The sequence below is a fragment of the Candidatus Electronema sp. JM genome (assembly GCF_048287415.1).
Classification (GTDB): Bacteria; Desulfobacterota; Desulfobulbia; order Desulfobulbales; family Desulfobulbaceae; genus Electronema.
The window spans coordinates 1-57,025 of the sequence record NZ_JBLWEN010000042.1 but is presented as its reverse complement, the minus strand read 5'-3'; the positions used below and the strand labels follow the sequence as shown (position 1 = coordinate 57,025).

Below are 57,025 nucleotides of genomic sequence, written 5' to 3'. Positions count from 1 at the left end.
CCTGTTTGACCATCCGGTCTTCCAGCGAATGAAAGGTGATGACACAAAATCTGCCGCCGGGCGCAAGCAGCGATGGCACATCTGCCAGCACTTTGGCGAGATTGTCCAGCTCCCGGTTGACGGCGATGCGCAGGGCCTGAAACACCTTGGTGGCCGGATGAATTTTTTTTGGCTGATACTGGCCGGGAACAGCATGGCGGACGATTTCAGCGAGCTGGCGCGTGGTTGCCAAGGGCTGAACAATGCGGGCTTCGGCAATGAAACGAGCGATGCGGCGGGCCTGCCGCTCCTCGCCGTAGTGATAAAAAATATCTGCCAGCTCGTCTGGACTCAGGCTGTTGAGCAGCTCCGCCGCAGTTGCGGGCAGATCGCGGCTCATGCGCATGTCGAGCGGGCCGTCAGCCATGAAGCTGAAGCCCCGCGCCGCGCTGTCAAATTGGAGCGACGATGCGCCCAAATCCAAGAGGATGCCGTCCAGCAAGCCGGTGCCGCGTGCCAAGCATTCGGCCCGCAGCGCGGCATACGAAGTGGGAACCAGACTGAAGCGGCTGCCGAAGCCCGCCAGCCGTTCCTGCGCCAGCGCGGCAGCCTGGCTGTCCCATTCAAAACCGAACACGCGCCCGTCCGGGCTGGACTGACGCAGTATCAGCTCCGTATGGCCGCCAAGGCCAAGGGTGCCGTCCGCATACACGCCGCCGGAACGTGGCCGCAGCCAGTCCAGCGTCTCTTGCGGCAGAACAGAGATATGCAGCGTTGCATTTGCCATCCGCCCTTTTTATACCACCGGGCGGCTTCCGTCAAGGACAAGCGGGCGGCGGCTCGTCCAAGAGCGCGCTGAAATCCTCGGTGCTGGCGAAACTGTGCTCCGGGCCGGGAAACGCGCCTGCGGCCACCTCGCTGATGTAGGCTTGTGCCGCTTTTTTCATTTCCGGGGCAAGATTGACGTATTGCTTGACAAAACTGGGAACGAACTTGTCGAACAGGCCGAGCATGTCGTTGGTGACGATCACCTGTCCGTCGCAGTGCGGCCCTGCGCCGATGCCGATGGTCGGCACCGCGACCGCACGGGTGATGATTGCCGCCAGACTCGCTGGCACCGCTTCCAGCACGATGCCGAACACGCCCGCCGCCGCCAAGGCTTTGGCATCAGCTAGCAGCTTGCGCGCCGCCGCCATGTCTTTGCCCTGCACCTTGAAGCCGCCAAGCTGGCTGGCAGTCTGCGGCGTGAGGCCGATATGGCCCATCACCGGCACTCCAGCCCGCACCAAAGCGCGAACCGCTGCGCAAACTTCTTCGCCGCCTTCCAATTTGACCGCTGCGCAGCCCGCCTCCTTGAGAAACCGGATGCCGTTGGCCACAGCCTGTTCTGGGCTGACCTGATACGAGCCAAAGGGCATGTCGCCGATCACCAGAGCGCGAGCCGTGCCCCGGCTGACCGCGCCAGCATGATGCAGCATCTGCTCCATCGTCACCGGCACAGTGGAATCATAGCCCAGCACCACCATGCCCAGTGAGTCGCCGACCAGCAGCGAATCCGCGCCGACGCTGTCTAACAGCCGGGCTGTTGAGGCATCATAGGCGGTGAGCATGGCAATTTTTCGCCTGCCCTTCATCTCGCGGAAGTCTTTGACGGTTATTCTGCTCATCTGTAGAATTTTGTCAATTACTTTTTTTCTTGAATGATAAATCCTGAAGCAAGATCGCCAGCCCGTCTTAAGCTCAGATTTTCATTAAAGTATGGTGTGCAAGGAAGCGGAGCATCAAAGCATTGATCTTTCCCCTGCAATGGCGTATAAACACGAAGTCCGTGCTTTGTAATCTTTTCTACGAGCTGCGGTTGCTCATCTTTTTGCCAGCCATCTAATGAAACATTAGAAATAACCCGCTGATTTTTATGGACATAAAATAACAAACAAAAACATTCAAGGGTAAAGAACATGCCTGCAGCATATATAGCTGTTTGTCTGTTTGCTATTTGTTTAATCTTAAAGAGCAGAACTAAGGTCGCTGAAACTGGCAGCAACATGAAAACTGCATTGGCAAATCTTGGATCAGGCGCGGTAAAAAACCAGAAAAGCAATCCGGCAAATAACGGAAAAATAATTATCCACTCTATAAAAAATATTTTTCTTTTTTTAAACCACAAAATGGGGGTTAACAACAATACATCTATTAAAACAATGGTTACAAACATATACAAAGGAATAACTACATCAAAATAATAGTTCTGAATAATATTGTTCATCCAAGGATACAACCAGTTCCAGTTTCCTAAAACATTTTTCCAATGTGTTCCTGGTTGCCGCGCCCAGCTATAAACCCAGTTCTCTAAATCAACAACAGATTCAACAGGAAGAGACCAGCTAAGTTTCACATGACAGAGTGTTGAAGGATAAAAAGGATATCCAGATATTATTACACCATTCAAAAACCAAGCAATAACAATTACTATAGGATAGTAAATATATTTTATATGATATCGAGCATGAATCTGATTCAAAAAAATCATTATAATTATAATTAGTGCTGTGCAAGAAAATATTAAATTGCTTAATTTTATAGTTACTAACGTTGTTGCTAAAATAATAAAAGTTAAATTCTTAACTGGATAATTCGTGTTTCTGACAAGCGAATCATGTAATATACTGATAAATAACAGAAAAATAACAAGCTGAATAACGCTTGAGGCGAGGTCTGGCGACGGCGAATCAACTCCACTCGAAAATAAGGTAAAAAAAATTAAAATTGGAAGTAGAAACAACGATGTAGTCTTGTCTTGATAAGACAGATAATGATTATCTGTATTTTTAATTGTTGAAATAAATATTTCAAAAAATGTTAAAAATGCAAAAACAAGAATAGAGCTGTTGGCAATCGCTCTTCCTTGTCCAAATATAGGATATAGATTAAGAACAGCTACATATGTGAAAAAAGATTGATTAAACGCAAGCCTTCCATGTAAATTCCCTAATCCAGGAACTATCGGAAATGTATTTATCCATCTTATATAATTATAGTGATATAAATTTGAATCATAAATAGAAGTTTTTAGCATCGAGCGCGATGCAATCCAGACAGAAATTATAAGGAGAATAATAGCAAAAAATACGAAATATATTTTGTTGATATAAGTAAATATATTGTCTTTCTGATGTTTAATAGAAAAGAAAAATGATGCTATGCCGATAATTAAAATCGGGAGAACTGAAAAAATATTTACAGGAGCAAAAAAATGTATTAAATTAAATAAAAATAGAGAAATTGCAAATCCAAGCCAAATATAAAAAGTTGACAAAGACTGAATTTGATCTTTTTTGGTTATTCCAATCGCTTTAACAGAAGCTATTCCTATGCCGTAGAATGCAACCGCGAGCACAAAATAAAAAAACAAAGTGAATGACACAGATAAAACATGATTTATAGTCATATTTTCCTCATGTTGAATGCTAAAAAATTGAGCAGCCTAAGAAGGATTTTCGCATCAAGTGTTCACGGGATGCGGGTTGCGCGTTCAGGGGCGACAGCTTTGGCTTATCTTGCCATGTATTCCGAGAAAAAGGCAAGAAAATTCTTCATTGAAGCAATTTGGCAGACTGAATACTATGCGCAGAAACCCTAATGAACCGTATATACAGACTGTTATGAACTTTCCAGTATGTTAGTGATAAATTACACGTCATGAAAAATAGCAATGATGCTAACAAAGACAAATGAATCTTGTCTTTAACAAGACAAGATTTTTATCTCATGAGGATGTTAGATACATTCATGACTATGCTATCATATTAGCATATATAATAAGTATATTCTACATACTATAGAATATATCCTTCTCAATCAAAGATTGAGAAGGATTGGTGGTAAAAATACCACACTTTTCTCCATTTTTTATCTGCATTCCTCGCAAAAATAAATATAATGCCCCACCGAAATGCTGCTCATAACTATAGTTTTGGATTTTTCCAGCAAGAAAACGGTGCAATGCAACGGTGTAGATCAGATATTGCAGGTCATAGCGGTGCTCGTTCATGGCATCTTGCAACCTGTCTAATCTGTAGTCTGCTGCTTGGTTGCCGAGATGATTTGACTTGTAATCAGCAAGATAATATTTACCTTGCCACTGAAAGACGAGGTCTATAAAACCGGTCATCAGTCCCTGCAAGATGCCGTTGTTCTCCGGCAGCGGCGCATGACCGAAGTCCCGCAGCACGCGATTAAAGCGGTCTATGCGCAGAGATTCAAGCGGAAAATAAAAGGCCAGCTCGTTAAGCCGCTCGCCCTCTTGCAGGCAGGAGAGCGAAAAGCCCGGCAGCAGCTCGGCGCGAAGCACATTCTGCATCCACGCGCCGACCACTGGCAACCACGAAGCAGCAAATCCGGCCCGCGCCAGCTCGGTGGCAATCACCGCTTCGTGGCCGCTGGCATCGTTGAAGCTGATCTGCTCCAAAATGGCGTGCAGGCAGACACCAGCCGCCGCCCCTTTGGGAAAGCTGAACACATCCAGCCGTTCTGCCTCGTTTTTTTTCGCAAAATCCGCCAACTCATCATGATCCGGCTGCTCAGTTCTGTCCTCCTTGCGGAAGGCCAAGCTGGAGTAGCTGACAATGCGCCAGTCTGTGTCTATTCTGCCCCGAAACTGAGCCGCCTTCAGCGCAACCGCCTGCTCCGCTGCCCGCAGCGCAGGCGGAGCAGGAAATTTCGGCGGGCAGGGCTTCGCTGTCAGCACCTCAGCCAACTTGGCCAAATCAACAGCAATCTGTGTAGCTGAAAGCGGTTCAGACTGATGCAGCAGTCGGCAGAGCGCGCTTTCCTCCATTTTTTTGATCCAGCCCCAGCAAAAAAAGCAGCCATGCACCGCCCGCGTCAGGGCCACATAGAGCAGACGCAGGTCTTCGGCCAGCCGTTCCGCATCGGCCAGCCGCAAATGCTCCTCGTTGCCGGAGCCAAGATCAAGGCAGAGACGGCCTTGCCGATGAAAGGTCAGCGGCCCGTCCGGCATGACAGATCGGCTGCTCCATAAGAACGGCAGAAAAATCAGCGGATATTCCATACCCTTGGCTTTATGGATGGTGACGATTTTGACTAAATTTTCGTCGCTTTCCAAACGAAGCTGCTGATTTTCTGACTGACCGTCCGCGCTGTGCATCTGGTCGTTGAACCAGCGCAAGAGCGCATCCGGGGCAGGTCGCTGCTTGGCTGCCTCTTGCAGCAGTTCCGCAAGATGGAGGAAATTGGTCAGCCTCCGCTCGCCAGACGGCATGGCGCAGAGACGGCTGACCGTCCGCTGCTCGCTGAGGAGCTGCTGAAACATGGCGAGCACGCCCTGCTGCTGCCAGAGATCGCGATAACGGCTCATCGCGGCCAGGCTTTGTTCCCGCGCCGCATCGTCGTCACGGAGCTGGTCGAGCTGCTCTGCTGTCCAGCCAAAGAGATCACCAGCCAGCACCGTGCGCAGCAGGCCGCTGTCCGACAGATCGCTGAGACTGCTGAGGAGAAGCAGGAATTGCCGGGCCTCTTTGGCTGCAAAGACCGAATCGTTGTCCCCGGAAACACTGGCGATACCGAGCGCGTTCAACTCGCGGCGCACCTGTTCTGCCTCCGCATGAGTGCGCACCAGCACGGCGATGTCACCGGAAACCAAGGGCTGTCCGCCGATGCTGGCCCGGCCAGTCTGCCCGGTTGCCAGCAGCAGAGCGATTTCATGCGCACAAAAACGGGCGGCCTGCTCTCCGGCCAATTCTTTGCTCAAAGGCTTGCCTGCTTCTTTTTCTGGCAAAAACAGGCAGGTCAGCGGCGGCGGCGTGCTGCCGTCACGGAGAAAAGCGGCTGTTTTTCCTGCGGCGGCAACATGGGGAAAACTGATTTCCGGGAAAAGAAACGGAGCCTCGCCGCTGAAAAGCCGCTCCACCGCCGTGACCATCGCCGCGCTGGAGCGATGATTTGTGGTCATAGTCAGGCGGCACCGCTCGTGCGTGTCCCGCCGCGCTTGCAGATAGGTGAAAATGTCCGCGCCCCGGAAGCTGTAGATAGCCTGCTTGGGATCGCCGATCAGAAAAAGACCAGCCTTCTCATCTTCTTGCCACCTTTTTTTCGCCACCGCATCAAGTGCCTTTGCTGCTTCATGGACTGCCTTGAAGATGCGGTACTGGAGCGGGTCTGTGTCCTGAAATTCATCCACCAAGATGACCGGGAAGCGTCTGGCGATGCGCCGGGCCAGCTCGCCGCCTTCCGGCCCATGCAGGCTTTTATCCAACCAGACCGGCAGGTCATAAAAATAAAACTGGTTCTGCTCCTGCTTGCGCCGGGACAGCTCGCTGCGCAGCCACGCCCGCGCCTCAAGGAGAATTGCCGCCTTCTTCGCAACCGCCGCCCGGCCATGCGCCTGCCAGAATTGCTCGAAGAGATTGAAGAAGGGATGCTCCGGCGGCTCGCCCTTGCCTTTTTTCAGCAGCGAGCTGTCAATCTTGCTGGCGGTGAACAGTGCCAACTTATCAGGCAGCAGCCAAGGCGGTTCCGCAGATTCGGCCAAGCTGTCCATCTGCGTCAAGGCAGGTTCAAGCCGCTCCAAACCGTAGCCCTCGCTGTTGCTCCGCGACAGCCGCTTGTTGTCCCGCAACAGCGCGGCAATGCTTTCCCGCTGCTGCCGCCACTGCTGCGTCACTTCAGCAAAAAGCGACTTCAGTTCTGCTGTCTGCCGGGCGATATCCGCTTGGCTCACCTGCGGCAGACAGTCCACATCGTCCCGCTCCAGATGCCCGCCCAGCGCGGCCAACAGCTTTTCCGGCGATTCCCACTGCGTCTGCACCCAAGCCGCTTCTGCCTCTGCCAGCGGATAAAACCGCTGCCGCCAGAAATCCTCCATCGCCCGCGCCCGTATCTGCTGCTCGCTGTCCAGCAGCTCCATTTCAAACGGCGCGCCGGACTCAAAGGCATGTTCTTTGAGCATCCGGCGGCAGAAACTGTCAATCGTGCAGATGGCCGACTCGTCCATCCGGGTCAGGGCATCGTTGAGAAGCACTTGAGCCAGAGTGTCATCCTGCACTTTATCTAACAGCGCACGCAGCCGCTGATCATCTGCCCGCTTGTCCAGCACGTCGAGCGCGTCACGGATGCGCTGGCGGATGCGGCCCCGCAGCTCCTCCACCGCCGCCTTGGTGAAGGTGACAACGAGGATTTCATCCACGGCCAGCTCCTGTTCCAACAGCAGGCGGAGGAAGAGCAGGGCAATGGTGTAAGTTTTGCCTGTGCCTGCGCTGGCTTCAATCAGGATTTGCCCGTGCAGGCGCAACGTGAGGGGATCGAGTGGAAGCATGGCCCGACTTGCTGCTTAACGGTTCAAAATGCAGGTGGTGGCGGCGGCATGGCCGGTTTTGCTTGCACTTTGCCCAGCTTGCCTTTGACTGCGAGCACCAAAGCAACCGCCGCGACGAGCAGGCCGATGCCCAGCAGCGGTCGGGCAACGATCCAGGCGGCAGCAATGGTGAGCAATGAAAGCAGGGCCGCAAGAAAAAAGGCGATGATGCCAGTTCCTGCTCCAATGATATTGCCCAAAAAAGGCAGCAGATCAGCAGCCACTGACAGCACCTTGAACATCATGCTCAGTCCGGCGAACATCAGGACAAAGCCGACAGCGCGCAATATCCAGGTCAGAATGGCGTTGTCCTGCTCCGCCTTTTTGAACATGGCCTCGGCAGGCACCCTGCCCTCTTGAAGCAGTTCAATCGCCCCGCCCGCCTTGGCTTGATATGGCACAAAACTGCTGCCATGCTGCTGGGCAACCACGCTGATTTCCTGCGCCGGGACACTCGCAAACCTGATCCGCACATCACCCACCTGCGGCGAGGCCGGATTTTGGCCGAGATACAAGCCGCCGTCCTGTCGCTTGGCCCGTCCTGCCAGCTCTTCCGGCAGCGGCAGGTCGCTGGGCAGCGCAAGTGACTGCGAACCGCTGATTTTGCTGACCAAAGAAGGCGGCAGCGTGAAGGCGCCCAAGGTGATCCGCTCCGCAACCAGCTCTTCGGAACGATACGGCATAGAGCCGGGATTCTCGTGCCCTGCCGATTTCTTGAAGCCGGACGAGCTGATGGCATGGTTTGACCAGCCAGTGCTGTACGAATACGTTGTCACGGTTTCCGTGCCGCCGCCGAGCTTCTTCTTGGTCTCGCTCTTTGAGCTTTCATGCCATTGATACATCTCCACCTCGCGCCGCAGCTTGAGGGCGTTGGCCGAAACGCCGAAGACCGGGTCGCTCAAGCTGGCTTCCGTGGCCGCTGTGCCGCTCACATGCACCAGCTTACCCTCGTTGGCTGGCTCGAAGCCGTTCACCGAAATCACCGCGCCGCCGCCTTCCTTCAGGGTTTTGTAGGTTTTCACCGCCCTGCTCTCATTCCAAAACAAAAGCGGAAAGGCAGCAAGCAAGAGGATCAGGCCGAAAATAATCCCCTTGAAGGCTCCGCCGAGACGGCTGAACCACGATTCATTGCTCACTTCGGTGTAGGTGTCTTCTGACATGGCATTTCCTATCGGTGATATGAGGATGGATTGGGAAGGAAGGGGAAACGGAATACGGCAAAAAGTTCTTTCATGCGGCAACGTGTGCCGCATGAAAGCAAGCTGCTTATTTCTTTATCCGGCACACACCTTGATGCCGCACAGAAACGCCTGCGCTGGCAGCCATGCAATCATTAGGATAGGTTCTGCCGTCGCAACCGCAGACTGGCCGATAGATTTTATAACAAACTTTTGGCTTTGGCTTGCAGATTCCTGCCATGTCAGCCATGCCGCATCTGTTTCCTTTATAAAAGCAATACTCGCCTGTTGGGCAGCCCAAACCTTTGATCGTGCCGCAGATGCGGCCCGGCTTGCTGATAGTGCCAGCGGAACTTGCAGCAGGATTTGCCACAGCAAAAAGCATTGCGCAGCCAAGCAGGAACAGCCCAGTCATCACCTTGTTCATGAACAACCCTCCATTGTGTTGGAACTGCAAGAAGCACTATGCTTCTTCCCTATGCAGGCTCATTGTCAAAAATCAGTCCCCCTTTGGAGACAGTTTTTTCTTGAAAATTGATTCATGCAAACTTTCATCATCTATTATTTTTGCAACCTCATCGATAGCTTCCGAAGAAAAGAAAATTTTAGTTATTTTTGACAACTGATTTGTTGTCTCAATCCAAATAAATTTATCATATCCGCCTTTAACGGTACCTTCTGGTGGGTTATCAACAATAAAATTAGCTTTATCAACCCATCCAGGATAATGAATAACTGCTTTTAATTGCAGATTTGTAAATTTATATCTAACAATCTTTTCAGTATGTTTATGTAATGTGGTGATCGGAATATGCTGCTTATCACTATATAATTCTCCAATTATTTTATAGATTGGCTTTCCTTCATTATCTGTAATCTTTCCAATTTCACCTGCGCTTATAGCGTTTAAAATAATATTAAAAATACCATTTTCTGATTTTTCTATTTCCACGCTACTTTCAGACAGCTTCTTATCTTTACTGTTAAATCCATAAATTTTATTTTTCAATGGATTTAAAATAAGAATTTCCCGTGGATTTATATCAACCATTTCTGGAAGGAGATTAGACCATATCTCCATGAACTCCTTGCTTTTTTCATTCGCTTTTATTTGTATAAACCGATTAAATTCAGATGTGTCACTATTTGCTTGTTCAGTTTTTCCCGAATCCCTGTAATAAATAGCCCCTTTTGTTATCTTGTAATCAACAAAATCATTTATTGGCACAAGAATTTGATTATTTTTCTGTATCAAAAGATAGTAAAATTTTCTAGTGCCAATTTGAAACAATTGCAAGTCTATAGAAATCCCTGTCTTTACAATTTTTACAAATCTCTGACTAACGTCATTCAAGTCTATTTTCTGTAAAAAATTAAGATCCTTATCTTGCAATCCAATATCTTCGTGAATTCCAGTGTTTTTATTTTCTTTAATTCCAATTAAAATTACTCCGCCATCAGCGTTAGAGAATGCCAGTATATCTTTTGCGAAATTTTTTAAAAATACTTCTACGCAATCTTCGGTTACATTTTCAGGATTACAATTAAGCTCTTTTTTATAATCAATACAATTATTCTCCTTAGGGTAAATGCCGTTATTTTTGATGTTTTCAATAATGCCAGCAACGTACACTTTCAATTCTTTTATATCCATAATATATCTCGTTATTATTTTGTATTAATACAGGCAATAAATTTTTCTGTAATCTATTGCCCGTACCTTATTTCAATTTATCTGATTATCTCTTGATAATCCGCCCGCAGAAAATTGTGCAATAACTTCAGCCCCGCCTTGGTCATGATGGATTCGGGGTGAAACTGCACGCCCTCCACGGCCAAGGTTTTGTGGCGCAGGCCCATCAGCTCGCCCTGATCGGTGTGGCAGGTGGCTTCAAGGCAGTCAGGCAGCGTGCTTTCCTGCACCACCAGCGAATGATAGCGCATCCCCTCGAAAGGATTCTCCAAGCCGGTGAACACACCCTTGCCGTCGTGGAACATCGGGCTGGTTTTGCCGTGCATGACCCGCCCTGCCCGGAGCACTTTGCCGCCGAATGCCTCGCCGATGGACTGATGACCAAGACAGACCCCAAGAATAGGAATTTTGCCGCTGAAATGCTGTATCGCGGCGATGGAAATGCCCGCTTCTTTCGGCGTGCAGGGACCAGGCGAGATCAGCAGGCGGTCGGGCCGCATGGCCGCGATCTCCTCGACTGTGATTTTGTCGTTGCGGAAAACCCGGATTTCCGGCGGCTGCCAGCCCTGCGGCGCGTCTGGCGGCGCGGCGGCCAAGGTCTGAACGATGTTGAAGGTGAACGAATCGTAGTTGTCAATGATGACGATCACGGCAGCAGCCCCTGTTCGGCGAGTTCGACAGCCCGGCGCAGGGCGCGGGCCTTGTTGACGGTTTCCTCGAATTCCTTCTCCGGCACCGAGTCGGCGACGATGCCTGCCCCGGCCTGAATCCAAAGCTGATTGCCCTGCATGACAAAGGTGCGGATGGCGATGCAGAAATCCATGTTGCCGGAAAAACCGAAATAACCGACCGCGCCCGCGTAGGGGCCGCGCCGGGACGGCTCCAGCTCGTCAATGATCTTCATCGCCTGAATCTTCGGCGCGCCGCTGACCGTGCCTGCCGGAAAACAGGCGGCCAGCACGTCGAACTGATCTTTGCCTGCCGCCAGTTTGCCGTGCACACCGGAGACGATGTGCATGACGTGGCTGTACTGCTCGACCACCATCAGGTCGCGCACCTCGACCGTGCCGTGCTCGGCGACCCGGCCTGTGTCATTGCGGCCCAAATCCACCAGCATCAGATGCTCGGCCCGCTCTTTGGGATCAGCAAGCAGCTCCGCCGCCAATGCTTTGTCCTCATCGGCATTCGCGCCGCGCTTGCGGGTGCCAGCAATCGGGCGCAGCTCAATCTCGTCATTTTCAAGGCGCACTAATATTTCCGGCGAGGAGCCGATCAGGCACAGCTCATCCAAGCGGAAATAAAAGAGATACGGACTTGGATTGACGTGGCGCAGGGAGCGGTAGAGCAGAAAGGGATCAAGCGTGGTTGTCGTCTGAAACCGCTGCGAGAGCACCACTTGGATGATGTCGCCAGCGGCGATGTTCTCCTTGGCCCGCTCGACCATCTGGCAGAACTGCTGCTCGTCCATGTTGGAGCGGAACTCGTGCGGTCCGCAGCCCGCAGCCGCGCAGCTTTCCGGCAGCGGTTGCCGCAGCTTGGCGATCACCGCCGCAATCCGGGCGCAGCCTTCTTGGTATAACGCCGCAGCATTCTTGCCCTCCTCCGGCACGACATTGCAGACCACGGTCAGCTTCTGGCTGATTGAGTCGTGAATCAGCATCAGACGCGGCACCATGAAGGAGGAATCGGGGATTTCTGACGGCGCGTGGCGGTCAGGAATATCCTCAATAAAGCGGATCATGTCGTAGCCGAGAAAGCCGACCAAGCCGCCGTAGAAACGCGGCAGGCCCGACGCAGTGCTGGCTTTGAACGAGCGGAGAATGTCGCGCAGCTCGGTCAGCGGATTGACTCCCTCGCGCTGCTCAATAGCCGCGCCGCAGCGGGTCAGGCTGATCTGGCCGCCTTTGGACTGAAAAGTCAGCAGCGGATCAAGGCCGATGAAGGAATAGCGGCCCCATTTTTCACCGCCTTCCATGGATTCAAAAAGAAAGGCGTGCCGCTCCTTGCCCGCGATTTTGGCGAAGATAGTCAGCGGCGTGTCCAAATCAGCGATGACCGTGCGGTGCAGCGGCACCAAGCCCGCCGCTGCTGTCATTGCCGCGAATGCTTCCAGATCAGGCGTGTACATGACTGCTGTCCTGCGAAAAAGAAAAAGCCACAGAAGCGGGACGCTTCCGTGGCCGACAGCCCTTCCTCAACCAGCCGGTTCAGGCGGCGGCCAAAGTCCGGTTGACCCGCTTGGTCAGCCGGGAAATCTTGCGGGCGGCGGTGTTCTTGTGGAGGGTGCCCTTGCCAGCCGTCTTGTGAATGACGGACATAGCCTTTTTCAGCACCTCCTGCACGCCGTCCTGCGCACCTGCTGCGGCCAGCGCGTCGTCAACACGGCGGATGGCGGTGTGAACTTTAGATTTGTTCATGCGGTTGCGCAGACGGCGCACTTTGGACTGCCTGTCCCGCTTTGCTGCTGAAGCGTGATTTGCCATGAAAGCTCCTTGCTGTAATCCTGCAAAAAATGAATATTGTTCAAAAGAAACAAAAAATATAGCTGACCGAAGCAGGCTTGTCAACAGTCCTTGACGAAAAAACTGCACGATCAGTGCTGGGACGGCGCGGCAACAGGCGGCGCTTGCTGCTCGGCTTGGTCAGCGGCAGGATCAGGCCATATCTGCTGCAAGACAATTTCGTTCACCCGTTCATCAGCAGGCTTCGGCTGCGGAGGGGCTTGCTGCGCTTCAAGGAGAAGATTTCCATGCTGAATGACCGGTATTTTATCGACATCCCGGCGGTTCGCGGCAGGTTCAGCCGGTGTCACCATGAGCGAAATTTCCTCTGGCGGCGAGGCGGCCTTGGTCGATTGATCTGACTGCGGGCTGCGGCCCGCAAACAGCTCGTCTATCGCGCTGTTGACTGCGTTCTGGGCGGAGTCGGCAGCCTGCTGGCCAGGATTTTTTTCCTGCGCCGCCGGGAGGCCGGTGTCAGGAGTGAAATCAGCTCCTTCCAGATCAGCTCCCAGCAGATCAGCCTTGCTGATGTCCGTGCCGCCCAGCCGTGCGCCGCGCAGCACCGCATGGCGGAGGTTGGCTCCGGCAAGCGAGCTGCTGTTCAGCCATGCCCCGCTGAGATCGGCCCCTTCCAAATCCGCGTTGGCCAAGTTGAGGCGGTTGAGCACCGCGCCACGCAGGTTGCAGCCCTTGCAGGCGTTGCTGGCAATGAGTTTATTGAAATTATTCTTGATATCCTGATCAGCGGAGCCAAGCAGCTCGGCGGCTCCGGCCCTGCCGCACAGCAGGGCCGCACAGATGAGAAGGCATCCCTGTGCCTTGATGCTGATACGTTTTCGCATAAACTATCATGTCTCCGCTGGGTTTCAGGGCCAGACCAGCGCACGGTGAATCCAGCCGGACGACAGCTGCGGGTGCGAGACCTTGAGCCAGTCGCCTTGCTGGTCCTGTTTTTTCAGGATCACTTCGCGGGCCACCGTGCCAACCACCGGAGATTTTTCACTGGCCTCAGCCCGGATGTTGCCCTTGCCTTGCTTTTTGACGATCACGTGCACGGCAGGCGTTGCCACCAATTTGGCGGAAATCCAGCCCTGCTCATTTTCGAAATCACTCACTTTGAGCCAGTCGCCTTTGCGCTCCAGCACTTGAAGCGGATAATTGGCCGGCGCTTCAAATTTGATTTCCGCAGCAGTGTCCGGGCCTGAACGGACATTGACCCCATCCTTGATCACAGACACGAATTCAGCCGCTGAAACTGCTGCCGCTGCCATCAGCGTCGCCAGCAATATGCCTGCTTGCGCCGCCAAAGTCCGGTGCTTCATTGCTCTGTCTCCTTTTTTAAATATATCCTGCTGAGGTGAAATGCAAGAGAAATTCCTGATTGCCGCCTGAGCCGCAGATGTCGGCGGTCGCCCTGCCCACGCAGGCCAGCCCTATTTCCGCAGCAAACTGGCTGATTGCCGCCAGCGCCTCCTCGCGCAGCAGCGGCTCGCGGACTATGCCGCCTGCCCCGACCTTTTCTTTTGGCAGCTCGAACTGCGGTTTGACCAAGGCGACAATGCGGACTGGCCCGTTGAACAGCGGCAGCAGCGGCGGCAGGAGGAGCTGAAGCGAGATGAACGAGGCATCAATGACCGCCAGATGCAGCGGATCGGGAATTTGCGTTGCAGAGAGCAGCCGGGCGTTGGTGCGCTCCAAAACCACCACCCGAGGGTTTTGGCGCAATTTCCAAGCCAGCAGGCCGTAGCCGACATCCACACTATAGACCCGCGCCGCGCCCTGCTGCAAAAGACAGTCAGTAAACCCGCCGGTGGAACAGCCAATATCAGCGCAAATCCAGCCAGACGGGTCAATGCTGAAATCCCTCAACCCGCCCGCCAATTTCGCGCCGCTGCGGCTGACATAGGGAGATTTTTCTTTTCTCAGACGAAGCTCGCTGGCCAAGGCCACCAGCGTCCCGGCTTTGCAATCTGCACGGGTGCCGACCAGCACCTGCCCTGCCCCGATCAGAGCGCGGGCTTCGGCGATATCCGCAGCCAAGCCGCGCTCAGTCAGCAGCAAATCAAGCCGCCGCTTGTCGGACATCAGGGCTTGCGCAGATTCTCCATCCGCTCTTTGGCCACTTTGGCCTCGCGGCTGTCCGAGTGCTCAGAAACCAGCTTGCCATAGATAATCTTGGCGGTCTCTTTGTCGGTCAGCTTTTCAAAGGACATCGCTTGACGGAGCAGAGCTGCCGGAATATGCTGATCGCCGCTGTAATTGGAGATCACCTTTTGATAATCCAAGATGGCGAGATCATATTCGCCTTGATTGAACAGACATTCACCCATCAAGTACAACGTCTTGGCCGCCTGCTTGCTGCCTGGCTTGCTGGAGAGATACTGCTCAAAGGATTTATAGGCCTTTTTGTAGCTCTTCTCTTTGAAGCTGCTCATGCCTTTGCCGAAAACTCCATCCTCTTTCTCTTCCTCTGCGGCGGGAGGCGGTGTTTTCTTTGGTTCTTCAGCTACAGGAGCCGCCGGAGTCTTTTCCGGCTGTTTTTTGGGCGGAGGGGCAAAATCATCTTCTTCCTCATCCGCAGGCGAAGATTGTTCCGGCTCTTGCACAGGATTTTTCCGCACCTTTCTGCCTGCTGGTTCAATGTCGGTCAAACCGCCTTCTGGGCGACCGCTGGCGGCTGTCTTGTCCGCCTCGCCTGCCGAACGCATTGCCACGTCGGCATTTTTTCTTGCCTCTGCCGCTTTCTCCGCCGCCTCTCTGGCCCGCTGCTCCGCTTCCCGTGCTCGTTGCGCAGCCTCATGCACTTTCGCCTCGCTGGCCTGCTGAAGACCGTTGCTGAGTTGCTCAAGTCTGCTTTCGAGCGAGCGCACCAGCTCTTGGTTGGATGAAGTCAGATGCGTGTTCTCATTCTTCATCTGCTCCAGCGCGGTTTGCAACGCCGCGATTTTGTCTTCGGTGTCAGATTTGTACTGATTGAAGCGCTCAATGTTTTCCTGATTCACGGAACGAAGCTGCCGGGCCTCTTCAGCCATCTCCTCAAGCTTGCTGGCCGCATTGGCGGTCTCCTTGAGCCGCTGATCTGCCGCTTTTTCCTCGGCATTTTTGAGTTTCTCCTCCGTCTGCGACTCAACCGTCTGCACCTTCTGGTTCATAGAGCGGAGCTGATAATTCAGCCGCCGCACCTCATCTTGGCTGGCGCACTGGCAGAGCAGCAGCAGAGCGCAGGCTGCTGCTGCCATATTGCTGAATCTTTTCATGAGCGTTCTCTGATGGAAGAATAGAAAAATACGAAGCGTGAAATCAATTGCGGCGCGGCGACCAGCGCGGATAAGACTGACTGCCGGGCAGCCGGAACAGGGTGCGTTCACCCTTGCCGTTGGCATGAATGGCGCAAATTTCCATCTGTCCGTTCCGCTTCCGCGCAAAGGCGATTTGTTTGCCGTCCGGGGACCATGTCGGCGATTCGTAATCACCATAGCCTGTGGTCAGGCGGGTTGGCGAACCGCCGCCGACCGGAACAGTGAACAGATGATAATGCCCTGCGGTCAGGCTGGTGTACACAATTCTGTCGCCTTTGGGCGACCATGACGGCTCAACGTTCTCCTCGCCCTGCAAGGTGAGCAGGCGGGTTTTTCTGCTGCTCAAATCCATGACATAGACCTGCGGTTTGCCGCTGCGGTCAGAGACAAAGCAAATAGACTTGCCGTCCGGCGAAAAAGAAGGAGAGACGTTGATGCCGGACCGCTCGGTCAGCCGGGCAAGAATGCTGCCCTGCATGTCCATGCTGTAGAGGTCTGGGCTGCCGTCCCGGCTCAGGGTGACGATCATTGTCCTGCCATCCGGCGAAAAGGCCGGAGCCAGATTCATGCCCTCGCGCCGCGATATCGCCTTCGTCATCCGGTTCTGGCTGAGGTCTGTCAGATAAAGATTCTGGTTGCCGCGATGGTAGGAGGAATACGCCAGCATTTTGCCGTCAATAGTGAAACGCGGCGAAACGCAGAGGTGATTATGCCGAGTGACTTGGCGGACATTGCGGCCCAGCACATCGGCAAGATACACTTCCTTGCTGCCGGTGCCGTCGGAGATGAAGGCGATGGAGGTGCGGCTGATGCCCGGCTCGCCGGTGAAATCTTCGACCAGCGCGTCAACCAGCTTCAGGGCAAGATCATCCTGCTCCGCCACTGAGCCACGGAACTGCCGGGGCGGCAGAGTCTTGCCCGCAGCGTTGTCCAGCAGGCTGGCCTCAATGGTCATCTGCCCGCCCTCAGTAGAATATTTGCCCTGCACTGTATAATCTGCGCCGTCCGTATTGCCGCGCGCCGGATCTATGATCTGGATAAAGCCGTGAAATTCCAGTCCGCTGATCACCAGCCGGGAGATGTCTTTGCCTGACCCGCCGCCAGAAGCATCGGTGAAAGGCGGCACCGCCACTGCCACTTTGCGCACTCCTGAATTGGAGATGTCGAGCTGGATACGCTCGGCGCTGGCCTGCACAGCGGTCAGCAGCAGGAGCAGCAGGGCCAGCGGAAGAGCGGCGCGGAAACTGAAAAACCGGTTCATTGTCTGCATGATGAAGAGGAGAAAAGTTATAATGTCAGCCCTTGCGGGGTGAAATTCAAGGCAAATTCCAGTTTCGGCTTGTCGAGCAGTGCCGGGAAATTGGGCAGCGGAGCGGCACTGCGCAGTGCTTTCAGCACGGACTGATCAAACAGGGAGTCGCCGGACTGCTGTTCGATCTTCATATCCTCAATCGTGCCGTTTTTGCTGACAATCAAGGCCACAACCGTTTTCAGCTTCTTGTCGGCATTGACCATTTCCGGCACCTTCCAATGGCTGCTGATTTTTTCATTCAGCGAGCTGGCATAGCTCTTTAAGGCCAAGATGTCGCCTGAACCGACTCCGCGACCGGCACTGCGCGAGCCGCCGAGTCCGCCGCCGCTCGTGCCGCTGCCTGAGCCGCCAGCCACCGCCTCGCCGACCGCGACATTCTGCCGCAGCGCACGTTTCAGCTCTTCTCTGGCCGCAATCACTGCCTGCCGGGCGGTTTGCGCCTCATCCTCAATCCGTTTGGCTGTAGCTAACGCCTTGCGCTGCTCCATCGCTGCAATTTTCTGCCGGGCTTCGGCGGCGGCAGCCTTTTTCTCGGCCTCAATCCGGGCAGTTTTCCTTGCCTCAGCCGCAATCCGTTCCCGCTCTTTCCGCGCCTCGGCGATCTTCGCTTCCTTTTCTTTGCGTTCCTGCGCCTCAGCTATGCGTTTTTCCTCAGCGGCTTTTTTCTCCGCCTCCAGCTTGGCCGCTTTTGCAGCTTCAACTTTCTTTGCCTCCGCGATCCGGGCCAGCTCTTCCTGTTTTTTCGCTTCAGCAAGTTGCGCCTTTTCCGCCGCCTCTTTTTCCTGAGCAGCCTTCTGCTTCACCGGATTCAGAGAAACAACATCCTTTTTCACGGGATGGACGGCTGGCGCAGGCGCAGCTGGTTTGGGCGGCGCAGCTTCCACGATTTTTGGTTCAGGGACTTTCTCGACCGCTTTTTTGACCGGCTCAGGTTTGATTTCCGCAACCTCTTTCACTACAGGCTGGGCTTGCGGTTTAGGAGGCGGCGCAACTTCTGCGACCTTTGGCTCAGGAGCCTTTTCAACCGCCTTCTTGACCGGTTCAGGTTTAATTTCCACAACATCTTTCACCACAGGTTGTGGCGGCGGCGTGGTTTTGACAGCAGTTTTCTTCTCGCTCCGGGCTTTGATTTCCACGGGCGCAGGCAACGGTTTCTCTGCAATCTTCTGCGGCGGCGCAGGCTCTGTCGGTGCGGTCGCTGGAAGCAGCGGCCCCGGCCCAGACAAACTGACAAAATTCACCGTGACCTTGTTGTCCAAACGAAAGCCCGGCCCGCTGCCTGCCATGTGCTGCAAGGCTGCCGCGCCGCCAAAAATCGCCAGATGCAGGGCGACGGCAAGATTAAGGGGCCACTGCCATTCGCTCCGATTGCCCCGCCGCTCTAAAAAAGCCTGCCATTCATCGTAATTTATTCCGTTCATTGCTGCGCTCCGCCTCCTGCGCCTTGCTGCTCGTCCGGTCGTTCTGTCACCATGCCCAGTTTATCGAATCCGGCCTGCTTGATCTGGGCCATGATCTGCACCACTGTGCCATAATCAACATGTTCATCTGCCTGAAGATAAATCGGCTCATTCCGCTGCTCCTGCGGTAACTTTTCCAGCTCATGCCGCAACGCGGAAGCTGTCAACGGCGCAGTGTTTTTGCCAAGAAATATTTGTCCTGCGCTGTTGACCACCACTGCCAGCGGTTCTTCGTCCTGCTGAAGCGATTGCCCTGTGGTTTTTGGCAGATTGATGTCAATTCCCTGCGTCATCATCGGTGCCGTGACCATGAAAATGATCAGCAGCACCAGCATCACATCCACCAGCGGAGTCACGTTGATCTCCGCTGCCAGCGATTTGCGGCCTTTGCCGCCTATGGAACCCATGCCCATTGTCGTTCCCGAATGTCCGCTTTTATTTTCTTGTCAGCATATCGCGTTCAATCAGATTGAGAAAGTCAAAAGAGAAATTCTCCAGATCGGATTGAAAATCCGCAACTTTGTTGGCGTAAAAGTTATAGAAGACGACTGCTGGAATGGCCACCGCAAGACCGGCGGCAGTGGCAACTAATGCTTCGGAAATGCCTGGCGCAACAACGGCCAGCGAAGCACCGCCCCGTGCGCCAATTTCTTGAAATGAAACCAAAATGCCCCAAACTGTGCCGAACAGCCCGATGAAGGGCGTTGCGCTGCCGGTGGTGGCAAGAAAAGCAAGGGAGCGTTCCAGCCGTTCAGTCTCGATGAGCTGGGCCTTGCGCACCGCCCGTTTCAGGTTGTCCATCACCGCCAGTTTCATCTGGATGGTCTCCTGATTTTCAGCGACTTGGCTGCCGCGCACTGCGCTGATTTTGCGCAGCTCATTGAAACCAGAGACAAAAACTGCCGCTTCTGGGCTGAGTGTCGAGGCTTTGGCGGATTCGTAGGCATTGTTCAGGGTTTTGGATTCCCAGAAATCAGCAAGAAATTCTTCGGAGGCCTTGCGGGAGCGAGAAAAAAGCAGCTGTTTCGAGATGATGATCCACCATGAGACCACAGAGAAAAAAAGCAGGATAAGCATGACCAGCTTGACAAGCAGGCTGGCATGGGCCATCATGCTGAAAACCGAAAAATTCACAAATGCACTCCTGCAACGGCAATAGGTTGAATTGATTCTGCAATCCCTGCGACCGGACACGCAGCCCGCCGTCTCCGGCTGGCTGCGCGGCAGCCGGGGTCTTTGGGCGGGAGCTGGCAAAGAGGGAAGGCAGAGAGAAAAAACGTTCCCTTACAATTATAACGGGTTCTGCATAACCTGTCGACCCTCAACTGAAGTTCACGCAGCACTTCACCGGCAGATGGAGCAGCCTTGTTCCTGGCCATCTGCCGGACTCAGAATATAAGAAAGTCATCCAGAAAGGCAAGGGAGGTTTTGATGTCGGATTCACTTTATGATGTGATCATTGTCGGCGCAGGCCCGGCAGGCATTCAGGCGGCCATTCATGCTGCCCGGAAAAAAACGCGGGTGCTGCTGCTGGGCCGGATCGCAAGCAGTGCGCTGTATTCGGCACATGTGGAGAATTACGCCTGCATTGACGGCGTGACTGAAGGCAGGCTGCTGCTGGAGGCCGGACTGACTCAGGCGCAGCGGTTTGGTGCAGAAATCGCCTCGGAAGATTTGCTGAAAATCAGTCAGCAGGAGGACGGCCTTTTTGCGGCGGAAACCGAGGGCGGCGGAGTCAGGCTCTGCCGCGCCCTGATTCTGGCGATGGGCATGGCGAAAACCAAGCTGGGTGTGCCGGGCGAAAGCGAGTTCACCGGCCGGGGCGTGAGCTATTGCGTGGACTGCGATGCCAATTTTTTCCGTGGCGCGACGGTGCTGGTCGCTGGCAATCACAGCGCGGCGGCGGACGGCGCATTGACCTTGCTTGATTACGCCAGCAAAGTCTATCTCGCAGCGGCGGAGCTGAAGGTTTCTGATGAACTGCTTCGCAGGCTGCACGAGAGCAAGGTTGAGCTGCTGGCAGGCCGCCGGGTGCAGGAAATCGTGGGCGGCGAAAACGGGGTTGAGGCAGTGCGGCTGGACAATGGCGACGAGATCAAGACTGAGGGCGTGTTCATTGAACTTGGCTCAAAAGGTGCGCTCCAGCTTGCGGCCCAGCTTGGTGTGCAGATGGATGTGGAGCAATTCAAGCATATTGAAGTGAACCGGCGGCAGGAAACCAACATTCCCGGCGTGTATGCTGCCGGAGATATCACCGGCGCACCCTACCAGATGGCCAAGGCCGTGGGTGAAGGCTGCATTGCCGGTATGGAAGCAGCCATGTATGCCCGCAGATTGAAACGGCAAAGCTGATTGCGCCCTCAATCAGAGATAGGGATTGCTCCTTGCCTCTCTGCCGATGGTGGATTTGGAGCCGCCGTAGCCGTGGCCCGGCCAGACTGTGGTTTCCGGCGGCAGGGTCAGCAGCCGCTCGCTGATGGACTCTGACAGCTCGCGCATCGAGCCGCCGGGAAAGTCAGTGCGCCCCACCCCGCCGGCAAAGAGGGTGTCGCCGCTGAAGCAGTTCGGGGCGTTGTAAAGGCACATGCCGCCCGGCGTGTGGCCGGGGGTGTGAATCACCGTCAGCGTTTCCTCGCCGATGCGGATCAGGTCGCCGTCCTCGACCAGCAGGTCAGCGGGCGGGGACTCCGGCAGGCCGAGCATGGAGAAGTAGCTCCGCGCCTCCTCAGTGCTGAAGAAGTCCGCGTCGGCCCGGTGCATGACGATCTGCGCCCCGGTGGCCTGCTTGAGCGGCCCGTTGCCGCAGACATGGTCAGGATGGCCGTGGGTGGAGATGATGTAGATCACCTTAAGCCCTTCTTTTTTGCAGGCGGCGAGCACCTTGTCCACGTCGCCGCCGCAGTCAATCACGGCGGCCTTGCCGGTTTTCGCGCAGGAGACAATGTAGCAGCAGACATCCATCATCCCGACGATCAGTTGCTGGATTTTCATGGTGAGTGAAGAACGGAGAATTTTCAAAAGATGAGGTCAGGAGCAGGGCCGCTCCTGACCGGCGGGCGTTTCAGCAGGCGCAGGTGGAGCTTTTCTCCGGGGCGCAGCTCTCGCCGCAGCCGCAGCCGCACGCGGCGGAAGAGCCTGCCATGTTCAGCCGCAGATCGCCTTTGACCGGCAGCCGCTGCTCCACCGCGCTGATCACGGCGGCAAACGCCTTCACTGCCGGACTGTCGGCGTTCGATGAGAGATAGGGCGTGCCACTGTCGCCGCCCATGACCACGCGGGGATCCATCGGCACCCGGCCTAGGAAGGGCAGATCAAAGTCGCGGGCGGTCTTCTCGCCGCCGCCGGTTCCGAAGATGTCAACCGTCTCGCCGCAGTGCGGGCAGACAAAGCCGGACATGTTCTCGACCACGCCTGCCACCGGCATTTTCACCGTGCGGCAGAAGTTGAGCGACTTGCGCACGTCGGCCAAAGCCACCTCCTGCGGCGTGGTGACCACCACAGCCTGCACGTTGGGCATGGTCTGGGCCACGGAAAGCGGCTCGTCGCCGGTGCCCGGAGGCGCGTCAACGATCAGGTAGTCCAGCTCGCCCCAAGCCATGTCGGCGACAAACTGGCGGATGGCCTGAATCTTCAGCGGGCCGCGCCAGATGATGGCCTCGTCGCGGTCCTTCATCATGTACTCCAGCGAGACCACCTTCAGCTTGCCGTTGTAGAGCAGCGGCGGCACCAGGCCGTCCGCGCCGCTCTGCATCGTCTCTAAGCTGCCGGTGAGATTGAGCATCCGGCAGACATCCGGGCCGTGCAGGTCAACGTCCATCAGGCCGACCTTGTGGCCGCGCTCGGCCAGACCCAAAGCCAGATTGACAGCCACAGTGGACTTGCCCACGCCGCCCTTGCCGCTCATGACCAAAATTTTATGTTTGATCTTGCCGAGCGACTTGGTGATGGCGATGTCCTGCTGGGCCAGATGCGCGCTGGCGGCGTTGAGCTGGGCGGAGCTGGAACCGCAGCCGGAGCTGCTTTTGCTGCCGCAGGAGCTTTTGCATGAACTCATGACGTTTCCCCCTCAGTTGGGTTGAAAAAAAGACTTCTTGCATGACTGCCCCTCCGTTCAGCAGCAGGGGCGAAAAATCTTTCGCCCCTACCGGTTGCACAAGAGGCCGAAATGTCCTATCGGGCTGACGGCGACTGGAGATGTTTGAACAGCTCGGCATCCGGCGAGAGCACCAGCGTGGTCTTGCTGCCGAGGATGCTCTGGTAGCTCTCCAGGCTCTTCTGGAAGGAATAGAACTCGGCGTGGCCGCTGTAGGTCTCACCGTACAGCCGGGCCGCATCCGCGTCCGCTTTACCCCGGATTTCGGTGGCCGCCCGCTGGGCCTCAGAGGTGATTTCTTTTAGTTCGCGCTCAATTTTGCCGAGTATCTCCGCCTTGCGGCCTTCACCTAAGGAACGTTTTTCGGCGGCAATCCGTTTCCGCTCCGAAATCATCCGGGTGTACACTGTCGCCCGCACAGAGTCTATGTAGTTGACCCGCTTGAACATCACATCAATCAGCTCAATGCCATATTTGAGCGCGTCTTTAGAAGCCTGCGCCAGCACCAGTCTGCTGATGGCATCCCGGCCCTTTTTCGGCGGCTTGGTCAAATCGCTGGCTGAGGAGGTCTCCACCACATATTCAGGACTCCAATCCGAGGAGCGGATGATCTCAATCAGGTCATTCTGGTTGACCATGTCCCGCACCGCGCCGTTGATGATGTCGTTGAGCAGACTTTGGGCACGGGCTTCATCGCCTGCGGCCTGCAGAAAGAGCAGCGCGTCCTTAATCCGCCAGCGGGCGGTATTATCCATGTAGATGAAGGTCTTGTCGTTGGTCGGTATCTGATTAGGGTCTCCGTCCCAAATCAGAATCCGCTTTTCAAAAAGCTGCACCCGCTGCAAAAACGGCATTTTGATTTTCAGCCCCGCCGCAGTGACCGGGTTGCCGACCGGTGCGCCGAACTGGGTAATCACCGCCTGCTTGCCTTCAGGCAGCACATAGAATCCGTCCAGCAGCATAAGAATGCCGACGGCCAGCAGAAACAGGCGCAGCCCGTTGAGGAGCTGCGGTTTGTCAATTTTGCTCATTTGCTTTGGTTCTCCTGCGCCGGGCTGAGGAATGCTGGCGAGACGCTGCCGCCTGCGGCGTTCAGATTGAGGAAGGGCAGCACCGGCTTGTCCATGACATACAATTGCTTCACCTGCGGCAGGACGGTTTGCATAGTTTCAAGATACATACGCTGCCGGGTGACTTCCTTAGCCTTCTCGTATTCAGCAGCAATGGCCTTGAAGCGGGCTGTCTCGCCTTTGGCATCATTCAGCCGCTGCACCGCGTAGCCATGCGCCTCCTCAACAAGCTGCTTGGCCGAGCCGCGTGCTTTGGGAATAACCCGGTTATATTGCTCTTCGGCCTCATTAACCAGCCGTTTCATATCCTGATCAGCCTCGTTGACTTCATTGAAGGCCGGTTTGACCTCGTCGGTCGGGGTGATGTCCAAGAGCTGCAAGGTGACTATCTCAACACCATGTTTTTCTTCTGATTTATCAATACCATCTTCCAGCCTGTTGAGATCGCGCTGGAGTTCTTGGCGGGCTATTCGAGCCAGCATCGCCCGGTTTCCAAGCACGTAATCGAAGTCCATATTGCCGACTATGCGCCGGATCACGGTTTCCGAATTGTCGCGGACGGCTTGCTTGACATCACTGATTTTGAAGAGAAATTTAACTGGATCGCCAACCTTGTACTGAACAGTCCAGGCTACTTCTATCACATTTTTGTCGCCGGTGAGCATCAGCGATTCGCTCTCGTCGCTATTCGATTTGGCCGTTTTCCGCAGGCCGAACTCCTCTTTACGCACGTTCTCCACGTCAACCCGGATCATGTCTTCCATGTAGGGAATCTTGAAGTTCAGCCCTGGCCCGGCGGTGCGGGCATATTTGCCGAAGCGGAGGACTATGCCCTGCTCGCCGGGATTGATCGTGTAAAAGGAGGAAAAAATGCCGCGCAGCAGAATAAGCGCCGCCACGACCGCCGCGATTTTACCTGCGGCAGCAAAAAGATTCCGTTCTTTGTCGGGCTTGCTGCTGTCCTGCGGCGGCGGTTCTCCGCCCCCACGCTCCTTGTTCTTTTGCTCCTCGAAATGATCGCGGATTTTTTGAATCAGATCAGCTAAAAATTCTTCCGGCCCGACCGGCTTCTTCTTTTTGCCCCAAGGGGGCGGGGTGTTCATGGGCATGACAGGCTTGTTGGGTTGAGAGAGACAGGTTCGGTCTATTTAAATCGGTGTCGGCCTGCGTTACAAGCATTTTCAGAATGCTTGCAGCCAAGACCCGGCCAGCAGCGCCACGGCGGCAGCCAAAAGCAGCCGCTGTGTCAGGGCATGACGGCCCTGCTGATCGAGCTTGGCGAGGCGCAGAACAAAACCGCTGCCCAGTCCGCAGGCAAGGCCGAAAAGATGTGCGCCAAGATCGGTGCGCCCGCCTTCATTGCCTGCGCCGAGCATGGCCAGCAGGCCGATTCCTGCGCCCAGCGGCAGGAGCAGCTGGCGGACAAAAGCTCCGCCCATGATCTGCCGTCCGCAGAAAATGCCGATAGCGGAAAAAACCGCCGTGGAAAAGCCGACAGAATAATGTGGTTCTGTGCGCAGGGCGATGTTGAGAAAGTTGGCGAAAGCGGCGGTGAGCAGCATGGCCAGCCACGCGGTGCCCGAACCAAGGAGCTTGCACAGCAGCTGGGCCATCACCCCGCCGATCACGCAGTTGCCGACCAAATGACCCAGATCGGCATGAAGGGTGAGCGCGGTGAGCAGCCGCCACCACTGCCCCTGTTCCATGACGGCTTGACTGTTCAGTGCTCCGGCCTTATTAAACCAAGGGCTGTCATCGTGCCACGGGCCGCTGGCCGCATGAAGCACAATCAGGCCGCCAAGCAGGAGCAGGGTCGGCCAGCCGCTGCTGCGGACAAAAGGCGGCGCAGGCAGCTCCGGCGGCGGCCAGTCACGGTTTTCCTCGCGGAAGGCCCGCAATTCCGTCATCGCCTGCCTGCTCCTGCTCCGGCGCACCAGAAGTGCCCCTGTTCGCCGGTCAGCCTGATGGGCAATCCCCATTGCGCTCAACACCAGCGAGCAGTCACGCAGGCCGCCCGGATCCGCTTTCGCCGCCAGCACCCAAGGATCGGCAGTTTCTGCCTCTTCGTCTGTCCAGCCGCTTGGATCGGAGAAATCAAGGGAGTTCATCCGCCATACAGTAAGCGCGGACGGCTGCCCTGTCAACTCGCCGCCTCATCCGGCCCGCTGCCGCAAAAATATCTTGAGTTCGTCTGCGGTCAATGGTTTATTGAACCGGACAGAACTATTTTTTCCGCAATCAACACCAGAGGCGTATATGTCAGACGAAAATAAGGTGAACCAGCAGGAAGTTCCAGTTTTTCGGATGCAGAAGATGTATCTGAAAGACCTTTCTTTTGAAAATCCCAACGCCCCGCAGGTCTTTCTGCCGCAGGAGCAGGAGGCCAAAGTGGATTTCAATCTGCGCTTGGGCAACCGGCAGGTGGATGAAGACCATTACGAGGTTTCTATCTCTGTCACGGCCAAGGTGCTGAATCAGAAGGCGAACGACTCCGTGATGTTTGTGATTGAGCTGGAACATGCGGCGGTTTTCCTGCTCAAAAATATTCCGGCAGAGCATATCCAGCGTGTGCTGGCCGTTGACTGCCCGCTGATGCTCTTTCCGTTCACCCGGCAGGTTGCTTCGCAACTTGCGGTGGATGGCGGTTTCATGCCCTTCCTGATGGAGCCGATCAACTTTGTCGCCCTGTACGAGCAGCGGGCGCAGAAGAAGGATGCCTAAAAAAAATTCCCGGACAGAGGCTGTCTGTCCGGGAGCGATGTCTGCTGTTCCGGCCTGAACTACCGCTTCAGGCCGGTTTCCACAAAGTCGTTCATCAGCGAGCTGGTCGCTTTCCGCAGAGCTTGGTCAAAAAGGTCGTCGTATTGGTTGTCGGCCAAGACAGATTCCGGCGCAACCCGCACTTCAACCTGATTCGTCCAGATCACCTGGGCATCATAGGCATTCTGCACCCAAATGCGCAGCCGCACCACAGCTTGATCCACCCGGCCTCCATGTTCAGCCATGCCGCTGCCAATTGCTCCGCCCAGCATCGACCAAGCGATGGTGTTTGCGCCTTTGCCGCCGCTGATGCCAAAGAATCCTTTCGAGTCGTCAGCATCCCACGGCCAGCCCGCTTGGCTGCCAACGGCTGCGCCCCATGCGCCGCCAGCTATCATATTGCCCAAGTTGTCGTACTGCGCTGAGTCGGCGAAACCAAAGGCCATGCGGCTGGTCGAGCCGATGACAAACGGCAGCAGGCCGCGTTTGCGCGGATCCCAAGTGTGTTCCTGGCGGGTGCGGAATTCCAGTATTCTGCCCCGGACGACATAATCCGCGCCAAACCTCCGGCCAATTTTCACCACTTCCTGATCTGTCAGCCCGTGGGTGCCGGGACCGTCAGCAGCTATGTTCCTTTTTCCAGCCTGATAGGCCTGCTGCATGTGCATGTACTCAGTCAGCTTGCTCTTCATGATATCAGACCAATCCGGGTCATCCAGCTCGCTGGCCAAGGAGGAAGAACTCGTTTCAGCTCCGCCGCCATACGAGGCGGTATTGATGATTTTCTGCTCAACTAAGTACTGAAAGACATCTTCCGGCACTGGTGCGCCAAAACCACGGCTGACCAAGCTGTTGGTCAGCGATTCTGTAACCAGCAAATGACGGCGGAAGGCAGAGGCAATGCTGTCGCCCTCGCTGTAGTCAGCAAAAGGCAGGACGACTGCTGTTCTTCCTTTGCCGCTGTTGTCGGAATATTCGTCCGGGGCCATCACGGTCTCGACCGTAGTCTTGCCGCAGCCGGCCAGCAGTCCTGTCAGCAGTACCCCTGCGGATACAAATTTCAGCAGACTCATGGTTGCTCCCATATTAAAAGAGTGTGAAGGCTCCGTTTATTCAATTGATGATGCGCGGGCGCAGCAGAATGATCAGCTCGCGTTTCTTCCTGCTTTTTTCCTCGTAACCGAAGAGATATTTCAGATACGGAAGATTCCTGGCACCAGGAAGGAACTCGCCGCTCTTGCTGTCAACCTCACTGATCAAGCCGCCGACCACCAGCATTGAGCCGTCTTTGATCTTGACCATCGTGCTCATCTCGCGCTTGTTGACCACTGGCAGGCCGATTTTGTTGCCTTGGCCAACTTCAACATATTCAATTGGCTCAGAAAGCTCGGACGTGATCGGCACCAAGTTCATGACGATTTCATTATCCTTCTTTATAACAGCGGATAAAGCTAAACCAATGCCGGAAAGAATGTCGGCTGTGGTCACTGTCGTGGACATTGCACCGGATGCGCCTGAAGTGTCGCTCTTGATGTCCTTAATGTACGTCACATTTCTGCCGACAGAAATCAGAGCGGGTTGCCCATTCATGACACTAATCTTCGGATTTGAGAGGATTGAGGTCTGTCCCTGACCCTGCAATGCCTTGATGAACGAGGTGAAATTGAAACCTAACAGCGTCGCTCCTGTTGCAAAACCTTCCGCCATTGAGCTGCCAGTGGTGATGAATGTTGCTGCAGTTGCACCCTGCGTCAGCGTATTGCTTATACTACGAGTAACAGAATTTACACTGGAACTATTAGATCCATCAGCACTTCCATATGTACTTCCATCAGTGCTTCCAGTAGCACTTCCAGCTATGCTTTCAGCTATACCTACTCCCGTAGCATCATACTTGTTGTTACCGGTGACGGTAGCGGTATTAGTAGTACTAGGCTTGTCTCCAGTAACTCTAACATTATTAATGTTAGTCCCGTTAGCATTGTTTGTGGTTGCTGTCAAATTATTGCTATTAGTTGTTGAGCCTGTTGTTGAGTTAGTTGTTGAGCCTGTTGTTGAGTTAGTTGTTGAGCCTGTTGTTGAGTTAGTATTCGTTGTTGAATCCGTGGTTGTATCAGAGAAATTTGCCGATGAGTTTGTTCCGCTATCTTCACCGTTGCTCCGATTGTAGGACTTTGTTTTGCCGTAACGTACACCATCCAAGCTCAAGCCTTGCAGCAGCATATTCCAGTTGATGCCCAGCGAGGAACTGTCATTAAGGGCCACTTCAATAATCTTGGCCTCAATGATAATCTGCTTGTACAGCTCCTTCTCCAAGTTGGCAAGATAGCTATCAATTCTTTTCTGAAGCGACTTTGGCGCATTAACAGTAATCAGACCGACTGGTTTGTCAATGGTGTACGTTGAATCGGTGGCTGAAACCCGGCGGGCAACCGGTGCAGGCGCAGCTTCGTCTTTCTTTTCCGCAGCCGCTGTCCCTTTCTTATCTGCCTGCTTTTCAGGTTCTTTTTTTACTTCAGGAGTAGCGACGGTCGCCGTCCATGTTTTTATGATACTGTCAATATTCTTCTGGATATTCTCCCAAATATCAAATTTGTTGTCACTGCTGGAGATGGCTCCTGAAGTGGAACCGGTTGCAGTTTTATAATCCTGTTTGACAAAGGGCATAGCAATATGATACTGCTTGGTCTCACGATATTTGATGACCAAAGTTGAACCTTCTACTTCTTGGAAATAATCAAGCTGGCGCAGAATATTGTCGATTGCTTCGTAAAAATTGTCATTGGACCGGACATCAATATCAACCAACAGCTCTTGGTCAACATCAGGCGCCCAGCTCAAGCTCATATTCTTGGTTCTGACGATAGCCTTCATCGCCTCCCGCAGCGGGATGGGCTGCGTGGTGGTAATGTTGGAACCAACCTTGAGCTGGAGAGCTTCCAAATCAGCGGCACCTCCGTCTTTTTCCTTTTTGCCCGCGCTCCGCTCCTCGCTGATCATGTAGCCAGTCTGACGGAACCGATCGGGCAGCAAAGAAGGCTCAATGATCGTGCGATGCTGCTGCGGCATTTCTGAAGCCGCCTCAGCTTTAGGGGCATCAGGCTTTTTGCTGTTTTGCTCCAGACATGAACAAAGGAGAAGCGGCAGAACAGCAGCTACTGCAAGACGAATTGGCAGACGGCGGCCTGTATGAATATTCATAGCACGTTTCATGAATGAGTTTAGTGAGAACGAGTCCTGCTCATGATATATGCCCGCAGATCTTGGGGCACACTGAAGCCGGCATGAAGAATCGCCGTATATGCTTTGTCCGCTTCGTCCTGCCGTCCCTGCTGATCAAGAATACGGGCGCGGGCGATCATAGAATTTAAATCTTCTCCGTACAGATCGCTGTACTTGTTCAGCAGCTTCAGGGCAGCCTCATACTGCCGCTGCCGTTCGCTGAACACCGCATAACTGAACAAAGCTTCACGACTTGGCTGACCGACACTGATGCTTTGATCAAAATATTGCTGCGCTTGACTGGCCTCTTCCATATTAGCATGACCAATAGCCGCATTCAACGCCGCGCTGCTGTTCTTTTTATCAGAGGCAAGGGCTTTCTTGGCATAATACACCGCTTTGGCATTTTGATTGAGCTTGCCAAGATAAATCGAAGCGATTTTATTTGCCAGCTTGCTTTTTTCCTTGCTTTCAGTCTTGTCCGGCCAAATGTCTAGTCCTTTCTCATAAAGCTGCACAGCAGTCTCAATGCTGCCTTCTTTTTCCGCTCTGATGCCCAGTGTCACCAGTTTTTTAGCCTCCATGACTTCAGGCGGCTGAGTTTGCTCGCTCCCCCCGCCTTGCGCAATCACGATAGGGCTTTTTTTACCGCCGCCTTCCGGCTCAATAGTAAGTGCAGTGTCTGCCGCTGACCGCTGCGGCCAAGCGAAGTCCTTACCTTTTGGATAAATAACAATGGTGTTGAACCGCTGTTCTTTAGCCAAATCCTTCAGATTCAGGATGACATCAAGAACGAAATCCCATGGCACTTCGCGTAAAGCCAAGGTCAACGTGCCAGACACGCCTTCGGCAATGATGATATTATAGCCGCTGACCTCACCGAGCAGGCGGAATACATTGTGCAGGTCAACTTTATAAAAATCAACTGTAATCGGCGCGCCGCCTGTTCCACCGAACAGCGAGGCTCCGGCAACAGGGTTGCCGCCCGGAGCAGCAGCCCCCCCGGCAGCTTTGATTGTCGGCGTAACCGTCGGCAGGGGCACTTCAATAGATTTTCCACCTGATGTTTCCGCCGTATTTTTCTTTCCATCATCCTTGCCTCCGACAGAAGGCAGCGGGACAGCAGGAATAGAAACCGGGGCAGTGTCTGTTGCAGCTGGTGCCGAAGTATCTTTAAAAAAACCTTCAACTATAAGAACAATGCTGTTGTCTTTGATGCTGACATTGTACGACGCATACGATTCCGGCAGATAAAATTCAAAATGCAACGGACTTGCTCCGGCATCCGGTTTGTCTATGCCGCCCACTTTCACTTTGAATTTCGCCAGCGGCGCACTTAATTCCGCTGCTGGTTTGCTTAATTCCGCATTAGTAATGTCTATAACTATGCCTTTTCTGTCCGGCAGCTCATACGAAGTCTGCTCCGGCGGCTTGGCGCAGAAAATGCTTATTTTTAAATTTTTCCCATCCTGCTCCGCAGTCAGCTTGCTTATGCTATTTTTTTGCACAGCAGCAGGCGGCTGCTGTGTCGGCGCAGCCTGTTGCACGTTATTGCCAGAAGCCGCCACCGCGCCTCCAGCATTTTGTGCTGTCGCGGCAGACGGCATATGCAGCAGCAAAAAAGCTGCCGCAGCGGCTGAAAGACAGCATACTCGGCTAACTTCACGATATATTGAACCTGCTGACAGGACATTGTGCGGCATGTTATCATTCCCCCTCTGTTTTCAAACGCATGACCGTTTCTTTGCTGACCAACCTGCCTGATGTGGTGCGCCAGCTTTCTCCGATCACCACCTGTCCAGTTTCAATTTTTTGCACCGTGCCATATTTGCCAATTGGCAGGCCTTCAGATAAAAAATATCCTTTTCCGGTCATATCTTCAGCCACCGCCTTCCGGTCAGCAGGCGTGAAGATGACTGCCGTCAGCTTGAGCTGACCCGGTTCAAGAGACAAACCGCCTCGCTGCCCTGACGGTTCCACTGGCACGTCAACTGGTGTGTTGGCATTGTCGGCAAGAAAGGGCTGAAACGGATCATTTCTCTGTTTTTCTTGATAAATGTACGTTGCCTGACGATAAGCCGCAGTCGCTTCAGCGTGAACATAAAAGATAGCTGACAATATAACCGATGAAAATACAGCATATTTCTTCAACATGATTCACTCCTCTTTTTTTGCGTTGCAACACTCGCAACACCAACATGATTCATGTTTACTTTCCTTCTTCCTCTTTTTTCATACTCATCACGATATCGCTGGTAATTTCCCTGCCAGCTTTAGTTTTTCGAGTTTCTTTTATAATGACCTTACTGTCCGCAATTTGCACAATCTGCCCATGCCTGCCGATCAACATCTTTTCCTTCAACACATAGCCTTTCCCTGCCATATCCTCAGCCATGGCGATAATGCTGCCTTGCACACCCATCACTGCCACCAGCCGAAGCTGGCCCGGCTCAAAGAGCTGCATCTCCTTCAATGGCTCTTTTGTATCTTCATCAACAAGCTCGTCTTGTTGTGCTTTTTTTTCATCTTCTTTTTTAATGAAGGAAACAAAAGGATCAGGCCTTTTATCAAGTTCATAAGAAAACTTGGAACGTTTTCTTGCTTCTCCTGGATCAATATTTTTTTCTGCCCCAGCAGCATCTGTACTGCCTGTAGCTGCCGCAGCAGTTGAGGACGACTCTTGGGCGAATGCGCAAGATGCCCACAAGAACAAAGCGATCCCTACGAGTATATATTTAAAATACATGGTGCTTCTTGCACACCCCCTATTTTTTTGCTGGCGGATTATTGCCCGCAGGCGGAGCTGCCGCCTGACCAGTATAGCGATACGTCAATAAGTTACAGGATGAAGTGAGCATCATGTCACCAGCCACTTCCATAGGACTGCCCATATTGATATTATCAACTGTTACCAAACGATCCAATCCGCTCACTTCACCAAGAAAATAGCCAATGTTATGATACGGCCCTTTTATTGCGATGCTCACCGGTATCTCAGCATAAAAATCTTTCAGAGTTTCACCTCCTGGAACAAAGGATGTAAATTCCAATCCTGCTTTTCTGCCGAGATCAGATATATTGCGTAATAATGCAGGAATTTCTGGCCCCTTCGGAAGAATAACCGAGATTTGCTCAAATTTCTGTTCTGCTTGTTTCAGCTCCTCCTGATGCTTCGGATAATTGGCTTCAGCTACCCGCGCTTCATCCACTTTTTTTGTCAAATCTGCTTGCTGCGTCTCAAGTCCGGTAATTTCTTCTTGTTTCGGCTGATAAAAAAGAAAAAAGAAAGCAGCAATCGGTGCGGCGATTAAACCGGCAGCCAAAGCAATTTTGACGTTCTTCTTCCAAGGAATGTATTTTTCATTAACAAATTTTTCGACTTGTGCTGAAAATTTTTCTGACGAAGCCATAATATATTTCCCTTACTTTGGTGTTGCTGCCGCGCCTTGATTTTGCTCTGATGCCGCTTCTTCTGTTTTTTTCTGTTCAGCACTGACAGTACAGGCCAGAGCAAAACTTTTCAAATTTCGTCCCAACTGTGAAACAGAAGAAACATTTTGGAGTGTCACCTCAGTGATGTATGAAGGAAGTTTTTTTAAGGTATCAATATATTCTGCTACTGTCTGGCTGTCTAAAGCAATGCCGTTCAGGTTCAATTTGTCCCCAGTTTGGGTCAATGACGTGAGCCAAAGCCGCTCATTCGGTGTACGATTGGCGACCTCATCAAGAATCCGAGCAGTACGCGCCGAAGTTTTTTCTAAATCTAATACAATTTTTGTTTGCTTTTCAATAGCATCTTTTTTGCTTTTCAACTCAGTTATCTGTTTCTGTATTGCAGCCAGCCGCGCTTCTTCCGCCTTCAGCCGAGTAATTTCATCGTTCAGGCCGTTAACCTTGCTGATCAGGCCAAATGCAATAGCAATGAGCAGAGCTATTAGTGCGGCAAAGACCACCGCAAAGACTTTAAGCTGCTGCCATGCCTCAGCCTGCTGCTTTATTTTTTTGACGGGCAGAAGATTGATCCGCAGCATGGCTCAGAACTCCGCTGGACGAATGGCCAGTCCGGCTGCTATCGACATTTCCGGGGCAGCGACCTTCAAATATTCCATGTCGATTTTTTTATCTATTTTCATGCCCTCGAACGGATTGAAGTCAATCACCTCAAGCCCGGTTTCTTTCGCTAAATAATCGCGCAGCCCATGCACTTTCGAGCCGCCGCCGCTGAGAACAAGCGCAACCAGCGGCTTGCCGGGATTGTTATTGCCGTACATATCAATAGCTTTTTTTATTTCCAGAACCCAGCGGGTGCAGATGCGGGTGAATATGCCGTGCAGCTCCTCCAAATGTTCTTCTTGAGCGGCCTGCCGACCCAGCTTGATTTTTTCGGCATCTCCGTATTCAATCTCCAGCGTTTCCGCAATCTCTTGACTGATTTTATCGCTGCCGGCCGGCACATCGCGGGCAAGCACTGAGGTGCCGCCTACGATGATGTTGATGCTCATTTTTGAGGCTCCGATATCAACGAGGCAGACATTTTTTTCACTGCCTCCGACCGTGTTCCAGATATTCTCCAGCGCGAAGCCGTCCACATCAACCAGCACCGGCAGCAGCTTCATAGCTTGCAGCATGTCCAAGTATCTGTCCACCACCTCTTTTTTGGCGGCAACCAGCATGACCTCGCTGCGCTCGGTCTCGCTTTTGGACAGCTTGATTATTTGATGATCCAGATAAACTTCTTTAATATCAAAGGGTATATACTGTTCCGCCTCCTGCTGAAGGCGTTCTTCAAAAGCGGCCTGGCTCTCAATGTCTATATTGATTTTTTTAACAATCACCGAATAGCCAGAAATGGACAAGCCGACCCGTTTGTTGCTGATTTTTAAATTTTTAAGCAGCTCGGCGATAGCCGCAGCGACATCTTCCGCATCTTGCAGCACGCCGTCGTCCACCGCGCCGGGAGAAATGGCTGTGGCCCCAAGTGACTTCAGCTCGTAGCCGCCCTTGCGCACCCGCTCAATTTGGCAGATTTTCACCGCATGGGAGCCAATATCTATGCCGATGATGGGGATTTCCTTCTTTGCCATGTTCTGGTCATCAAAATAAAGTCTGCTTTATGCCGCTCCCGCTGCGAACCACGCATATGTACATATATAGCGCAGAAGATGAAAAAAAAGCAAGGGCAGTTTCAAAATTTTAATCAGACAACAAACAAAGGGAGAATTTTTCCCTCAATTAACCGTCACTAACTGCCGCACCCGGATGCTCGTCTTCGGCGGGACATAGGACGAATAATAATAGCCGCCCTGATAGCTGCGGTACTCTCGAATCACCTTGCCAACATAATCAACAGTTTCTGGAATCTGAGGAATGCCGCCGCTCCGCAGCACTTTGTTCGGCCCGGCATTGTAGGCGGCCAAACTGAGCTGGATGTTGCCGTTGAAATTATCCAGCATCTCGCGCAAATATCTGGTGCCGCCATAGATGTTCTGCCACGGATCAAACGGATCGTTGACATTGAGGTAGCGGGCTGTGCCCGGCATGAGCTGCATCAGCCCCTGCGCTCCCTTGGAGGAAACCGCATAACGGTTGAAGCCAGATTCCGTTTTAATCACCGCTTTGACCAAAAGCGGATCAACCTGATGCAGCCGCGCCGCCTGTTGAATGTGGTAGTCAAAACCGTTTGGCTCCACCGTTGTGCCAAAACGGAGCTGGCGGCGGTCAATTCGGTACACTTCAGGCGCGGTGGTGATCGTCAGGCGGGGCTGATTTGAAAAAACGCTGTAGTTCACCGGCTTGCAGCGTTTGTCGCCGGAAACGTTTGTGTAATGCACCACGCCGCGCTCATCGGTGTATTTGCAGATTTCCCCCTGCGCCTGCCCGGCGCAGGAGAGCAAGCTCGACATGACGGCAATGCGGAATAACACGCAGTTTTTCATAGCAGACACCTTGCCGGTCACTGATTTCAGGTTATTTCCGCCGCTTCTCCCAATCCGCAAGAAACTGCTCCATGCCGAGGTCAGTCAGCGGATGCCGGGCCAGCTGGGCGATGACTTTGTAGGGAATGGTGGCGATGTGTGCGCCAAGCAGCGCGGACTGAATCACGTGCATCGGGCTGCGCACTGAGGCGACGATCACTTCAGAGGTATAGCCATAGTTGCCGAATATGGTCATGATCTCATTGATCAGCGACATGCCTTCCTGAGCGATGTCATCTAAGCGGCCAACAAAGGGGCTGACATAGGCCGCGCCCGCCTTGGCCGCCAGCAGGGCTTGCGCAGGCGAGAAAATCAGGGTGACGTTGGTGCGGATGCCGTCCGCCGCCAGCCGCTTGACCGCCTTCAGCCCTTCCGCCGTCATCGGCACTTTGATGACGATATTTTTGTGCAATTTCGCCAGATCGCGGCCTTCGGCAACCATGCCGTCCGCCTCCAGGCTGATCACTTCAGCACTGATCGGGCCGTCCACCAAGGCGCAGATGTCAGCCAGTATCTCGTTGAAAGGCCGCTGCTCTTTGGAAATCAGAGAAGGATTGGTGGTCACGCCGTCCACCATGCCCAGCTCCAATCCTTTTTTTATTTCCTCGATATTGGCTGTGTCAATAAAAAACTTCATTCGTCCTGTCCTTTGGTTCCGCCCGTGAATGCGTCGCAGCAGGCTTCGCTGCAAAAATAATATGTTCTGCCGTCCTGCCGGAGCCGGACCGCCTGTTGTTTCGGAATGAGCACACCGCAGACCGGATCTTCCACCAAAACATCGGCGGCGGCTTCCTGTTTTTTCTGCTCGTCCTGCTGCTGCCGCAGCAGCTCGGCCTGAATTTTATCGCGCAGCTGACGGCGGAGCAGCCGCCAGAAGACGTAGAGCAGGCAGCCAAGAACAAGCAGGCGCAGCGGATTCATGCTGCCCCGCCTCCAGATGAACAAAGATAATTCATAAGATCATTATAGTCGGGGCAATGCAAAAGTCGAACCAATTTTTCTTTTCCGTCGCTCCGGCTCAATCGCTTTGATCGGAATATTCATAGGAGTTACGCGGTTGAAATACTACATTCAATATATCGCAACATTATTAAATTATTATAAAAATTCCAACACTGCATCGACCTGCCCGAACAAATTATCCTCGCTTTTCAATGCCACAACCAGCCGTCCGTCCGGCGTGAGGCGCACCGGGTCTGGGGCAGGCTTTTGGCCTTTCTTCAGCGGCTTGGCTGCCTGCTTGGGCCGGAAGCGTTCGACAAAGGCAATCAAGGTTTCCGGGGCAACTGCGGTGGATGCGCTGAAGCTGAAGACCAGCCCGGCAGGAGCCAGCTCCGCCTTGCTGATGCCGAGCTGGCGCAGCTGCTGCTTCAGGCCAAGCAATGCGAAGAGATTCTCCGCTTCCGGCGGCAGCGGGCCGAAGCGGTCGATGATCTCCTCCTTCAGGTCAGCGAGCTGCTCCGGCTGGGCGTTGCCTGCCGCTGCAAGCCGCCGGTAGAGCCGGTAGCGCAGGGCGGTTTCCTGCACATAGGCATCCGGGAGGAAGGCGGCCACGGGCAGCTTGACTTCCGGCTCCGGCAGCTGCTTGACCGGGCCGCCCTGCGCCGCCTGCTGCTTCAGCTCGGCCACGGTCTCTTGCAGCAGCTCAAGGTAGAGATCATAGCCGACTGCGGCGATGTGGCCGGACTGCGACACGCCGAGCAGGCTGCCGCCGCCGCGCAGCTGGAGGTCGTTCATGGCCAGCTTGAAGCCGCTGCCCAGCTCCGCGCAGTCCATCAGGGCGCGAAGACGCTGCTCGGCCTCGCTGGTCAATTGCTCCGGGTCCGGCACGAGCAGATAGGCGTAGGCCTGACGGCTGGCCCGGCCAACCCGCCCGCGCAGCTGGTAGATGTCTGCCAGGCCGATGCGGTCGGCGCGGTTGATGATGATGGTGTTGGCATTGGCGATGTCGAGGCCGGACTCGACGATGGTCGTGCAGACCAGCACATCAAGCTCATGGCTGATGAAGCTGACCATGATCTCTTCCAGCTCCGGGCCGGGCATCTGGCCGTGCGCCACAGCAATGCGGGCTGTCGGCACAAGCTGGCCCAGCCGCTCGGCAATGCCGTGGATGGACTGGATGCGGTTGTGAATAAAGAAGATCTGCCCGCCCCGCGCCAGCTCCTGCTGCACCGCCTCGCGGATGACCAAGTCATCCTTGCGGGCGAGAAAGGTCTTCACCGAGCGGCGGTGGCGCGGCGGACTGGAGATCACCGAAAGGTCGCGGATGCCGAGCAGGGACATCTGCAAGGTGCGCGGGATCGGCGTGGCGGTGAGCGTGAGCACGTCCACATCAGCCCGCAGCTTCTTCAGCCGCTCTTTGTGCGAGACCCCGAAGCGGTGCTCCTCGTCCACAATCAGCAGGCCGAGCTTGTGAAAAGAAAGCGTGTCCGAGAGCAGGCGGTGCGTGCCGACAATCAGGTTGATCTGGCCGGACTTGAGGCCCTCGCTGATCTGCCGCTGCTCTTTCGTTGAGCGGAAGCGGCTGGTGCAGGCCACTTCGATGTTGAAGCCCGCAAAGCGTTCGCGGAAGGTGGCGGCGTGCTGCTCGGCCAGAACGGTGGTTGGCACTAAGACCGCGACCTGATAGCCGTCCTCAATTACCTTGCAGGCCGCCCGCACCGCCACTTCCGTCTTGCCGTAGCCCACATCGCCGCAGACGAGCCGGTCCATCGGCTTGTTCGACATCAGGTCGCGGAGCACATCGTCAATCGCGGCAGCTTGGCCTTCCGTCTCATCATAGGGAAAGGACTCCGCCAGCTCTTTGTAGAGCGTGCCCGGCGGCTGGAAGCTGTGCCCCTGCCGCAGCTCGCGCTGGGCGTAGATGGCGAGCAGCTCCTGCGCCTTCTCCCAGACCGCCTCGGTGACTTTTTTCTTCGCCGTCTGCCAGCGTGCGGAGCCGAGCTTGTCCAGCTTGGGCTGCTCATCGCTGAGGCCCTGATAGCGGCTGACCAAGTGCAGCTGGTCAACCGGCACGTAGAGGCGGTCGCCGCCGAGGAATTCCAGCAAGAGGAAGTCGCCTCGCTGCCCGGCAAAGTCCATGTTGACCAAGCCTTGGAAGCTGGCCAGGCCGTGATCGCGGTGAACAGCGACCTCGCCGACCGTGATTTCATCCAGCGCAAGACCATCGCTCTGCGCGGCGCGGCCCTTCTTGCGGCGGCTTTGCGGGCCAAGCCGCTTCTCACCAAACAGCTCGGCGGCGGAAAGGATGTGCAGCCTTTCATCCGGCAGATCAAAGCCCTGCGAGAGCGGGTGCTCGACTAAGAGCAGCGCACCCTTCGGGCAGGCGCTCAGATCAAGCGGCGAAGCGGTCCGTCCCGGCTTGAGGCCGCAGCCCGCGAGCATTTCTTCGAGATGATCAGCTTGCAGGCTGGAACGGCAGGCAAGGATTGTAGTCTCACCCGCCCGCAGCCAAGCCGTCAGACGCTCGGCCAAAGGCGCGATCACGCCGCGCTGCTTGCGTTCAATCTCAATCTCCTGCCGCAGCGTGCCGTGGCCGCTGTCCTGCTGCGGTGCTGGGCAAAGATGGTGTTCGGAAATCTGCCGTTCCAGCTCAGTTTGGCTGAGGAAAAGGCGTTGCGGCGGCAGAGCGAAACCTTCGGCGGCAGCCTCAGTCCGGTTGTGCTCAATCCGCTCCCAGAGCAGACTGATTTTCTGGCGGACAGCTTCCGGCTCCTGCACCACGCAGACCGCGCCGGGCGGGAGATAATCAAACAAGGTCTGCGGCTCTGGGCAGACCAAGGGCAGGAGGAATTCAATGCCGGGAAAGCGGCTTTGCTCGCCAAGCTGGCGCAGCGCGTCGGCATTGCTGAAGCCGAAGCTCTCGGCGCGGGCGGCCAGCTCCTGCCGCCACGTCTCGCTGCGGGGAAAGAGGATGTCCGAAGCAGGCAGGATGACCGCCTCGTCCAGCTCTTCCTCGGAACGCTGCGTGAGCGGGTCAATCACCCGAATGGCTTCGATCAGGCCGTCGGAAAAGCTGAGGCGCAAGGCCTTGCCGTCCAGCTCAGGACGATACGGCGGAGGAAAAATGTCAATAATGCCGTCGCGCACAGCCACGTCGCCTGGCTGCTGGACGAGTTCGCAGCTCTGATAGCCGTTGCGGAGCAGCGCGGCCAGCAGGCTGTCGCGGTCGCAGCTTTCGCAGGCCATGACGAATTCGCAGCAACCAGCAAAAAGCTGACCCGGCAGCACCCGCCGCAAGACCGCCTCCGCTGAAGCGAGAAGGATGCAGGGCTGACTGCGTTCATGGAGGAAGTGCAGCGCGGCGATGCGGGCCGCAACCGTGGCCGGATCAGGGGCCAAGCGGGCGTAAGGCGGAATCTCAAAGGCTGGATAGACCAGCACCGGCGCGGTGGTGAAAAGGCTGATGTCCCGCGCCAATGGTTCAAGCTGCTCGTCCGCCGGAACGATGCAGCAGACGGTCTCCCGTCGTTCCGCCTGGAGACGGGCGAGGAGCAGGGCGGTGCTGCCGTGGTTCATGTTTTGCTGCTGCTCAGGAAATTGCTGCATGGTGATTTGCATTTCGTGGTAGGGGCACGACATGTCGTACCCCTACTTCTTCTCCAAAATGGTGCCTGTGAGAATGGCATCCGTCAAATCCGCTCCCTCCAGATTGGCCCCTTCAAGTTTTGCGTATTGCAAATTAGCCCCACCAAGATGAGCTTTTTCAAGATGTGCTCCACTCAAGTTTGCGTGTACAAAAATTGAATAGGATAAGTCCGCACCTTCAAGACGTGACATAGTAAAGTTTGCCTGTATAAAATTCTGCGAGTAAAGCTGATAGCCAGATAAATCTAAGAATCCTAACCAGATTACACGACCAGTCATCCCTTTTACCCGCGAAACCCATGCTCCAAAGGCAAACTTCGATTCCAATTCCAGTTTTGAAACGTGCTTGGTCAGTTCAGCAATATGAAAATGTACGGCCAGTAAAGACTTCTCCGTATTCCAAGCCAAACGCAGATGGCTCTTAAAGCCTTTACTCAAAAATTCATCAGGAAAAGGGAGGCCATGATTGATGGTGTAACTCAGCAATTCACGCATCATGTTTTGCAAGGCCAGCAGTTCCTGCTGCGTCATGCCCCTGAACTCGTTGCTGATAAAGCGCAGCAGGTCATCATCCATATCCGTAGCTGCGCAAAAGGCAGTCCACTGCTGCAAGGCATCCTTTTCCGACCAGCCGTCATCCGGGTCTTCCTGCCGCCGCCTGCGCTGCTTCTCCATCTGCCGCAAGAGGCGGACGATGCGCAGGGCAGTCAGGTATTCGCCAAAGCTCTTGTGGGTGAATTCAAAGGTCGGGTCGCCGTCTTGGCGGTGCTCGCTCTGCCGGAAGTAGAAGGCGGTGAGCAGGCGGGTCACGCCCGCTTTTGCTCCTTCTTGGAACCGCTCCAAATAGCGTTCAATGCCGCCTGTTTTGCATTTCGCCCGAATCCCGGCAACCGTGGCGGTGCGCCCGTCTCCATGCCATACCGCCAGAGCGATTTCCTCCAAAACTCGGAGAAAGTCACGCTCCTCCAGCCCGCCCGCACAAGCACTTACCCGGCCTCCCTCGTCGTACTGGCGGCAATAGACCGCCTTGATCAGGTCGGCATAAATTTTATTCAGCGTGGTCTCGTCGCTGAACGTGATGGTCTGGCGGTCATAGCTGAGAGCGACCAAGTAATTGAGCAACGGCTGGGCCGTGATCTCATCCAGATGCTCCCGCGCTAAATCCGCAGGCAGGCCCGCATAGTCTTTGCCCGCAGCCTCGGCGTACTGCCGCCACCATCGCTGCCGCTGGTCTTCGGCAAGCCGCTTGTCCGGGTCGTGGTATTGCTCGCGCTCCTCTTCGGCAATGAAATACGGCAGCACATGACTGATCTGCTTAGGCTCACGCAGCTTGGCTGCCACTTCCTGCACCGCAATGGTCCGCCCGGTGATGATGACTTGCCGTTGCAGCCCTTGGCTGTTACCCTCGTGGATACGGCGCAGCACTTCGTCCACAAAGTTGCAAGCTGTCTCCAAGGCGGCCTTGCCTTGCTGGGCCAGCTCGTCCAAACCGTCAAAGATGAGCAGCAGCCGGTTTTTGCCGTCCTTGGCCGCGAGCGGATTGCCGGACAGGAAACGGTTGTTCCTGATATGGCTCTCCATTGCTGTGATCAGATTGTCCGTGGCATCAAAGAGATGCAGGGGAATGTACAGGCAGGGGATGTCGGTTTCTTTGGCAATCCGGGCGGCAAAGAGCTTGGCAAAAGTGGACTTTCCCGAACCTGGCCCGCCGCTGATGAAACGCACTGCCGGGCCGTCCGCGAAATTGTGCAGCCAAGCGCGGAATTCCTCTTCCAAATCCACCACAATCCGCTTGGCTGTGTCCCGCTGCGGCGCAAGCTCCGGGCCGCGTTCTTCGTCGCGCTCCTTTTCCTCGTAATAGGCCCGCAGCGGCACATAGACCTTTTCCACACCAAAGGCTTCGGCAAACATCCGGTCGCTGATCTGGCGTTGCAGCCATTGCTTGTAGAGCTGCCAGCCCTGCGCCTCTTCCGTGGCCTTGGTGAACGGCGTGTCGAAATGATTCCGCAGCTCGGCGTAGTCCAGCGGAGCCTTGCGCCATGTTTCATGCAGGGCAAAGACAAAGTAATCCGGCAGACGGCAGGCGATCTGTTCGGCATCCGCTTGCTTGGCACCAAGTCCTTGCAGCCAAGCAGCCAACGGGCCTTGCAAATTCTTCAGCAAAGGCAGCTCGTCAGGCCGGTCAAAAAACTGTGGGCTGATCGTTACTTCCGCTTTGCCCATTTCCTCTTCAAAGCGGGCGGAAAGCGTCTCCAGCTCTTCTTCCTGCGGGCAATTGCGGAAGAGGTCAGCGTAGTTTTTCACCAGCTCAAAAAGAGCGGCTTCCAGCGAGCGGGAAATGAGCAGCCAAGCCAGCTCGTTGGGCTTGTCGCGCAAACCGGCAGCATCAACGGTATCTAAAGCGGCTTCAGCAACACCGCCGAAGTCAAGCGACACACCTTTCAGAGCTGCTTTCACAACGCCTTGCAGAAACTTCCTTGGCTCAAGGCTGATGCTTTTATTCCAAACGGAAACCGGCTTGGTGATGTTCACAGGAGTCACGCAGCTACATGCATCAAGCATGTGATTGATGTAGGGGCGAAAAATTTTTCGCCCCTACTACTGTTTATGCAAGCGGTCTTAGGTGAAGGAAAGGACATTTTGGTATGGCTTCAACAACCATCTTGGATGGGTATTGCCGGGGCAGCGTAGGGGCGGTTCGCGAACCGCCCTTACAAGTCACCCAGCGTCAAGCAGCCATGCCCGCCGCTTGCAGCAGGCTGCTCTCCGGCGCGTCCGGGCTGAGTTCCTTCCCGCCCGCCATGACTCCAAGCAGGCGGTCGGCCAGCAGCTTGCCGAGCTGCACGCCCTCTTGGTCAAAGGAATTGATGTTCCAGCAGAAGCCTTGAAAGGCGATGCGGTGTTCATAGAGGGCCAGCAGCGCGCCCATTGCATAGGGCGTGAGCTGCTCGGCGATCAGCACCAAGCTGGGGCGATTGCCGGCAAAATGCTTGTTCGGGTTCTCGTGCTCGCGGCCCTGCGCCAAGGCCAGCGACTGTGCCAGCATGTTGGCTGCCAGCTTCTGCTGCGACGTGGTTCCATTCACGGTGATGTCACTGCCATGCTGCGAACGGCGGAAGCCAATGAACTCCGCCGGGACGATCTCCGTGCCTTGGTGCAGGAGCTGATAGAAGGCGTGTTGGCCGTTGGTGCCCGGCTCGCCCCAGACTATGGGGCCGGTCTTCCAGGTGACTGGCGTGCCGGTGCGGCTGACCTGCTTGCCGTTGCTCTCCATGTCGCACTGCTGGAGATGGGCCGGAAAGCGCAGCAGGGCTTGGCTGTAGGGCAGCACCGCCACGGTGTTGCAGCCGAGGAAGTTGCGGTTCCAAATGCCAAGCAGAGCCATCAATAACGGCAGATTTGCGCGGATGTCGGGCTGCTCGGCGGCCTTGTCCATCTCGTGCGCCCCGCGCAGCACCTCAATAAAGGCATCATAGCCCAAGGCAAAGCCCAGCGTCACCCCGCCGACCATCGAGGTGGCGGAATAGCGCCCGCCGATGTAGTCGTACATGTGGAAGGCGGCGAGATAGCGGGCTGGGTCATCCATGAGGCTGCCCGCGCCTGTCACCGCGACCATGTGACGGAGCGGATTCAGGCCCGCCTTAGCCAAGGCCGTGCGAACCAGCTCCTCGTTGGTGCGGGTCTCCAAGGTCGTGCCGCTCTTGGACACCACATTAACCAGCGTGCGGGAGAGGTCAAGGCTGGCGAGCACGGCGGCTGCGTCGTCAGGGTCAACATTGGCGATGAAGGCTGCCTTGCGTCCGGGCAAGCGGTACTTTTCCAAGGCCACATACAGGGCGCGGGGTCCAAGATCAGAACCGCCTATGCCCACTTGCAGCATCGTGGTGAAGGGCTGGCCGTGCTCGTTGCAGACAGCACCGCTGTCCACGTCCGCGAGAAAGCTCTTCAGGCGGGCAAGCTGCTCTTTAGCCTGGGCAGTGGCTGCCGGTGCAAGAGGCGCATCGCTGAAGATGTCGCGGCTGGCGGTGTGCAGCACCTGCCGCTCCTCGCTGGCATGGCCGATGATGCGGTTCATCACCGCGCCGCTCTTCATGGCCTGGAACTGCGCCAGCAGCCCGGCCTCATCCGCCAGCTCCTGCAAGGCAGCCAGTACGTTGTCGTCAATGCGCTGGGCAGCGTAAAGCAGATCAAAGCCGCAGGCCGAGGCTTTGTAGTTGGCGATCCGTTCCGGCGGTAAACTGTCAGGCCGGGCAAGGTTGTACGGTGAGCGGGCCAGCTCCGCCAGCCGCTGGACTGCCTTCAGGTCGGCAAAATCCTTCCACGTTGTCATGCTGTCTCCTCCTTTTTGCGCAGCAAATTAGTTGAACCCGGCCAGCTGCTTCATCTTGCGGATCACTGCCGCATAATCCGGCTGCCCGTAAATGGCTGAACCAGCAACAAAGATGTTGGCCCCGGCCTCAGCCATCGCCTTGATCGTCTTCGGGCTGATGCCGCCATCAATCTCAATGCCCGCCGCCGGGTTGACCTCATCCAGCATGGCCCGCAGCTTGCGGCACTTGCCTAGCGTGGACTCAATGAAGGACTGGCCGCCGAAGCCTGGGTTGACGCTCATCAGCATGACAAGGTCAACATCTTCAAGCACATACTCCAGCGCAGAAAGCGGCGTGGCCGGGTTGAGCACCGCGCCCGCCTTCTTGCCCAGCTTGCGGATGGCGTGCAGCGTGCGGTGCAGATGGACGCAGGCCTCGGCATGGACGGTGATCCAATCGGCCCCGGCTTCAGCGAAATCCTGAATGTATTTGTCCGGGTCAGTGATCATCAGATGCACATCCAGCGGCAGCTTGGTCGCCCGCCGCGCTGCCCGCACTACCAGCGGGCCAATGGTGATGGCCGGGACAAAGTGCCCGTCCATCACGTCAATGTGGATCACTTCAGCCCCGGCGGCCTCGACCGCCTTGATTTCCTCGCCTAAGCGGGAGAAGTCGGCAGAAAGGATGGAGGGGGCGATCATCAGCTTCTTCATAAGAAATTTCACCGGCAGAAATATTAAAAGGAATATCTTTAGGAGTTACGCAGTTGAATTTGCAACTCGTTGATTTTGTTCAACTGGCAGCTCGCGTAGCTAAAATGTAACTTGCTGTAATTATTTAGCTTCATATTTCAACTGCGTAACTCCTAATCTTGATGATATTTTTGTTTTCTTGTCATTTGTCTGCTCAAGCATTTTGCTTTGGATTATCCGTCCTCCACTGTTGAAAATCCAGTAGGACAAAGGCGGGTAAAAACAGCAGACCGAAATAGAGAAAATAATAGTAGCGCCAGTTGAATATTTGCAGATAAACCAAAGGCAATGCGCCTGCCAGCAGCATCGCTCCTAATATTCCTGTGTTCGGCAGCCAGCGGAAGCACAGAGTCAGCAGCGGCAGCAGGGCCAGCAGCCAGACTGGATTCCACATCAGCCAGAGCCAAGGCTTTGTATAACTCCATTCGTAGAGCTGCATTGCCGTGTTCCGTAGCTGGGGAAAAACAGGCTTGCTTTGCTGATACGGATACACATCCCACCAGCCAGAATGAAGCAAAAACCACCATGCTTGCCGGTCGTGCATATAATAATGAAATTTATCTGCCTGTGGCGCATCAATATCTAAGACTGTCAGATAATCCCGTGCAGTCCGTTTCAGATCATTGCTGATACTTGAAACTTGCACCATTCCAGCATACCACCTGACCGTTTTTGTAAAAAAACCTTCATGTTGATTATGAGCGGACTGCCGCAATGCTACAAAGCCAATTGCTGTCGTGAGCACCAGTATGGCAAGCACAGGAAGAGCCTTTTTCAGGGGCACTAAGCGCAAAAGCAGCAAAAGAACTGGCAGCACAGCTAAATAAACAATCCCGTTATGTCGAATCAGCCCTACTGCCAGACCAAGCAGAAGCAAGGCGGCACCGCGCTGCTTAGTCCAGCGCAAACGGTTTTCTTTTTCTGCCTGCCGCAATTTGGCCAGCGTCACTGCCCAACATACAATCAGCACAGCAAAAGGAATATCCTTCCACAGCGCAGTGGTATAGACACAAACTGGCACCGCGCCCAGCACGAGCAGCAGCCAGCACAGCGTGATTTGTATCGCCACCCCGCGCCGAAGCAGCCAGAGTCCGCTCCATGCGAGCAAAAGACTGGTCACGACAACTTGGCTGACCGACACTACAGCAGGATTGCTCCAGATGTGACGCAGGTATTTGTACAGAATGACGTTCAGCAAAGGATGGTCGTTTAAATACACATCCGGCAACAGGGCGGCCCGCCAAATTTTCATGGAATCCACGGACATTACGCCAGGCCAGAACGCAGCCAGCCATGCGCCTAAAACGGTCAGGCTGGTTGCGAACATCAGCCAGAACCAAGGCCGCTGCTCACGCAGGAACATGCTGCGCAGACCGCCAATTTCCTGTGCAAGCCGAAACAGGGATGTCAGCAGCCAAGTTGAAAATAAGGCGAAGAAAATTTGCTGGGCAAATTGGAGAGGATGAAAAAAGGAATGCATTCCCTCTAACGGCTGCTCAAAACGAATTTTGCCGTGTTCTGCACGTTTATTTTGCAGCAGATTTGCAATCTGTCCTTTGCCATGCAGTTCAACTGCTGTCAGGCTGGCATTACCGGTGCTGAGTTCCAGCAAACGCACGGGATAGCGCGGCAAATCAACTGTCAGCGCGAATGAGCCGTCTGGCTGTAGCAGCCAATAATCAAATTGCTTGAATTTTGCCTCAACATTGGCCATATACAGATCAAATTCTGTCCTTTTGCCATTGACCTCCACAAAGGCTACGCCAGAATTGGAATCCGTGTGAAAACGGAACGCGACATGTGACTGCGCTGGCAGCTTGAAGGCAAGCGAAGATTGCTCCTGCAAATGCAGTTCGCCGTCAGCAAAGACAGGCGGCTTGGCAAATTCATCCAGCTTGATTTCTGTGCCGTCAACCAGCACGGCAGAACAGACCGCGCCTGCGCTTGAGGATGCGGAATTTTTACGACCTGTTGTCCCGATAACCACGCTGATTTGGCCATCCTGCGGATGAACATCTGGCTGAAACAGCCGCTGTTCATAGTCATTGAAGCCTGCGCCGCTGTCCCAGCGCACCGTGATGGCCGGGCTGCCGCCTGCCGTATGACCACGCAATATCAAGTTGGCTGGTTCTTGCCAACCTGTGCCGAAAATAAAATATAAAAGAATAAGGAGAAAAAAAACTGCTTGCAGGAACAATTTGGAAGAGAGGCAGGACGACACGGTCAATATCCTATGGCAGCATAAGCTGTTCCAGTCGTGCGGCAATTTTCGCCGAATCGCCGCGCTGAACAAGATAAGCATGACGACCGTTTTTTTCATTCAGCCAACGATTGCTGCCATCCTCGCTGACAGCGTTGCTGCCGTGAATCTTCGACCAAAAAGGGATTTGCTCTCCATTAGCCGTCATCACCGCATAATACACCGCGATTTGATCCCAGCTTGGGCGGCCTGCCAGCTTGTTGTGCAGCTCGTAGCTGCGGCGGATCGGGTTGTTTTCCGGCAGGCGGCGCAAGGCCGCGCCGGTGACAATATCCTTGCCCAGCTCAAATCCGGCAAAAATTATCGGTGTCGGCCAATGCGCGGCCACATAGGCTGCCGCTTCAGCGTCGCGGTGAAAATTCCATTCCCGACCGGAAGGATATTGACCGCCCATGCAGACTAACCGGGCCGTTTTCCGGCGCACCAGCTCCTGTCCGTCCAAAGGAGAAACTGCATCCGGCTTGGATTGCAGCAGATTGCGCAGGTTGGTCAGATAGCCGACGCTGACGACAGTCACGCTTTGATCGGGTTGCGCGGCAAGTGTGCGCCGGTAGAGCTGAACAGCATCAGGGGCAGCGGCAGGACGGCGGGAGAAGGCCTCAGCCACAGCGCGGGTGTAGGCGGATTCATCCTGCACCGCGCCGTCCGCCGCCTTGCCAACCGGAATTTCAGGCCGCCCGAACCACGCATTGACCGCTTGCAAGCAAGGAACGCTCCACGGGTTGCCGGATGAAACCATCATTGCAAGAATGTTCACCTTGCCCTGCGCAGCCAAATTGTGGAGCACGGCTGCTGCACCTACATCGTCGGCATCAGAGGAAAAATCTGTGTCTAAAATCAGCAGCGGCGGTCTTGCGCTTATTTCTCTGCCGCAACCGGGCAGCGTCATCGTCCACAGGACGAAAACAAACGTCAACGCCGCTGCAGCCCGCATCAATACGCCCCGCTGAAATAATCAGCCAGAATCTGGGCGTGGTCAAAGGCCAGCGGCGGCAGGGTGTCGCGGCGGAAAATTTTCGCCTGCAAGGCATCATCCAAGCCCTGCGGTTCGCCCTCGGCCTTGGCGATGAAGACGGTGGAGGCGGTGTGCAGCCGTTTGTCGCGGTCGGGATTGGAATAGGTATGGAACTGGCGGAGCAGCGTGACCTCCAAGCCGGTCTCTTCCTTGGCCTCGCGCACCGCTGCCTGCTCGAAGCTCTCGCCGTAATCCACAAAACCGCCGGGCAAGGCCCAGCCGTGCGGTGGATTTTTCCGCTCAATCAGAACAATGCCCTGCGGCAGTTCAATGATGATGTCAACGGTCGGCACTGGATTGCGGTGCGACGGCAGTTCATATCCGCAGCGGCTGCATTGCATGGCGGCATTCCTCCTTCACAGACAGAGCTTGCGGATTTCCTGCCACGAGCTGACCGCAGGCAGATGGCGGCAGTGCTGGTTCCACGGCTGGCGGAAAACCAGCGGCTGAATGCCTGCGGCGTGGAGCTGCTGGCAGGTTTCGGCCCGGTCGTCAATAAACCAGTCCAGCCCTTGGGCGAGAATGTGGCGCGGCTTGTCGTCGTGATCGCCCATCGCCACCACCCGCACAGCCTGCAAGGCCGACGGCGGCAGATGATGGGCGAACCAGTCCAGCACCGGCTCAAGCAGAGGCCGGGCCGTGACCACTGTCACTGTTCCCGCGCGTTCGGCCAGCTCGCTGATCACCTCCAGCGCGCCGGGCATGGGCCGCAGGGCAGTGCTGAGGGAATCTTGCAGAATGCTGCCGAAAATGGCAGCGGCGGTCGCAGCTGACATGTCCAAGCAGCACTCGACCTCAAAGCGGGTGATGTCCTCCAAGCGGAAGCCGCAGAGGCCGTGCTCCTCGCAGGCGAGCCGCAGAAAGGCCTCCGCCGTGTCGGCGATCACCCCGTCAAAATCAAAGCCGAGCCGGGCCGGATCAACCGGCGGCTTATTTGCTGATTTTGGCATCCTCGATGATCGCCACGTAGCGGTAGCCCGCGCCGAAGTCCTTGTCTTTGCTGAGAACGCCCTCAACCATCACTACAGCGTCTTTGGCCGCTGTCTCCGAGGTGGTGACAACTAAGTCATGGGTATTTTTCATCGGATCACCGCTGCCGTCTTGCAGATGAATCCAGTTTTTGCCCATGATCTGCGGTGTGAATTTGACCACCTTGCCGCGCACTTTCACCGGCTTGCCATTCAGCTTCTCAGCTTCAGCGAAGCATTGCTCGACCGTGCGGCCATTCTCTCCTTCTGCCTTCTCGACCTTCACCTCGCCCGCAGGCACCACCGCCCGCGCTGAACCGCCGGACAAGGTTTCCAGCGTGGCCGCGTCCACCGGCTTGTGTGTGCCGCCTTCGGGTGCTGCTGCCCCTTCTTCAGCGAGACCGGACGAAAAAACAACGCTGTCGAATTTTTTATTTAATGCCTTTGACTCAAAATCTTTCATCACCATGCCAGGCTGGAGCGAGACGGTCTGGCCAACCTTAATGTCGGCTGCCGGAATGGCCGCCCAAATTTTTTCCTGCCCATCCTCGACCAGCAGGTAGGTGTAGTCGGCCCCGGACATGCTTTCCAGCACTTTTCCTTTGACTGCTTTCTGCGCAGGCGCGGCAGCCTCGGCGGCAACGGGAGCCTGTTTCGTCTCTTCTGCCGCAGCAGGCACGGCAAGCAGCAGGGTCAGCAGGACAGCAGCAATATGTCTGGTATTCATTGGCATGTCTCCTTGCGCGAATGAGGAAGGATGGAAGACCGCTGGGCGGCCTCGTGTTTCTGTGCTCTGTATTTATAGAAAATTGTCCGGCACCTGTCAACAGAACCCGGCGGCGGCGCGCAGTTTGCGATTGTTTTTCAGGCAGAACATAGTATAACATCGTCCAGCCGCCCGCTTCCGATCGGAAAAAAAGCTCATAACCAAAGGGTCATCATGCGTCCAGCCGCCTTTTTCCTTGCTGTTTTTATCCTGCTTCCCTGCTCTGTTGCCGCGCAGATGATGCCGCCCTATAACCCGCTGACGTTCATGCAGTTTGCCGCTAAAGTGGAAAGCGTCAACACCCTGCGGAACCCCAAAAGCGGCGGCATCGGCCTGCATCTGTTCGCCCGGGATCTGTTTTCCAATTTATATCTGATTCATGTCTGCCCGCAGTGGTATGCGGACAACCATCCTGAACAATTCGCCTTCAAGCCGGGTGAGCAGATTATTGTCTCCGGCTCACGGTTCGCCACTGGCCTGACTCCAAACAACATTCTTGCCGCGACGGTCGTCAATTGCTCCCGCAATTATCTTGAGCTGCGGGTCAGAAATCCGCAGACCGGCGGCGCACTGTGGAACAATCAGCCAGACAATTTGCTTGAGCGGATCACGGAAATTCAACGAAAGCTCTTTTCACAACAATCGCAGCTACTCCGCCGCCAAGTGAAAGACAAAATCATGAGCGGAGCAAACGACAGCCCCTTCCCCTTGTCGGCCCAAATGGCGCACTGAACCACGTCCCGCATCCAACGTTATGACCACCCGGAAATGTTCTGCCCTTGCCGCCGCCCTTGCTGTCGCTTTGCTGTTTGGCGGCTGTTCCTCGAAAAAAAAGCCTGCAGCCCCGTCCGTTCCTCCGGCTGAAGGGCCGGGCAGCAGCTTGAACGGCACGACCTGGCTGCTGGAGACGCTGCGCGGCCAAACCGCCAAACCCGGCTGCACGGTCAATTTTGATCAAGGACAGGCCAGAGGTTCGGCAGGCTGCAACAGCTATCTCGGCCCGTATCTTGAGGGGGAGAAAGGCAAGTTTCACCTGGAACTGGCGGTAATGACGAAGAAACAATGCGAGCCGCCGGAAATCATGCTGCAGGAGCAGAAATTTGTCGAAGCGGTGCAGGCAGCTGCATCCTTTGCTGCCGCCGGAGACAAGCTGACCTTGCAGGATGCGAAGGGCGCGGCGGTGGCGGTGTTTACAAAGCAAAACCAAGAGTTGCGCGGCACGGCGTGGCAGCTTCTCCGGTGCAGCAACGGCCAAGGCGGCATGACCGAGGTGTTCAGCAAGGGCCGGGCATTGACCGCTGTTTTCAGTGCTGACGGCCAGTTCAGCGGTTTTGGCGGCTGCAATCAGTATTTGGCCAATTACACTGCGCCATCATCCACCAGAGCGTTCAGCTTTGAAATGATTCTGATGGACACCAAGCAATGCCCCCCGGACACCCTGATGGAGCAAGAGGGAAACTTCATGGCCGCGCTCTACGCCGCAGCATCATATCGCATTGAAGGTGACACGCTGACCTTAAGCGACGCAGAAGGAAAACCGGAAGTGGTGTTCCGCAGGAACTGATTGCCGCGCAAAAAGAAACGGCAGGGAATATCCCCTGCCGTCCATGACTATCTGCTTGCGGGCAGCGAGCGCGTCACTCGATCTTGTAGCCGCATTTCAGGGTGGCATGATAGACGCAGCTCTGTTTTGTCGGATCCCACGACGGCCCTTTTTCGATTTCGCTGGCGACATTGTACAGCTCCACCTTTTTGACCGATGGACGGCGACTACCCTTCTGTTTTTGCTCCTCGGCCCATGCCTCGCATTTATCCCAAGCCTCGTTGCGGATGCGCGGCTTGCCGCAGTTGGTGATGCCGCTTCCTTCAATGGAAAGCAGCTCAGACCAGCGCAGGCCGTCACCGAACAAATCATTGAGATCGTGTCCGTCAGCTTTGCCTTTGCCCTTCTGCTGCATGGTGCCAGCAGAATGCTCGACAACAGAAATGGCGGTGCTGTACCCACAGGACACTTTCGCGTCAAAAACGCAGCTTGGATTGGGATCATTCGCAACCGGCTTGCCAGTCACGACATTGACATCTGACACTTTGATATCCCGGACTTCAGGCTTCACGGCAACGCCTTTCTGGCCTTTTTTCTTTTCCGCCCAAGCCTCGCAGATTTCCCACGCTTCTCCGGCAATATAGGATTCGCCGCAGTTGGTGATGCCTTTGCCTTTCAGGCTGAGTTTATCAGACCACTTGATTTCATTCTTCAAGGCCGAAACCACAGCCCCGACTCTCTTGTTCAGGGAGGCTTGATCCTGGTCGCTGCCGCCCTGCGGCATTCCGCCAACACCGGCTTGGTTGAGGGCAAGCTGCACCTCCGGTGTGATCAGCAGCGATGGCGGCGCGCCGACCACCTCAGGCGTGGACGACGCAGGTGACTTTTCTGGCTGCGGCGCAGGTTTGTCTGCTGCCGCTGTCGTGTCTTTTTTCAGTCCGACTTCGCAGTCAGCAGTTTTCGCCTTCTGCTCTTCCGGTTCGGCATCACCGCAGCTTTCAGCATCAGCCAGCTTTTTCAACTTGCTTTTTTGGGATAATTTCAGCTTCTGCGCCGCTGTAATTTTTTCCATGCTGTAACCGCATTTCACACTGGCGCGGAAATTGCAGTTCAACTTCGGATTCCATGAAGGGCCTTTGTCATTTTCAACGGCGATATTGTACAATTCAATATCTTCCACATTCGGCTTCTCGTTGCCTTTGATGCTTTTATTGGCCCAATCCTCACATCTGTCCCATGCTTCATTGGTAATGCGCGTCTTGCCGCAGTTGGTCGCGCCTGTTCCTTTCAGATAAAGCACTCCTGACCATTTTAAATCTTTGCCGAAGCTGACTGCTGGCAAAACAAGCATCAGCACGCCGCATGATGTCAAGAAAATTTTTCTCATAATCTCCTCCCAGCAATGTAAACAGCTCTGCCCTGCCTCCGTTTGCCATGATAACATCATTATAAAGAAAAGCCTTGCGCAGGTCAAACTTTTTCCTCGCCGCATCAGCAAGATGCGGAAAACAGGCGGGCATTCCGTGTTACGGCACGGTCGCTGACAATTTTTCGGCTGAAACAAAAAAGGGGGCTATAAAAGCATAGCTGCTTATATAGCCCCCGGCAATTCTTTATGGTAGCGGGGACCGGATTTGAACCGATGACCTTCGGGTTATGAGCCCGACGAGCTACCAGACTGCTCCACCCCGCGACATGTGGCGAATACTATACCGCGCCGGGCGGCCTCTGTCAACAAGGAAATATCCGAACGGCACCCGCTGCTGCCGATTTTTTTACTGCTGCGGCTGCGCTTTTTGGTGGCCGCGCACTGGCAGCACGTTGAAGCTGTTCATTTGAAAGGCATAGCTGTCTATGCCATAACTGAGGCTGACGTAAAAGGCGTAGTCGGGATACAGGTCGCCTTTGGTTGAGGACCAATAATATCCTGGCTGAAGACCGCTAAAGGCTGCCCCGGCGGGCCACGGTTCTTTTTTGCTGATATCTTGGGCAATGGCGATCAAACCTTCCCGGTCAGGAAGCCGCCAGTCGCCTGCCTTGGAGCCGTCTTTCAGGCCGCAGAAGCCGTCAGCCAGTTTGCCTGCGGCTATGCGAGCATCAGACCATGAACGGGTGTTTCGACCGCCGTTCCGGTCGCCCTCGAAGAAGATGCCGCAGCTGGCATTTTTCAGCCAGATCAAACCAGTGCTGCTGTCCGTCAGCGTGCCGTCCCCATTGTCCTTGAAGCGCGATTGCTGCGGTTTTGCTGTAGCAGGCGGATTTTCTTTCTGCTGCATGGCTTGGTCAGTGCTTCTGTTGATCAAGTCCTTGAGCGGCTGGATCCAATCAGACAAGGCAGTATCCGCACAGCACAGCAGAAGCAGGCAAGCGAGAGCAGCAGGGTGCGAAAAAAATCCTTTCATTTTGTCTCAGCTAAAGTGAACATGCGAACAGCAATAGCAGAGCATAGCCGCTTGTCGGCATTTTTCAAGAGAAAAGAAAAAAATCTGCCGCATGAGCTGCATTCATCATTCACTATCAGGATGCCTGTCTGACCACCGCCAGCATCCGCGCCGCCACCTCGTCCGCTGTCATATTTGAAGCATCGATCAGCACTGCATCCGCAGCCATGCGCAGCGGGGCAATGGTGCGTTCGCGGTCGTTGCGGTCGCGCTCGATGATCTGGGCGAGGATTGCCGCCTCATCCGGCACCGCCTGCCCCTTGGCGCGGAGCTGCCCGACCCGCCTTCTGCACCGTTCCTCCGGCGGCGCGTCCAAGTAGAACTTCCAGGCCGCAGCTGGGAAGACCACGGTGCCGGTGTCGCGTCCCTCAGCGACGATCTCCCCTGCCCTGCCCATCGCCTGCTGGAGCGCGGTCAGTTTGGCCCGCACTGCCGGAAGTGCTGAGACCTGCGAGGCCATCATCCCGGCTTCCGGGCTGCGGACAGCCGCGCTGATGTCCTCGCCATTCGCCATGACCCGCACGTCGTCGCTCTCGTGCAGCGGCGGCAGCAGACGGATGTCGAGCCGTGCCAGCAGTGCAGCCAGAGCCGCCGCATCTTCCAAGCTGATGCCCTCCTTCCTGCACTGCACGCCGACCGCCCGGTACATCGCGCCAGTGTCTAAATATGTCCAGCCCAAGGCCGCCGCAACTTTGCGGCTGACCGTGGACTTGCCCACGCCTGAAGGGCCGTCAATCGTGACCACCCTCAGCCGCTCCGCTCCGCCCGCAACCATTGCCTCCTCCATAGATGAACCTCTTCAGGCTGGCCGTATGAACCACTTCATACGGCTGACATGAACCTCTTCATATTGTTCGCATGATACGCTTCATACGAACAGCATGAACCTCTTCATATTTCATGGCTGATGAGCGAGGGCCGCCGCGATGAAGGCCCGGAAGAGCGGATGCGGCAGCATGGGCTTGGACTTGAACTCAGGGTGGAACTGGCAGCCGAGGAACCACGGATGCCCGCCCAGCTCGACGATCTCCACCAGACTGCCGTCCGGCGAGGAGCCGCTGATGATCAGCCCTGCCTGCTCCAGCCGCTCGCGGTAGAGCGTGTTGAATTCATAGCGGTGTCTGTGGCGTTCGCTGATCTCGCTCTGAGCGTAGGCGGCATGGGCGAGGCTGTTTTCCTTGAGGACGCATGGGTAGGCACCGAGGCGCAATGTCCCGCCCATGTCGGAACGCTCATCCCTCGTTTCCGTCCTGCCGCTGCGGAAATCAAACCACTCCTTCATCAGATAAATGACCGGATGGGCCGTGGCCGGGTTCAGCTCGACCGAATCCGCTCCCTCAAGCCCAGCGACATTGCGGGCGAATTCCACCACCGCAAGCTGCATTCCCAAACAGATGCCGAAGAAGGGTATCTTATTCTCGCGGGCATGGCGGATAGCCCTGATCTTCCCTTCCGTGCCCCGGCTGCCAAAGCCTCCGGGCACTAATATGCCGTCGCAATTTGCCAGCTCGTTGACAGAACCGCCGCCTTCCAGATCATCCGCCGCGATGTAGCGCAGATTGACCTTGGCATCGCAGGCCAGGCCGCCGTGAATCAATGCCTCGTGCAGGCTTTTGTACGCCTCTTTCAGCTCGACATATTTGCCGGTGATGCCGATGGTCACGCTGCGCGAGGGACTCTTGCTCCGCCTGACCAGATCCTGCCACGGCTTGATGTTCGGCGCGCCGGTCCAGATGCCCAGCTTCTGGAGGATGCGGTGGTCGGCTCCCTCCTCATGCAGGCGCAAAGGCAGCTCGTAGATGTTCTCCACATCCACGGCAGTGAAGACCGCTTCCGCCTCGATGTTGCAGAAGAGGCCGATCTTCTTCTTCACCCCTGCGTCCAAGGCGGTTTCGGTGCGGCAGATGAGAATGTCGGGCTGAATGCCTGCGGACAGCAGCTCCTTGACAGAGTGCTGCGTCGGCTTGGTCTTGATCTCCCCGGCGGCCTTGATGAACGGAACCAATGTCAGGTGGATGAACAGGGAGTAGTCACGGCCCAGGTCGCCCCGCAGCTGGCGGATGGCCTCGATGAAAGGCAGGCCCTCAATGTCGCCGACCGTGCCGCCGATCTCGACTATCGCCACGTCCGCCATGCCGTCCAACTGCATGACCGAGCGTTTGATTTCATCGGTGATATGCGGAATCATCTGCACGGTGCCGCCAAGATACTCGCCGCGCCGCTCCTTCATGATCACCGAGTAATATATCCGGCCAGAGGTGTAGTTGTTGATCCGGCCCATGACCGCCTTGGTGTAGCGCTCATAGTGGCCCATGTCGAGGTCGGTCTCCGCGCCGTCGTCGGTGACATAGACCTCGCCGTGCTGGAAGGGATTCATCGTCCCAGGGTCAACATTTATATAGGGGTCGAGCTTCTGGAAGGTGACGCTCATGCCCCTGCTTTCGAGCAGAGCGCCGATGGAGGCTGCGG

Annotated in this window: 51 protein-coding genes and 1 tRNA gene (1 of these 52 cut by a window edge); 4 read left to right on the top strand and 48 right to left on the bottom strand. The window is 55.2% G+C overall.

Annotation, left to right across the window (positions count from 1 at the left end; translation table 11 throughout):
• The 18 genes from rsmH to tolQ all read right to left on the bottom strand — a co-directional run.
• Positions 1–766, bottom strand: the 5' portion of a protein-coding gene (gene rsmH / locus ACNKH6_RS08590; protein WP_417915142.1) for a 16S rRNA (cytosine(1402)-N(4))-methyltransferase RsmH. It extends 122 nt beyond the left edge of the window; only the first 766 of its 888 coding nucleotides appear in the window; it begins with the start codon at positions 764–766; its stop codon lies off the left edge, out of view.
• A gap of 31 nt (positions 767–797) precedes the next feature.
• A complete protein-coding gene (gene panB, locus ACNKH6_RS08585; protein ID WP_417915141.1) occupies positions 798–1,646 on the bottom strand; it encodes a 3-methyl-2-oxobutanoate hydroxymethyltransferase in 849 nt (282 codons plus the stop codon).
• A 17-nt stretch (positions 1,647–1,663) separates the two neighbouring features.
• Positions 1,664–3,427 (bottom strand): LIC_10190 family membrane protein, encoded by a 1,764-nt coding sequence (locus tag ACNKH6_RS08580; RefSeq protein WP_417915140.1) that lies wholly within the window; start codon positions 3,425–3,427, stop codon positions 1,664–1,666.
• A 381-nt stretch (positions 3,428–3,808) separates the two neighbouring features.
• Entirely contained in the window at positions 3,809–7,312 is a 3,504-nt protein-coding gene (gene recB / locus ACNKH6_RS08575) for an exodeoxyribonuclease V subunit beta (RefSeq protein ID WP_417915139.1), read from the bottom strand.
• Positions 7,313–7,335: 23 nt separating this feature from the next.
• On the bottom strand, positions 7,336–8,511 hold the full coding sequence (locus tag ACNKH6_RS08570; protein WP_417915138.1) for a TMEM43 family protein: 1,176 nt from the start codon (positions 8,509–8,511) through the stop codon (positions 7,336–7,338).
• Positions 8,512–8,617: 106 nt separating this feature from the next.
• Positions 8,618–8,770 carry a Kazal-type serine protease inhibitor domain-containing protein gene (locus ACNKH6_RS08565; RefSeq protein WP_417915190.1) on the bottom strand — a complete coding sequence of 51 codons (153 nt, stop codon included), beginning with the start codon at positions 8,768–8,770 and terminating at the stop codon, positions 8,618–8,620.
• A gap of 258 nt (positions 8,771–9,028) precedes the next feature.
• Positions 9,029–10,183 (bottom strand): ATP-binding protein, encoded by a 1,155-nt coding sequence (locus tag ACNKH6_RS08560; RefSeq protein WP_417915137.1) that lies wholly within the window; start codon positions 10,181–10,183, stop codon positions 9,029–9,031.
• A 77-nt stretch (positions 10,184–10,260) separates the two neighbouring features.
• Positions 10,261–10,872 (bottom strand): anthranilate synthase component II, encoded by a 612-nt coding sequence (locus ACNKH6_RS08555; RefSeq protein WP_417915136.1) that lies wholly within the window; start codon positions 10,870–10,872, stop codon positions 10,261–10,263.
• The gene (trpE, locus tag ACNKH6_RS08550) at positions 10,869–12,350 is read right to left on the bottom strand and encodes an anthranilate synthase component I (RefSeq protein WP_417915135.1); all 1,482 of its coding nucleotides are present in this window, start codon (positions 12,348–12,350) and stop codon (positions 10,869–10,871) included. The genes ACNKH6_RS08555 and trpE overlap by 4 nt, the downstream gene beginning before the upstream one ends.
• A 79-nt stretch (positions 12,351–12,429) precedes the next feature.
• The gene (rpsT, locus tag ACNKH6_RS08545) at positions 12,430–12,705 is read right to left on the bottom strand and encodes a 30S ribosomal protein S20 (RefSeq protein WP_417915134.1); all 276 of its coding nucleotides are present in this window, start codon (positions 12,703–12,705) and stop codon (positions 12,430–12,432) included.
• Between the two features lie 110 nt (positions 12,706–12,815).
• Positions 12,816–13,565, bottom strand: a complete 750-nt coding sequence (locus ACNKH6_RS08540) for a pentapeptide repeat-containing protein (RefSeq protein WP_417915133.1) — start codon at positions 13,563–13,565, stop codon at positions 12,816–12,818.
• A 24-nt stretch (positions 13,566–13,589) separates the two neighbouring features.
• Entirely contained in the window at positions 13,590–14,045 is a 456-nt protein-coding gene (locus ACNKH6_RS08535; protein ID WP_417915132.1) for an SH3 domain-containing protein, read from the bottom strand.
• A 16-nt stretch (positions 14,046–14,061) separates the two neighbouring features.
• A complete protein-coding gene (locus ACNKH6_RS08530; RefSeq protein WP_417915131.1) occupies positions 14,062–14,808 on the bottom strand; it encodes a TlyA family RNA methyltransferase in 747 nt (248 codons plus the stop codon).
• Positions 14,808–15,980, bottom strand: coding sequence for a tetratricopeptide repeat protein (locus ACNKH6_RS08525; RefSeq protein WP_417915130.1), 1,173 nt, complete (start codon positions 15,978–15,980; stop codon positions 14,808–14,810). Before ACNKH6_RS08525 ends, ACNKH6_RS08530 begins: the two co-directional genes overlap by 1 nt.
• A 43-nt stretch (positions 15,981–16,023) precedes the next feature.
• Positions 16,024–17,283 carry a protein TolB gene (locus ACNKH6_RS08520; RefSeq protein WP_417915129.1) on the bottom strand — a complete coding sequence of 420 codons (1,260 nt, stop codon included), beginning with the start codon at positions 17,281–17,283 and terminating at the stop codon, positions 16,024–16,026.
• Positions 17,284–17,309: 26 nt separating this feature from the next.
• On the bottom strand, positions 17,310–18,755 hold the full coding sequence (gene tolA, locus ACNKH6_RS08515; RefSeq protein ID WP_417915128.1) for a cell envelope integrity protein TolA: 1,446 nt from the start codon (positions 18,753–18,755) through the stop codon (positions 17,310–17,312).
• On the bottom strand, positions 18,752–19,201 hold the full coding sequence (gene tolR, locus ACNKH6_RS08510) for a protein TolR (RefSeq protein ID WP_417915127.1): 450 nt from the start codon (positions 19,199–19,201) through the stop codon (positions 18,752–18,754). The genes tolA and tolR overlap by 4 nt, the downstream gene beginning before the upstream one ends.
• 28 nt (positions 19,202–19,229) lie before the next feature.
• Positions 19,230–19,928, bottom strand: a complete 699-nt coding sequence (tolQ, locus tag ACNKH6_RS08505; RefSeq protein WP_417915126.1) for a protein TolQ — start codon at positions 19,926–19,928, stop codon at positions 19,230–19,232.
• Positions 19,929–20,225: 297 nt separating this feature from the next.
• Here tolQ and ACNKH6_RS08500 point away from each other — a divergent pair, with 297 nt between their 5' ends.
• A complete protein-coding gene (locus ACNKH6_RS08500; RefSeq protein WP_417915125.1) occupies positions 20,226–21,146 on the top strand; it encodes an NAD(P)/FAD-dependent oxidoreductase in 921 nt (306 codons plus the stop codon).
• Positions 21,147–21,158: 12 nt separating this feature from the next.
• On the opposite strand, the gene ACNKH6_RS08495 is transcribed toward ACNKH6_RS08500, so the two are convergent.
• The 5 genes from ACNKH6_RS08495 to ACNKH6_RS08475 all read right to left on the bottom strand — a co-directional run bounded on the left by ACNKH6_RS08495 (position 21,159) and on the right by ACNKH6_RS08475 (position 26,101).
• Entirely contained in the window at positions 21,159–21,785 is a 627-nt protein-coding gene (locus ACNKH6_RS08495) for an MBL fold metallo-hydrolase (RefSeq protein ID WP_417915124.1), read from the bottom strand.
• Positions 21,786–21,855: 70 nt separating this feature from the next.
• On the bottom strand, positions 21,856–22,848 hold the full coding sequence (locus tag ACNKH6_RS08490) for a P-loop NTPase (RefSeq protein ID WP_417915123.1): 993 nt from the start codon (positions 22,846–22,848) through the stop codon (positions 21,856–21,858).
• 116 nt (positions 22,849–22,964) lie between these two features.
• Positions 22,965–23,918 carry a protease modulator HflC gene (gene hflC, locus ACNKH6_RS08485; protein ID WP_417915122.1) on the bottom strand — a complete coding sequence of 318 codons (954 nt, stop codon included), beginning with the start codon at positions 23,916–23,918 and terminating at the stop codon, positions 22,965–22,967.
• A complete protein-coding gene (hflK, locus tag ACNKH6_RS08480) occupies positions 23,915–25,060 on the bottom strand; it encodes an FtsH protease activity modulator HflK (RefSeq protein WP_417915121.1) in 1,146 nt (381 codons plus the stop codon). Before hflK ends, hflC begins: the two co-directional genes overlap by 4 nt.
• Positions 25,061–25,138: 78 nt before the next feature.
• Positions 25,139–26,101, bottom strand: coding sequence for a rhomboid family intramembrane serine protease (locus tag ACNKH6_RS08475; protein ID WP_417915120.1), 963 nt, complete (start codon positions 26,099–26,101; stop codon positions 25,139–25,141).
• 112 nt (positions 26,102–26,213) lie between these two features.
• Between ACNKH6_RS08475 and secB the strand changes: the two genes are divergently transcribed.
• Positions 26,214–26,678 (top strand): protein-export chaperone SecB, encoded by a 465-nt coding sequence (secB, locus tag ACNKH6_RS08470; RefSeq protein ID WP_417915119.1) that lies wholly within the window; start codon positions 26,214–26,216, stop codon positions 26,676–26,678.
• A 59-nt stretch (positions 26,679–26,737) separates the two neighbouring features.
• Here secB and ACNKH6_RS08465 read toward each other — a convergent pair whose 3' ends face one another.
• From ACNKH6_RS08465 to ACNKH6_RS08370, 20 genes are all read right to left on the bottom strand, one after another.
• Positions 26,738–27,790, bottom strand: a complete 1,053-nt coding sequence (locus tag ACNKH6_RS08465) for a hypothetical protein (protein ID WP_417915118.1) — start codon at positions 27,788–27,790, stop codon at positions 26,738–26,740.
• A 40-nt stretch (positions 27,791–27,830) separates the two neighbouring features.
• Positions 27,831–29,918 (bottom strand): hypothetical protein, encoded by a 2,088-nt coding sequence (locus tag ACNKH6_RS08460; protein ID WP_417915117.1) that lies wholly within the window; start codon positions 29,916–29,918, stop codon positions 27,831–27,833.
• 20 nt (positions 29,919–29,938) lie between these two features.
• Positions 29,939–31,558 (bottom strand): hypothetical protein, encoded by a 1,620-nt coding sequence (locus ACNKH6_RS08455; RefSeq protein ID WP_417915116.1) that lies wholly within the window; start codon positions 31,556–31,558, stop codon positions 29,939–29,941.
• An 88-nt stretch (positions 31,559–31,646) separates the two neighbouring features.
• Positions 31,647–32,093 (bottom strand): hypothetical protein, encoded by a 447-nt coding sequence (locus tag ACNKH6_RS08450; protein ID WP_417915115.1) that lies wholly within the window; start codon positions 32,091–32,093, stop codon positions 31,647–31,649.
• Positions 32,094–32,148: 55 nt separating this feature from the next.
• On the bottom strand, positions 32,149–32,685 hold the full coding sequence (locus ACNKH6_RS08445; RefSeq protein ID WP_417915114.1) for a pilus assembly protein PilP: 537 nt from the start codon (positions 32,683–32,685) through the stop codon (positions 32,149–32,151).
• Positions 32,686–32,704: 19 nt separating this feature from the next.
• Positions 32,705–33,349, bottom strand: coding sequence for a type 4a pilus biogenesis protein PilO (locus ACNKH6_RS08440; protein ID WP_417915113.1), 645 nt, complete (start codon positions 33,347–33,349; stop codon positions 32,705–32,707).
• 12 nt (positions 33,350–33,361) lie between these two features.
• Positions 33,362–33,970: a PilN domain-containing protein gene (locus ACNKH6_RS08435; RefSeq protein WP_417915112.1), complete on the bottom strand. Its 609-nt coding sequence runs from the start codon at positions 33,968–33,970 to the stop codon at positions 33,362–33,364.
• A gap of 3 nt (positions 33,971–33,973) precedes the next feature.
• The gene (pilM, locus tag ACNKH6_RS08430; protein ID WP_417915111.1) at positions 33,974–35,023 is read right to left on the bottom strand and encodes a type IV pilus assembly protein PilM; all 1,050 of its coding nucleotides are present in this window, start codon (positions 35,021–35,023) and stop codon (positions 33,974–33,976) included.
• A gap of 144 nt (positions 35,024–35,167) precedes the next feature.
• Positions 35,168–35,875, bottom strand: a complete 708-nt coding sequence (locus ACNKH6_RS08425) for a transglycosylase SLT domain-containing protein (RefSeq protein WP_417915110.1) — start codon at positions 35,873–35,875, stop codon at positions 35,168–35,170.
• Between the two features lie 31 nt (positions 35,876–35,906).
• Positions 35,907–36,551: a fructose-6-phosphate aldolase gene (gene fsa, locus ACNKH6_RS08420; protein WP_417915109.1), complete on the bottom strand. Its 645-nt coding sequence runs from the start codon at positions 36,549–36,551 to the stop codon at positions 35,907–35,909.
• Positions 36,548–36,835, bottom strand: coding sequence for a YHS domain-containing protein (locus tag ACNKH6_RS08415; RefSeq protein WP_417915108.1), 288 nt, complete (start codon positions 36,833–36,835; stop codon positions 36,548–36,550). The genes fsa and ACNKH6_RS08415 overlap by 4 nt, the downstream gene beginning before the upstream one ends.
• A 177-nt stretch (positions 36,836–37,012) precedes the next feature.
• Complete coding sequence (mfd, locus tag ACNKH6_RS08410; protein WP_417915107.1) at positions 37,013–40,462, bottom strand: transcription-repair coupling factor; 3,450 nt, start codon at positions 40,460–40,462, stop codon at positions 37,013–37,015.
• Positions 40,463–40,504: 42 nt separating this feature from the next.
• Positions 40,505–43,042 (bottom strand): pentapeptide repeat-containing protein, encoded by a 2,538-nt coding sequence (locus ACNKH6_RS08405; RefSeq protein ID WP_417915106.1) that lies wholly within the window; start codon positions 43,040–43,042, stop codon positions 40,505–40,507.
• Positions 43,043–43,229: 187 nt separating this feature from the next.
• Positions 43,230–44,831, bottom strand: a complete 1,602-nt coding sequence (locus tag ACNKH6_RS08400; RefSeq protein ID WP_417915105.1) for a glucose-6-phosphate isomerase — start codon at positions 44,829–44,831, stop codon at positions 43,230–43,232.
• A gap of 27 nt (positions 44,832–44,858) precedes the next feature.
• Entirely contained in the window at positions 44,859–45,524 is a 666-nt protein-coding gene (rpe, locus tag ACNKH6_RS08395) for a ribulose-phosphate 3-epimerase (protein WP_417915104.1), read from the bottom strand.
• A 193-nt stretch (positions 45,525–45,717) separates the two neighbouring features.
• Complete coding sequence (locus ACNKH6_RS08390; protein WP_417915103.1) at positions 45,718–47,682, bottom strand: hypothetical protein; 1,965 nt, start codon at positions 47,680–47,682, stop codon at positions 45,718–45,720.
• 112 nt (positions 47,683–47,794) lie between these two features.
• Positions 47,795–48,739, bottom strand: a complete 945-nt coding sequence (locus ACNKH6_RS08385) for a nucleoside hydrolase (protein ID WP_417915102.1) — start codon at positions 48,737–48,739, stop codon at positions 47,795–47,797.
• A gap of 17 nt (positions 48,740–48,756) precedes the next feature.
• Positions 48,757–49,179, bottom strand: coding sequence for an NUDIX domain-containing protein (locus ACNKH6_RS08380; protein WP_417915101.1), 423 nt, complete (start codon positions 49,177–49,179; stop codon positions 48,757–48,759).
• Positions 49,180–49,194: 15 nt separating this feature from the next.
• Complete coding sequence (locus ACNKH6_RS08375; protein WP_417915100.1) at positions 49,195–49,788, bottom strand: 5' nucleotidase, NT5C type; 594 nt, start codon at positions 49,786–49,788, stop codon at positions 49,195–49,197.
• Positions 49,769–50,533 carry a DNA-binding protein gene (locus ACNKH6_RS08370; protein ID WP_417915099.1) on the bottom strand — a complete coding sequence of 255 codons (765 nt, stop codon included), beginning with the start codon at positions 50,531–50,533 and terminating at the stop codon, positions 49,769–49,771. The genes ACNKH6_RS08375 and ACNKH6_RS08370 overlap by 20 nt, the downstream gene beginning before the upstream one ends.
• A 213-nt stretch (positions 50,534–50,746) precedes the next feature.
• Here ACNKH6_RS08370 and ACNKH6_RS08365 point away from each other — a divergent pair, with 213 nt between their 5' ends.
• A complete protein-coding gene (locus tag ACNKH6_RS08365) occupies positions 50,747–51,304 on the top strand; it encodes a hypothetical protein (protein ID WP_417915098.1) in 558 nt (185 codons plus the stop codon).
• A 22-nt stretch (positions 51,305–51,326) separates the two neighbouring features.
• A complete protein-coding gene (locus tag ACNKH6_RS08360; protein ID WP_417915097.1) occupies positions 51,327–52,136 on the top strand; it encodes an META domain-containing protein in 810 nt (269 codons plus the stop codon).
• 73 nt (positions 52,137–52,209) lie between these two features.
• On the opposite strand, the gene ACNKH6_RS08355 is transcribed toward ACNKH6_RS08360, so the two are convergent.
• From ACNKH6_RS08355 to ACNKH6_RS08335, 5 genes are all read right to left on the bottom strand, one after another.
• Complete coding sequence (locus ACNKH6_RS08355; RefSeq protein WP_417915096.1) at positions 52,210–53,502, bottom strand: hypothetical protein; 1,293 nt, start codon at positions 53,500–53,502, stop codon at positions 52,210–52,212.
• Between the two features lie 229 nt (positions 53,503–53,731).
• Positions 53,732–53,808, bottom strand: a tRNA-Met gene (locus ACNKH6_RS08350).
• An 82-nt stretch (positions 53,809–53,890) separates the two neighbouring features.
• Positions 53,891–54,448: a DUF1566 domain-containing protein gene (locus ACNKH6_RS08345; protein WP_417915095.1), complete on the bottom strand. Its 558-nt coding sequence runs from the start codon at positions 54,446–54,448 to the stop codon at positions 53,891–53,893.
• A gap of 184 nt (positions 54,449–54,632) precedes the next feature.
• Entirely contained in the window at positions 54,633–55,343 is a 711-nt protein-coding gene (gene cmk / locus ACNKH6_RS08340) for a (d)CMP kinase (protein WP_417915094.1), read from the bottom strand.
• Between the two features lie 111 nt (positions 55,344–55,454).
• Positions 55,455–57,025 (bottom strand): CTP synthase (locus ACNKH6_RS08335; RefSeq protein ID WP_417915093.1); only part of this gene is annotated, 1,571 nt, incomplete at its 5' end.

What these genes read in the sequence shown, in the direction of transcription:
- panB (WP_417915141.1), bottom strand. Translation starts at nt 1,646, where the DNA reads ATGAGCAGAATAACCGTCAAAGACTTCCGCGAGATGAAGGGCAGGCGA.
- ACNKH6_RS08580 (WP_417915140.1), bottom strand. Translation starts at nt 3,427, where the DNA reads ATGACTATAAATCATGTTTTATCTGTGTCATTCACTTTGTTTTTTTAT.
- recB (WP_417915139.1), bottom strand. Translation starts at nt 7,312, where the DNA reads ATGCTTCCACTCGATCCCCTCACGTTGCGCCTGCACGGGCAAATCCTG.
- ACNKH6_RS08570 (WP_417915138.1), bottom strand. Translation starts at nt 8,511, where the DNA reads ATGTCAGAAGACACCTACACCGAAGTGAGCAATGAATCGTGGTTCAGC.
- ACNKH6_RS08565 (WP_417915190.1), bottom strand. Translation starts at nt 8,770, where the DNA reads ATGGCAGGAATCTGCAAGCCAAAGCCAAAAGTTTGTTATAAAATCTAT.
- ACNKH6_RS08560 (WP_417915137.1), bottom strand. Translation starts at nt 10,183, where the DNA reads ATGGATATAAAAGAATTGAAAGTGTACGTTGCTGGCATTATTGAAAAC.
- trpE (WP_417915135.1), bottom strand. Translation starts at nt 12,350, where the DNA reads ATGTACACGCCTGATCTGGAAGCATTCGCGGCAATGACAGCAGCGGCG.
- rpsT (WP_417915134.1), bottom strand. Translation starts at nt 12,705, where the DNA reads ATGGCAAATCACGCTTCAGCAGCAAAGCGGGACAGGCAGTCCAAAGTG.
- ACNKH6_RS08540 (WP_417915133.1), bottom strand. Translation starts at nt 13,565, where the DNA reads ATGCGAAAACGTATCAGCATCAAGGCACAGGGATGCCTTCTCATCTGT.
- ACNKH6_RS08535 (WP_417915132.1), bottom strand. Translation starts at nt 14,045, where the DNA reads ATGAAGCACCGGACTTTGGCGGCGCAAGCAGGCATATTGCTGGCGACG.
- ACNKH6_RS08530 (WP_417915131.1), bottom strand. Translation starts at nt 14,808, where the DNA reads ATGTCCGACAAGCGGCGGCTTGATTTGCTGCTGACTGAGCGCGGCTTG.
- ACNKH6_RS08525 (WP_417915130.1), bottom strand. Translation starts at nt 15,980, where the DNA reads ATGAAAAGATTCAGCAATATGGCAGCAGCAGCCTGCGCTCTGCTGCTG.
- ACNKH6_RS08520 (WP_417915129.1), bottom strand. Translation starts at nt 17,283, where the DNA reads ATGAACCGGTTTTTCAGTTTCCGCGCCGCTCTTCCGCTGGCCCTGCTG.
- tolA (WP_417915128.1), bottom strand. Translation starts at nt 18,755, where the DNA reads ATGAACGGAATAAATTACGATGAATGGCAGGCTTTTTTAGAGCGGCGG.
- tolR (WP_417915127.1), bottom strand. Translation starts at nt 19,201, where the DNA reads ATGGGTTCCATAGGCGGCAAAGGCCGCAAATCGCTGGCAGCGGAGATC.
- ACNKH6_RS08500 (WP_417915125.1), top strand. Translation starts at nt 20,226, where the DNA reads ATGTCGGATTCACTTTATGATGTGATCATTGTCGGCGCAGGCCCGGCA.
- ACNKH6_RS08495 (WP_417915124.1), bottom strand. Translation starts at nt 21,785, where the DNA reads ATGAAAATCCAGCAACTGATCGTCGGGATGATGGATGTCTGCTGCTAC.
- ACNKH6_RS08490 (WP_417915123.1), bottom strand. Translation starts at nt 22,848, where the DNA reads ATGAGTTCATGCAAAAGCTCCTGCGGCAGCAAAAGCAGCTCCGGCTGC.
- hflC (WP_417915122.1), bottom strand. Translation starts at nt 23,918, where the DNA reads ATGAGCAAAATTGACAAACCGCAGCTCCTCAACGGGCTGCGCCTGTTT.
- hflK (WP_417915121.1), bottom strand. Translation starts at nt 25,060, where the DNA reads ATGAACACCCCGCCCCCTTGGGGCAAAAAGAAGAAGCCGGTCGGGCCG.
- secB (WP_417915119.1), top strand. Translation starts at nt 26,214, where the DNA reads ATGTCAGACGAAAATAAGGTGAACCAGCAGGAAGTTCCAGTTTTTCGG.
- ACNKH6_RS08465 (WP_417915118.1), bottom strand. Translation starts at nt 27,790, where the DNA reads ATGAGTCTGCTGAAATTTGTATCCGCAGGGGTACTGCTGACAGGACTG.
- ACNKH6_RS08460 (WP_417915117.1), bottom strand. Translation starts at nt 29,918, where the DNA reads ATGAATATTCATACAGGCCGCCGTCTGCCAATTCGTCTTGCAGTAGCT.
- ACNKH6_RS08450 (WP_417915115.1), bottom strand. Translation starts at nt 32,093, where the DNA reads ATGTTGAAGAAATATGCTGTATTTTCATCGGTTATATTGTCAGCTATC.
- ACNKH6_RS08445 (WP_417915114.1), bottom strand. Translation starts at nt 32,685, where the DNA reads ATGTATTTTAAATATATACTCGTAGGGATCGCTTTGTTCTTGTGGGCA.
- ACNKH6_RS08440 (WP_417915113.1), bottom strand. Translation starts at nt 33,349, where the DNA reads ATGGCTTCGTCAGAAAAATTTTCAGCACAAGTCGAAAAATTTGTTAAT.
- ACNKH6_RS08435 (WP_417915112.1), bottom strand. Translation starts at nt 33,970, where the DNA reads ATGCTGCGGATCAATCTTCTGCCCGTCAAAAAAATAAAGCAGCAGGCT.
- pilM (WP_417915111.1), bottom strand. Translation starts at nt 35,023, where the DNA reads ATGGCAAAGAAGGAAATCCCCATCATCGGCATAGATATTGGCTCCCAT.
- ACNKH6_RS08425 (WP_417915110.1), bottom strand. Translation starts at nt 35,875, where the DNA reads ATGAAAAACTGCGTGTTATTCCGCATTGCCGTCATGTCGAGCTTGCTC.
- fsa (WP_417915109.1), bottom strand. Translation starts at nt 36,551, where the DNA reads ATGAAGTTTTTTATTGACACAGCCAATATCGAGGAAATAAAAAAAGGA.
- ACNKH6_RS08415 (WP_417915108.1), bottom strand. Translation starts at nt 36,835, where the DNA reads ATGAATCCGCTGCGCCTGCTTGTTCTTGGCTGCCTGCTCTACGTCTTC.
- mfd (WP_417915107.1), bottom strand. Translation starts at nt 40,462, where the DNA reads ATGCAGCAATTTCCTGAGCAGCAGCAAAACATGAACCACGGCAGCACC.
- ACNKH6_RS08400 (WP_417915105.1), bottom strand. Translation starts at nt 44,831, where the DNA reads ATGACAACGTGGAAGGATTTTGCCGACCTGAAGGCAGTCCAGCGGCTG.
- rpe (WP_417915104.1), bottom strand. Translation starts at nt 45,524, where the DNA reads ATGAAGAAGCTGATGATCGCCCCCTCCATCCTTTCTGCCGACTTCTCC.
- ACNKH6_RS08380 (WP_417915101.1), bottom strand. Translation starts at nt 49,179, where the DNA reads ATGCAATGCAGCCGCTGCGGATATGAACTGCCGTCGCACCGCAATCCA.
- ACNKH6_RS08375 (WP_417915100.1), bottom strand. Translation starts at nt 49,788, where the DNA reads ATGCCAAAATCAGCAAATAAGCCGCCGGTTGATCCGGCCCGGCTCGGC.
- ACNKH6_RS08370 (WP_417915099.1), bottom strand. Translation starts at nt 50,533, where the DNA reads ATGAATACCAGACATATTGCTGCTGTCCTGCTGACCCTGCTGCTTGCC.
- ACNKH6_RS08365 (WP_417915098.1), top strand. Translation starts at nt 50,747, where the DNA reads ATGCGTCCAGCCGCCTTTTTCCTTGCTGTTTTTATCCTGCTTCCCTGC.
- ACNKH6_RS08360 (WP_417915097.1), top strand. Translation starts at nt 51,327, where the DNA reads ATGACCACCCGGAAATGTTCTGCCCTTGCCGCCGCCCTTGCTGTCGCT.
- ACNKH6_RS08355 (WP_417915096.1), bottom strand. Translation starts at nt 53,502, where the DNA reads ATGAGAAAAATTTTCTTGACATCATGCGGCGTGCTGATGCTTGTTTTG.
- cmk (WP_417915094.1), bottom strand. Translation starts at nt 55,343, where the DNA reads ATGGAGGAGGCAATGGTTGCGGGCGGAGCGGAGCGGCTGAGGGTGGTC.